Here is a 57,671-nt window from a genome sequence, read left to right as displayed (position 1 = left end):
TATGATATGTTTAGTATATCTACTGGAAACCGCGTCGTAATCACCTCCCGACTCATCTCCTAATCTCACACGAAGGTATCTGATAATAACATGATCTGCTTCAATGATGATCGGATTTTTCCGAAGGCAAATTCCATCTCCAGGTGCAGTCTGACCTGCAATGGTAAGAAATGGATGCTTGATTCTCAGCGGACTTTCTAGAATAATGGTGCCCGAAATTCTAAACACAACTGTTCTTGGTTCCGAAGCTTCCACTGCCGCTCTTAGGCTACCCTCACCACTATCCTTAAGATTTGTTACTTCATAAACCGCTCCTCCTCGGCCACCTTTAGAATATTTACCATATCCTTCTGCGGTGGGGAATGCAAGCTGCTGAGTCCAAGAAATAGAGATAAATAATAATGTAATTAGACTCGTTAGGGTAATTGTTTTCATTTTCTTGATTTGATGTTTTCTCGCTTTTCCCTTTATTCCCGTTTCCCTTGATATTTTTTGCGATTAGAAATATAACATTTTAATGGTCAATTTTAAAGGCTTGGTGACAATGAATTTGGAATCTTTATAACTTGGAGGTCTCATAAAACCTGTAGCATTATTGGAAGCTCCTGCACCCTCCTTAGGTATTCCGATAAAATTCTGATCCAGTTTGTCATTCTCATTTTCATCATGAATCAATGCAAATGCATATTCACCATCCTTTAATCCATGGATATAAAAAACTAGTTTCCCATCCTGAGGAATACTCATTTTTCTTCTAAAAATTGCATTTTCTGTTTTCATTGGAAATCCAAGTTCCGAATCAAAAACATCCAGAATTACTTGCCCTGTTCTGTTTTTCAAATCTATCACATGAATTTCCAAGCTATTATCCTGATCACTAAGTTGATTAGAAAACAGGAACACTAGGAGTATTAATATCATTTTCATAATTGTTATTTTAGGAATGAAAAAATTGTTTCTATTTCTGGGTGATCACCAAAGTGTTTCCCATAATAAGCCATCTTAATCCTGCCCTCCTGATCTATTAAGAAACTTGCAGGCATAAGATTGGGATCAGCATCTACTGTAATTTTTTCAACCTTGTTTTTTATGGCTTTAAGAATTAGAAAAGGGTGAAGAAAAAGTCTTGCTGCTCCCATCAGAGAAGATTCTGTAACGCCATAATCCTTGTAGATTTGTTTGTTAGCATTTGACAACATAGGAAAAGGCATTTTTGCGCCATCAGCATTATGGAGCAGGAGATCTTTATCAGAAGGCCATACTGCAATAATTCGAATATTTCTTTTTTTAAATTCTTCGTATTGATGCCTTAATTGATTTATTCTCAGGTTACAAAATGGGCAAGCCGCGAAACGATGAAATGATAGATAAGTCCACTTATCACTTGCAGGGACCTTGACTTCCTCATCCCATATATCTATGTTCTGTATTGGCGGAGCTGAATCTCCTACTGTCAAATTTCTTTTCATTGGAATGATTTAACAGTAAGGATTCGCAATATCACGATTTGTATTACTATTAACATTGGCACATAAACCGAAACCGTAAAGTAGTTTGCACCAAGAGGTAATAGATATACCTTTTCAATCATTGCTAAAGTCATCACAATACAAATATCAAGGATACTCACTATAGAAAAAAGCCATGTGAATTTAACTGCAGATTTCTTTTTTGATTTCAGTAAAAGCAGTGCAATCAAGGCTAGAAAACCAGAAAGGAAATCACCGTAAGCAATGCTCTCCTTTAAGTAAAAAGGGAAATCCTCCGCAACCTGTCCCGGCATAAATAGTGAAAGAGGCAAATACCGAAAAACATTGATAAGAAGTAAGAAAGCTAAAATTTCAAACTTGGTTTCTTTATTAATTTCTGGAATAACATACCACTTAACAATTAGGTAAAAAATGAGCATGCTGAACATGCATTGCATGCTTAAGATGATTAGGGAATTCATATTTATTTTGTTTTGATTATTTCTAAAACAAAGATATTGTCCCTGATTATCTGGGGGCTAAGGCAAATCGTCCAGAATACAGGACTTTCAGTTCAGACAAGATCTGACCGCTACCTTTGATGTGTTTTTCTATAATCTGAAGGCAACATGTTATACTTCTTATTGAAAAGTCTGGAAAAATATGAAGTGTCTTCATAACCAATTTTAAAACAGATTTCTCTTATCGTTAATGAAGAATACACCAAAAGGTCAGTTGCTTTATTCATCCTTTTATTACGGATATAGTTGGCTGGGGTATTATTAAAATGTTTCTTAAATTTTCTTTTGAAGGTGGAGAGACTCTGCCCAGCCAGAGAGGCTAATTGATCTAATGTCAGATTAGAATACAGATGTGCTTCTATAACTTCTAGAATATTTGCTTTCTGAGGAGTAAAAAAATGACTGTATAATTCTATAATAGTACTTGCTGCATCTGTATGGAGTAATAATAGAATCAGTTCTTTTATTTTCAAATAAAGAATCTCTTCCTGTGCCATCTGGGGATTTTCAAAATAAAATTGCAGACTTTTCATAAAAGGGTCTATGACATTTGTCTTAGAAACACCATGCATATACTTTGCATTTGGCTTGTCTTTAACAAAAAAAGGGACCTCTTCTTTAAATATTTCCTGCAACAGATCGGGATAGAAATGGATTACACAAACTTCACATGCTCCTGAACTTTGATCCTGAAAAAGATCGGCAAAATAGGTACCACATTTTAATAGAACACCTTGGTTTTCTTTAATGGTCAATTTTTGAGTCGGTGCTGAAATATTAGCTCCACCTTCGGAGAAGTATAAGAAACAAGCTTCGTCTTGAAAAACAGGATTTTGACTCAAAGGCATAAGAACATGTAGCTTCTCAATCACTGTCCTACCTTTTATATCAATATTTTTTCTGTTTATCATCTTTAGAAATCTACAATTACAAACTAGATATCTAATTTAACGGTTATCTTAAATTAATATGGATAAATCAGTTAAGTATCTCGACCTGACAATCAAGCTCTGTGTTTGAAAAATATTCTCCACTGTGAGGAGGCAAAAATATTTTCACAGAGGAATTTGATCTAATAAACAAAAAAGCGGCTTGGGATTACTCCCAAACCGCCTTTATTTATTGTTTTTCTTAACAAGAATTATGCAACTACCGTCACTAAATCTTCTTTGCTTTTTCTAACTTTCTTAAGGTTCACTAACCAGTCATTATCTGTGTCTCTATAACCTATTGGTAACATCACACAACTTCTTAATCCCTTTTCTCTAAGACCTAATATCTCATCTAAAGCATCTGGATCGAATCCTTCTAATGGTGTAGCATCAACTCCTTCAAATGCTGCTGCAGCTATCGCTTGCGAAAATGCGATATATGCCTGTCTTGCTGCATGGTTAAAATTCACCTCTTCCTCTTTCTGTGGGTAACTTCCTAGCAACATCTGTCGGTAATTCTCCCACCCTTCGTTCTTAAAACCACGAACTTCATTCGTTAAGTCAAACATCTTGTTAATTCGATCTGCAGTATAAGTATCCCATGCCGCAAAAACGAAAAGATGTGAACAGTCTGTGATCACAGATTGATCCCATGCAATCGGTCTAATTTTTTCCTTTACCTCTTGATTCGTAACTACGATTACTTCGAAAGGTTGCAATCCGCTAGAGGTTGGAGCAAGAGAAATTGCTTCTATAATGTTGTCAATTTTTTCTTGAGGCACTTTCTTACCATTCATGGCTTTTGCCGCGTATCTCCAGTTTAATTTATCTATTAATTCCATTCTAATTTTATATTTATTTTATTTAATGATTATCGTTTTCTTTAAGAATTTCAATCCATTGATTCAGTAATCCTTTTAACTGTAATACTTCCTCTAAATTGATGTTTTCAGTAACCAGAATTTTGAGGAGATTTTCTGGTATACATTGCGCTTTATTTTTTAAGAGCGCTCCTTTTTCCGTTAATTGTACAATCACACTTCTTTCATCATTTGGACATCTCTGACGCTGAATGAGTGCTAACTTTTCCATTCTCTTCAATAATGGAGAGACGGTATTTGTATTTAATAACAACTTCTCAGTAATCTGCTTAACAGGTAGATTATTCTCTTCCCATAATACCATCAGCACTAAGTATTGTGGATAGGTTACTCCCATTGCGTCTAAGTAGGGCTTGTAAGCCTTAGTCAGAAGACGGGAAACCGAATATATCGGGAAGCAGATCTGATCGCTTAATTTCAATTTTGAGTCATCCATTAATAAAAAGTTTTCATGATTTTTAATAAGCCTATACACGCTACCCTGCACTTTTGCAAGGTTTAGTGTAATACTATAATTTTGCGAATTAATCTTACAATCTCCACTATTACAAGCCTCTTGTACACTAAAACTAGTTGATATCGATGATATTAAAATCCTCAGAAACAATTACATCGCACACGCTTATATCGTACACAACACAAATGTACATCATTTGGCCAATAATTAATGTCAGGAATAAAACATTTAAGAGATTATTAACAAGATTACCGATATGACTATTCGAATAGTAAACCTCTAACCTATATTTTGCTTAAGATTTTTTGGTCAATGTAAAATGTGCCGAAGGGAATATTTGGGCAATGTATGCATCGAACGCTCTTTCACCTCTTATCCAATATATTTCAAAGACATTTCCATTACAGCGTCGATATTAGATTTATCCATGCTATACGCAGATGATTTCACCATCTTATTTTTCTCATTGAAATACTTCCCTGATACTTTGTTCAATTCTGGTGAAGTTGCCAAATAGGTATAAGTCTTTGCCATCTCTTCTGCCGAAATAGAGAAGCGACTTTTTAGAGAATAAGCAAATTTCATGATCCGGGAAATATCTGGATACCTATTAATATCCACTTTTACATTCGTAACTCGAATACAATTTGCAGTGATCGCGGTATCCTTAAGAGATTCCGATAGCCAATAAGTGTACATAACTTGAGCGAGCTTCGACTGATAGTAAGCTTTCGGTACTGTAAATTTTCTATGTTTAAATTCTGGATCATCCAGATCAACTTCCATTTTCGGATGCATGACTAATCCTTGAGATGCGATAGTGATGATTCGCCCTTGGTCACTTTTCTTCAATAAATCTAAAACCGAATTGGTTAGCAGGATAGGACCAATATGATTGGTTGCCCAAATACTTTCCACTCCATCTATAGATTGCTCCGCTTGTTTTCTAGCGATATCAAAATCTGCAGCATTATGAATCAACACGTCTAGGCGATCTGCACGTAAATGAAGATCTTTTGCTGCTGATACAACAGATTGCTGAGATGACATATCAACATTCAGCAGTTCAACGGTGGAAGATTTGGAAATTTCTTTAATTTCTGACAGCGCCTTTTCTCCTCGGCTTAGATTTCGAACCCCAATAATAACTCGGAATCCGGCTTGAGCTAATTGAATTGCGGCTTGTTTTCCAATTCCAGAATTTCCACCAGTTATTAAACATATTTTATTTTTCATCTTTATTTTAAATGGTATTGCAAGCAGTACAGTTAGCTTCCCCACTCAATTTACCATTTTTATCAAATTCATACTTACAACATTGACTAAAATTTTGCTTTAGAAGGTCTTTTGCTCTGCTAATCCTCACTTTTACATTCTCCAGACTTATTCCTAAAGACGCCGCGGCTTCTTTTTGCTTTAATCCTTTAATGTAAACTAACTCGATTACCTCGTTATAGATTTCTGGCAAATTATTAATGAACTTATCGAAGCAGCAAATATTCTGATAATTTTCAATCGGAATTTCTGCATCCGACCTCTTAGCTTCTATTTGACTGGCTTCTTTATTAAAGTGATTCGCAATTTCATTTCTTGCAATCTGAAAGATCCAAGGCTTTACTTTCTTATCACTTCTAAGCTTGGACAAATTCTTATGAATTTTTAAAAAGGTGTTTTGAAAAACATCATTACTTGCACTTGCGTCTTTCACCCGCTTCAAAATGAAAAGGTAAAGCTCATCATTAAAATCGCTCCATATATCTTGAGTTTCCATAGTTAATTATAAGTAAAGGCTAGTTCGTAAAACTAGCCTTCATATGTTTTAACAACAAGTACATTTATCGCATTCACATTTCGTGCATGGACAGTTGCTCTCTAAGCAATTCTTGCAATTACACTTTGTGCAATCACAATTGGTACATTTACAATTATTCATCGTTCTTTATTTTTTATGTTCAATTAGGAGACCAGAAATCATTAAAAAGGATACAAGAAAATAACAATTCTTTATAAAAATTCCTTCACATCCACAATTAAAACATTGACAATCAAAGACATAGTCTCAACAAAAAATCAATCGTAGTAGTTCATCTGGAAGGTCTATAAACAATATCCAAACTACAAACCAACAAAGACTTTAGACTCTCGAAATCAGATTTTACTCATAATTCACCTTGTACTTCACTTGAATAAAGTCGTTCGGAAAAGCGATGGCTTCAGCTTGTTCCAGTTTTAGCGGCTTAGTTGTTTTTCCAAATAGTGGAATTCCTTCTCCTAGCAATATCGGCGCTCGAGTGATGGTTAGCTCATTGATTAATCCTAAGTTAATAAATGCTTGGATGGTCGTTCCACCATCTATATATGCATGCTTGTAACCTTGATTTTCTAATGTAGAAACGAGGTCATTCAAGTCCCCAGCGTACATTTCTATTTTATCTTTCAGATTATTAGGCGGAACGGTTACCGTATTGCTCAGCGCATATATTTTAATATCTCCATATGGCCATTGTTCTGGTGTCAAATTAAAACCAGCAATCGTTTCCATACACTTCCGTCCCATGATCATACAGTCTACCGATGACATGTATTTTTTCATTCCCATATCTGCGTTGTCACCTTCTATGACATGACCATTTCCCGCAGTATGCAGCCAATCGACACCACCTTCGCGATCCGCAATAAATCCATCTGCACTCGTTGCTATAAAAACTGAACATTTCATAATTACTATTATTTTACTGCTTCCAATACCTAGTCTTGCTCTAGATTAAATTCCAATGAAAACTTATTTCGTGGATCTTCTTTATACTCCTTTAAAACAGGTGAGTAAGTTGATACGTCAATTCTCTTTTCTTCTGGATAAAATTTCATGATTCTTAAGAAACCTTGTCCTCCTTTTTCAAATTGGAAATCAGATAAGAGCTGATAGACATTGTTCCCATGCACACCTTTACTGACTAACCTTGCATTCGGTTCCGTATGGCCGCACACCACCATAAATATATTCTTGTGAAGACTAACTAACTTCTCCCACATCTCTTCTCCTGCATTTCCTTCTATATCATAATTTAGCGAAGTAAATCTCTGACCATTTTTCATGAGATAGGCATGTGTTACAATGATGCATTGATGATTCGGGTGAGCGGCAACAACCTTGTTTGCCCACGCTAATGCCTCGTCTCTCGGTTTAAACTCTAGACTTAGCATCAAGAACTTCATTCCTGCCTCTTCGAAGGTTAAAAAGTAGTTGTCAGATCGATTATCTAGGTTGCCACCATACTGATATATAGGATTGTTTTCAAATCTAGAAGGCGGGAAATAGTTGTTGACTTTTGTTTCTCTTGAATGCGCGGTGCCTGGTTTAATTTCGCAACCCATATCATGATTTCCAAGACTTAGAATGTAAGGAACAGTGTTATCGATCGTCGTGAATGCGGTATCAGCAATCGCCCATTCATCTGGATAATCATACTGAACAATATCACCTACGTGGGCAACCATCTGAATGTTAAGCTTTTTCTTGTTATTCTTAATCCACTTCGTTTGCTCATAAAAACAAAATCGCTGATCTGGAATATTAAAATGGCTTTGAGCCCACTTCTCACGAACATCTGCGTAATTCTGGGTGTCAGGCAAAACAACAATAGTGAAAGGTTTTTTGGCTGGATCTGCGCCAATGTTAAGAGACGAGCATCCGCTGCACAGCATAATCATCGCCATTAACACCAACGCTAAATGCTTATCTAATCCGATTTTAAATAATTTGCTTTTCATCAATAGCATGGAGGTTAATTTTTATCAAGATATCACTTTATTTAAAATTGGCCTTCAGGCCTAGAAAGAAAACAATTAATCCAACTTATATTTGCATCCTTATGCAACATAAGCTTATTTCTTCTCCGCTTCAAGGATATACGGACTTCCACTTTCGGAATGCTTTCCAACAGTTCTTTAGTGGGATAGATTATTTTTATGCGCCCTACATTCGATTCAACGGGAAAATGGTCATCAAAACAGTATATGAGCGCGATCTCCAACCCAAGAACAACACAAGGCTAGAAGTTATTCCACAAGTAATGACTTGCAGTGCGGAAGAATTCATTTTTGCTGCGAAGTATGTTCGCTCGCTTGGTTATAAAGAGCTCAACTGGAATCTAGGTTGTCCCTATCCAATGGTCACCAATAAAGGTATGGGCTCTGGACTCATCAAAAATCCTGAGAAAATAGACCGCATCCTCAACAAAGTACACACCGAAACAGATATTATCGTCTCGATGAAAATGCGAATGGGTTATGAGCACAGTCGAGAAATTCTTGATGTCTTTCCTGTTTTAGAAAAGTATCCGATTAAAAACATAGGTATTCATGCAAGGATAGGTGCACAACTGTATAATGGCGGCGTAGATCTGGAAGGGTTTCAACGTTGTATAGATCATTGTGGACAAAAATTATACTATAATGGTGACATCACTTCCGTTGCCATCTTCGAAGATCTGAGCGAAAGATTTCCAAGTATAGACCACTGGATGCTGGGTCGAGGACTTATTGCGGATCCATTTTTACCTGAAATGATCAAAAACGAAACGCATTTGTATCCAGACGATAAAATGGAAGTGTTTAGTAAATATCTTGATACCTTATTTACTGCTGCAGAACAGAAATTGACCGGTGAAAAAGCCGTCATTAGAAAAATGCTGAGTTACTGGGAGTATTTTTCTACGATGTTTCCTAATCCAAGCAAAGTGGTTAAGAAAATTAAAAAAGCCAAAACATATGAAGTATATGACAACGCTGTAAGGTCAATATTAGAAAGCGAAAGAATCGCTGATTATTGATGGCATCTCTTAAATATTTACATTTCCTTTCCTTTACTTTTTGATGCATTCTTGCAGGGTTTAATCATTCTATCTTCAATAGATAAAAAGGATTATATCAAACTATGCTAAATTCAGTTAATCTATTATCTCTTAGAAGCTAAAGTCTTAAGCTTTCTTTTCTATCAATATAATATTGATTTTATCTGTTGATTATTTAGTTTTAGTTACTTCAAACTTAGCATCTGTATCTAATGAAAATTTCACTAGATCTTTATAGAGTTCTCCTACCTTATCTTGGTTTTCCGCTGCAACATCAAAATGCTCGCTTGGATCCAGATCTAAATCATACAACTCGCAATCACCCTCAGCGCACCTTAATTTCCAATTTGCTTTTCTGACTGCATGTAAATTTTCCCCCATACAATAAAAGAACAATTCTGAAGAAGTACTTTTTTCACCCTTTAGAATTGGGTAAATATTTTGCCCGTCTATTACTCTATCATCAGGTAATTCAGCACCTACAATCTGAACTAAAGTGGAAAACAAGTCCATGGTTGTTACCAAATCACGTGATACGATTCCCTCCGAAATTTCAGATGGCCATCGAATTATCGCTGGAACTCTAAATCCACCTTCATAAGTTGTTGCTTTTGCACCTCTAAGTAGACCAGCACTTCCTGAATGCGTTTCCTTCACACCTTTCTGTAGCATTCTCTCAGGTAAATTTTGCCACGGCCCATTATCACTTGTAAATATGACAATCGTATTATCTTCTATTCCTGCTTCTTTAATCGCGCCTAAAACTTGGCCCATACTCCAGTCAATGGTTTCGATAACATCTCCATACAAACCTGCCTTAGATGTTCCAATAAAATCTTTACTTGCACTAATAGGCAAGTGAGGCATACTGTGTGCCAGATACAGAAAAAATGGTTCGTCTTTATTATTCTGAATAAATTCAGTTGCCTTGTGCGTATAATCGATGGTCAATTCACCTTGATTAAATCCAATTTCTTTAACCGGTAAAGCATCTTCGTAGAGAAATAGTTTATCTTCTTCCGTTAACCATGGACACCAAGGAAGAATCATATCATTACTATAAGGCAATCCATAAAACGAATCAAATCCTCTCGAAGTTGGCAGATATTCAGGCTGATGTCCTAAATGCCATTTCCCGATTGCTTTAGTGGTATACCCAACCGTTTTTAGGAGGTCGGCAATAGTAATTTCAGTGGTTGGCAACCCAGTTTTTGATTCAGGACCAAAATTATTAGGTGCATTTCTAATCGGATATCGCCCAGTTAATAGAGCCGCTCTGGAAGGTGTACATACAGGTGCCGCTGCATAAAAAGAGGTGAATCGAATTCCTTCTCTTGCTAGTTGATCCAGATTTTCTGTTTTGATATTAGGATGACCATAGCAACTTAGATCGCCGTAACCCAAGTCATCAGCAAACACAAGTACAATATTAGTTGGTTTCTCAACCTGCTCAGTGGGTCTACATGAAAAAGCCAGCGCACTGAAAATTACAAGCAAACAACCAATTTTAATTCTATTCATTTCTTCCCTTTTTTTAATCCACCGTCCACTCATCCGTCTGCGACCTTCTTTCACTGACCTATATTCAAAATAATTTTCCCTTGAATTGATGCCGCTTCCACTAATTTATGTGCTTCTGCTGCCTCGCTCAATTTCATAACTTTTCCAATTACTGGTTTAATTTTCTTCTCAGACAGCAATTGAAATAAAACTCCTAAATCTTCCTTAAACCAGTCGTTATGCTCTTTATGCCATGAACTAATTATATAAAACTTTGCGGAAGGTTTATTAGGTAGTAGATTCCAGAATTTAACTTTAAAGAAATCCAAAATCACATTTCCACCATTTCCACTTGCCGAATTTTGATAACCAAATCCAACTAATGTTCCCTTTTTTTTGAGGACTTTTAGAGATCGAGGAAAGTAATCTCCACCTATGGGATCAAAGACTGCATCAACACCATTCGGTTCTGCCTTTTTTAAAACTTCGACAAAATCCTCGTTTTTATAATCAATCGGGATTGCTCCATAACTTCTAATGAAGTCGTGTTTTTCTGCAGAAGCGGTTCCGTAAATTTTCAGATTCAATAATTTCCCCAGTTGTAGCATCGCTATTCCGACTGCCCCAGAGCAAGCATGAACTAAAATGGTCTGGCCTGGCTTAATCTGAGCAGAGCGATGAAGCATCTGGTAGGCGGTAAGATAAGTCAAAATCAAACTTACACTTTCTCCATTATCTAATCCCTCAGGGACGGTAGCAATCGTCTTCGCATCCAAACAAATATATTCGGTATATGCTCCGGTTACCGTTAGTTCAGCAATCTTCTGACCTACTTTCAGGTGATCTCCTCCTTCACCCACTTTGTCTATTACACCTATCAAATCGTAACCTGGAGAAAAAGGCGGTTTCTGTTTTATGCCAAGATAAATCCCTCTCCGAATTAGAGTATCCGTAAATGCAGCACTTGTGCATAATACTTTAACTCGAACTTGCCCTGCACTTGGTTCTGGCAATTCAGGTTCAGTTATTAATTTTAAAACTTCGGGCCCTCCGAATTTTGAGATTACAATTCTTTTATATTCCATTTACTCTTTAAAAAATTATACTGCTGAAGATATTATCGATTCTAATTATCCCACCATATTACAAAAATGAATCGCTTGCACTGAAGAAATCCCTGCTGTTTCGGTACGTAACCTATAATCGCCTAGACTAACAGATTCAAAACCAGACTGTTTTGCCATTTCTATTTCTTCCAACATAAAATCTCCTTCAGGTCCTATTAAAATGAGAACATCACTACCTTGCTGATAGGATTTTACTAGCAATTCGGGCTCTTCTTCGAGATGAGCAATAAAACATTGACCTTCAAAATCTTTCTTAAGGAATGCAGATAATTTCGTTAGTTCATTCAGTTTCGGTAATTCACTTTTCAGAGATTGCTTCATTGCACTCAGTAAAATCTTGTTGAGCCGTTCTGACTTAATTACCTTTCGTTCACTTCTAGCACATAAAATTGGTGTGATCTCATCTATTCCTAGCTCCGTTGCTTTCTCTAAAAACCATTCAAAACGAGAAATATTTTTCGTAGGTGCGATTGCAATATGGATTCGAAAATCTCTCTTTGCAGAGAGTGGAACTTCTTTTAGAAGCTTTAATTCGACTTCTTTCTTTCCAATGGAGGTAATTTCCGCTTCATATGTTTTTCCTTTCCCGTCCGTTACAATAATAATTTCACCGACCTTCTTTCTTAATGCCTGCTTGCAATGAATGGCTTCACCATCTGTTAGAATGGCCGTTTCACCATCAATTTTTTCACTGTAAAATAGAATCATAACTTAAATATCTTTAAAAATGCGGACATTCTTCGATCACTTCACTACTTTTGGCGAAAATTAGAAACAAATTATTGTAATCATCCGTTACTAAGGTTGATTCAAATAGACAGCAATTAAATGGATATATTAATAAAAGCACTTCAACTCATTTTGAGCCTTTCAATATTAGTCGTTCTTCATGAGTTGGGACACTTTCTTCCTGCTAAATGGTTTAAAACCAAAGTAGAAAAATTTTATCTCTTCTTCAATCCTGGATTTTCACTTTTCAAGAAACAAATCGGTGAAACGGAATATGGAATCGGATGGCTACCTTTAGGTGGTTACGTGAAGATAGCAGGAATGATCGATGAAAGCATGGATAAGGAATTTCTGGATGCAGAACCTGAACCGTGGGAATTCAGATCTAAGCCAGCATGGCAACGATTAATAATTATGCTAGGTGGTGTGACAGTTAACATTATTCTGGGGTACTTTATATTCACTATGATTGCATGGACGTGGGGAAGTTCATATGTCCCTGCTAGTGAAATTAAAGATGGTATCTATGTAGACAGTCTCGGATATGAAATGGGACTTCGAACAGGTGATAAAATTCTACAAATCGGCGATGCAAAATTCGAGAAATTCAACCCAAGCTTATTAATTAGAGGAGTAATTATCGATGATGCGCGATCTATAGACGTGATCAGAGACGGAAGCGAGATTAATATTCCTATCGATGAGAAATATGTTCATATTTTAACTGGAGAAGGTAAAGATCAGTTTTTATTTGGAGCACGAACGCCTTTTGAAATAGGTCTAGTAGCACCAGAATCCGCAGCTGAAAAAGCAGGTCTTAAAGTTGATGACAAGATTATAGAATACAATGGCAACAAGGTAGACTTCTACGATCAGCTAGCTTTAAAAGCTAGGGAATTCAAAAACAAATCCATTGACATTAAGTATGAAAGAGATGGGCAAGTTAATTCAACCGTCCTTGAATTAGATGAGACCGGAAAGATGGGTCTTCTTCCACAATCTTTGAATCGCTACTTTAAAATTGAAAAAGAGACCTATGGGTTTGTAGAATCTATCAGCATCGGAGTAAAGAGAGCTAATGGGTTCGTAAAGGATCAGATCAATGCATTCGGAAAGATTTTCAGAGGAAAAATCAAAGCGAAAGATAGTTTAGGAAGTTTCTTATCCATCGGAAATATGTTCCCTTCAGCTTGGGACTGGCAAGTTTTCTGGAGTATGACTGCGATGTTAAGTATGATCTTAGGAATTCTAAATTTACTACCTATTCCGGGGCTAGATGGAGGACACGTTGTCTTCCTGATATGGGAAGTTGTCACAGGAAAGAAAGTCAGCGATAAAGTTGTAGAATACGCAACTATGGTTGGATTTGTTTTATTAATCATCCTCATGGTATTTGCATTAGGTAACGATATTAGAAGATTTTGGCCATTTTGAGTTATTTCGATTTTTTTGATTTGCCTTTAAGTCTTGATATAGACGAGGCTGAACTGAAGCAAAAGTTTTATGCGAACAGTAAGAAGTTCCATCCTGACTTTTTCACCTTAAATGATGTGGAGCAGCAGATGGAAGCTTTAGAACTTAGCACTAAAAACAATTCAGCTTATAAAACATTGATCAATTTTGATAAGCGGTTACATTATATCTTAACGATTAAGAACATTCTTGATGAAGAGGGAAAAAACCAGATACCACAAGATTTCTTAATGGAAATGATGGAGGTAAATGAAGCGGTAATGGAACTTCAATTTGATTTTGATCCAGAAGCTTATCAAAAGATTATTGCTGACATTGCAGACACAAAAGCTGAGTTAAAGAAAGAGATCGAGACCATCATTCCTAAGCAAGGAGATGAAATCACCGCATCTGACTTTGAGACGCTTAAATCCTACTATTTAAAAAGTAAATATTTGATTAGGCTAGAGGAGAATATTAAAAAATTGGAACCATAAGTATTGCTCTATTTTTACCAGACTATGCTTTAGTTCTTTCCGCTTGTTTCCTAGTCATTCTTCTCATTCTCTTAGGGCCGTACCACAACCAAAACCCAGTTACCGTAAACAGTAACAAAGCCAGACCTGTAATCGAAGAATAAATCACTTTCAGAATCCCACTACCGGTATTAAAAACAATATCCAAGATGGCTCCGTCATGAACATTCTCAATAAAATCAGCCCGTCTACGAGTTACCGCTAGCACATCCCCATTCGCTCCGTCCAATTGAACTCCCCAATAATGATTTTCAAAAACAAACTTCACCATTCCTTTATCTGGTCTGGCATCAACTCTTTCAATTTCCAAGTCAATTTCTTTATCAATAGAATCTTGTAAAGTCGCGAACGCAATATTCTGTAAGTCATCGAATGACATCCAAAATTTCAGGTCTGATGAAACACCAACTTCCGAGTTGGGATGTATAATCCCATAGCTGTTCTTCTTCCAACCTAGCAGTAATCCTGATATCGAAATCACGAAAAATAAGATGAATAATAATGCGCCAGTACTTCGATGCAAATCTCTAAAATTCCTTAAGACTTTGGCTTGTCTTTTTCTTCCGGTCATGCTGTGTTAAGTTTTTTATGGTCATTTAACCGCCTAAGCAATTTCTTGCAACGTTTTGGTTACTATTAAGCTCTTCTAATCATCTCAAATATTGAAACCCTCTTTAATTTCAATCTGCTATATTAATTCGATATTTTATACAAAAAAAATTACCCTTCATTTATTTAGGTGCCAATGTGAAAAGAAGTGACTAATCATGGGAGTTTCTAGAATCAAATTAGATCCGAGAATCAGTGCAAAGTCCATCATAAGACCCATCAAAAGATAGGTGAAAGATAAATATGATATCTAATGAATAATTTTCAATTTGTATATTTAAACATGTGTAAGTTTCTGAAATTAGCCATGTTCTTATTAATTGCTGTATGCGCCAAGCCTGCTTCAGCTCAATTTAATCAAGATATTTTCAGCAAAGTTTCTGAAGATCTAGGACTCAACAATTCCACGATCACCACCATCACTCAAGACCATCGTGGCTATCTATGGTTTGGATCTTGGCTAGGCTTATACCGATACGATGGGAATATATGCAAGGCCTATACTATCCGCTCTAATCAACAAGGTCACCTGGCAAGTAATAAGATAACCTGCTTATTGGTTTCTAAAAAAGGAGAACTATATATCGGAACGCAAAGAGGAGGAATCTTAAGATATCTTTATGAGACCGATGAGTTCGAAAAAATAGAAGAAGAAGGTCTTAACAACAATGTCTTCAGAACAAATATCTGGGCGCTTTATGAAGATCATTCCGGAAAAATATGGGCGGGGACAGAAAACGGAATAACTATCTATGATCCCGAGAAGGGAACTTCTTCTAATCATGATGTTTTCCTTAAGAGCGATATCAATTCTAGAAGAGTTCAATTCATAGGTAGCTGTGGAACGGACTATATATGGGCGGGGACAGATAATGGTGTCTTTACATTCCTTCTGGAAAAAAATCAAACCATTACAGAAATGGGCCATTATACTTTTGCCTTCCCAGAAAAAGGGTTACAAGAGTCTAATTTCATTAGTGCAATGATGGCGGATCATACGAACCCGAAAAACATCTTTTTACTAGAAAAAAACGGCGTAATCTCCTTAGATTTTTCTGATGGATTCGAAAATACGGTAAGTACTTTATCGCTACAAACAGATAAATCATTTCACTTCCCTAAAGTAGTGGGTACTTCTTCCTATTTTCAAGATGCCTACTTACTAGGGACAGATAATGGATTGCGAAGTTTCAGCTTTGACGGACATATTTCTGATGAATTATACATCGAGAACAAGATCATTAAAACCATCTACGAGGACTCTTTCGGTAGTTTATGGGTTGGCACAGAAGGTGGATTATATAAGTTTAATAACATTGAACTACTGTTCAGAAATGAAAAATTCAAGGATCAGAAAACCGATGACTTTGACCAAATCACCTACTTAACTAAAAGTCCACTAACTCAAGATATTTGGGTCGCTTGGCAGAGTGGTGCGATTTCTAGAATCGTAAATAGAAACGGCGATTATCACTTTAGCGAAGCTGAAAACTTTAGTATTCTTAATCGTAAAAACATTGTACTAAGAGAACGAATATCACAAATTGACATAGACTTAAATGGCGATGTATGGATCGCAACTCAGGGCGCAGGTCTTATCCAATTCAATGAAAAAAGTAAGTTTTTAACGCATCAGATTAAGCCACAAAGAATTCTGGATTATGACAATGAGATTCCAGATGGTTACCTCATGTCCCTGCTTACGGAAGAAGAGAAAATATGGGTGGGGACCTGGAATCATGGCTTATTCATTTATAATAAGAATACGAAGAAGGTAGAAGAGGTAGAAATCATTAAAAACCAATTCAACAATTTAACTGCTATTCCAATTATCAAAATTATTGATCTGAAAAATGGTAAGAATGAGTTTGTCCTTGGAACACGAGGAGCCGGATTATTCATCATTAAATATTCAGATGAAAGTTCAACCATTGAAATCCTCGAACATATTTCTACGACTCTATCTGCCGAAGAACTAACCAGTGATTTTATTACAGACCTTTACCTAAATGATAATAAATTATGGGTTGCAACGGAAGCTGGGCTTAATTTATATGATGTTATAAATAAATCCTTCATTACATTCAATTTAAAAGCAGAATTATCAGAAATGGTGATTCAATCTATTGCAGCTATTTCTGATTCGACACTTTGGATAAGTACCAATAAAAATGGCATCCTAGAAATCAATAAATCAAGTGATACTTATTCCCTGAAGCACTATACGAGAAATACATTAACCAATTATGCTAACTCTTCGATTCTTAAAGTCGATGACACTCATTTATTACTCGGAGGTTCAGATGGATTCACTGTCATCAATACACAAAACAAACTAGATCAACTCGTTGCTCCGATTCCAATGATAAAAGATATCAGAATCAACAATCATCCAATCACACTCAACGAAGAAATCAATGGTTCACAAAAGATAAACACAGTTATTTCAGAATGGCCTGACGTGAAACTGAATCATAAAGACAAGATGGTCTCATTCGAGATTAATGCTATGCAAACCGCTGAATTCAAAGGGATTACTTATGCCTACAAATTAGAGCCATTTCATCAAGATTGGATCTTTGCCAATGAAGATGAAAAGCTAGTACACCTGACCAACTTGCCTTATAAAAGTTTCCAATTCAGATTCAAAGCTGCAAATTCAGATGGGCTTTGGTCTGATGAGAAAATTCTGAAGATAAGCGTATCTCCACCGTGGTGGCGATCACCATTTGCATATGTACTTTACTTCCTCCTCTTCTGCACAGTGTTATACGGAATCATAAAAATCATTGCAATCAAGGCAAAGTACGATCATGACATCAAATTAGAACGATTAGAAAGAAGTCAAGTCGAAGAAATCAATCAATTAAAACTTAACTTCTACACTTCTATTTCTCATGAACTTAGAACACCATTAACGATGATTATCTCGCCTTTAGAGCAACTGATGAAGTCAGCTAATGACAACCAGAATAAGCAATCTTATGAATTCATCATGAGAAATGCTAAGAAATTATTGAGCTTAGTAAATCAGATTCTCGATTTCAGAAAACATGAAAGTCTTAACCTTGAACTCAAGCTTAAGACCATGGATTTTATTGATTTCACTAACGAAATCATTATAAATTTCACCTCACTTGCCAAGAGGAACGATGTAACCTTAACCTTCGATTCAGGAATAGAAAAGTTGTACATGGCTTTTGATGAAGAGGAAATGGAAAAACTGTACAACAATCTTATTTCGAATGCTCTCAAACATACACCCTCAGGAGGAACTATTCATGTAAGCGTAAAAAATAAACTAGTTGACAACAGAGTGCTGATTTCAATAAGTGACACAGGTAGAGGAATTAAAGAAAAGGATCTGAAACGTATTTTCGAACGCTTTTACCAAGGTGAGAATCATGCTGAGAGTGGATATGGTATTGGGCTTTCTATCGTAGATGCTATTGTGAAAATTCATGAAGGAGAAATTAGGATAACATCAGAATTTGAACAAGGCACGACAGTAGAAATTGAGATCCCGACAGATCTTCAAGTTGCTATTGAACATAAAACCTCAGAATTGCCAGAAGCAAATCCAGATGTACTTCCTGGGATCACACTTGATGAGACACTGAAAGCTGCTTTTGTTTCTGAAGAAATTAAAGAAGTCAGGAAGAAAATCCTGATTGTAGAGGATAACATTGACATAAAAGAATACCTGAAAATAAATCTCGAAACAGAATATGATGTTTCTGAGGCTTCGGATGGCATCGTAGGATTTAACATTGCAATGCATGAGGTTCCAGATTTGATTATTTCTGACATTGCGATGCCTCTAAAAGATGGCCTTGAATTATGCAAAGACCTGAAAGGGAATATGGTTACTTCACATATTCCGGTCATTTTATTAACGGCGAGGACTTCTTTAAATTATAAGTTAAATGGTTTCGACTATGGTGTGAACGCCTACGTTACCAAGCCATTTAACATGGAACTATTAAAGAAGAGAATCAAAAGCTTGATCGAATATGAGGAGATTCTCAAGCAGAAGTATAGCATAAAGAATAATAGTCTAGCATCGGAGATTAAAGTAGCGCAACCCGTCGAAGATACATTCGAAAATAAATTTATCAAACAGCTAGTGAACATCGTTAATGAGCATATTTCTGATTCGGATTTCAGCGTGGAAGATATTGCAAAAGCTATGAATATGAGCAAAATTCAGCTGTATCGAAAGATGAAAGCCACCTTAAACGAGACTCCTAACGCATTTATACGAATCATTAGGCTCAAAAAAGCTGCGCAATTGCTAGAAACATCCGACCTCAACATATCTGAAATCACTTACAACGTTGGCTTCAATGACTTGAAATACTTTAGAGAAAAATTCAAAGAGGAATTCAAAATGAACCCAAGTGCTTATCGAAAGCAATTAAAAACGATCACACAGACATCAAGATAATTCCCAGCTTAGTTATAAATCATTCTAAATTTGCTTGCCTTGGATTAGAATAGATGATCGAATAGATTTTTCCTTTAGATGTAAAATGCTCTTCCGTTCATCATCCTTTTTGAAGTTTTCAAAATCTTCTTCCGTATCGAACTCTACAAAATGAATTTCATAAGGTACTTCTATATGCTGTTCAATGACGGAAGTCTGGTCTGGGCGAATCCGTAACGTTAATCTTCCATTATATTTTAGAATTATAGGAATGGCCACGTTTTCAAATTCATGGAAAACGTCTTCTTGCCCTTCTTGAATATAAATAAGCTGAGTAATATGGACCATGATTATACCTATTAAAATTAAAACCCGTAATGCTATAAATTCAGAAAAGTAACTTCCTGAAAACTAAATTTAGCATAAAATTTCACAACCCCACCCAGATCATTAATTTATTCGGCGAAACAAATAATGCACTGAAAAATTGTATAGAAAAACTTCAAATTATCGCTAAACCCGCTAAATGCAAAAACCCATCATAATCAAATATTATATCGCAAGACAAACCATCCGCTTATTTATATTGGCATATGCTTATTCTATAAGAAATAATCAGAAAGATACTATATTAGGAGTACTATGAAATAAATGCCCCCCTTATTTGTATTAAACAGGGAAATATGAAAAATTCCCCCCTCTATAAAAAGTATTCAGGGCACTACTTTGTGGTAAGTAAATGTATAAGTAAAAATTAAAAACTTTATGGAAAAAATCTCACTCATCCTATTCTTCTTTTTAGGAATTATAGGAAGCTCAATTGGGCAAAAAAACATTACCGGCACCGTCGTCGACGATGGTAACACTCCACTTATCGGTGTGAATGTTGTCGTTATCGGACAAAATTTTGCTGGCACACTTACTGACGTATCTGGAGAATATAGTATCACTGCTATGGAAGGTGACACCTTAGTATTCTCTTACATTGGCTATGACACTAAAAAAGAAGTAGTTACTTCTGCTAATGTGGTCGATATCCAATTAGGTCTTTCATCAGAAATAATTGATGAAGTTGTTGTCATCGGTTATGGATCTTCTAGGAAATCGGACCTTACCGGTTCCGTTAGTTCTATTTCTGGTGAAGAATTAAAAAACTCGATGACCACTAATGTGGATCAAGCATTACAAGGTAGAATTCCGGGAGTTCAAGTAACTCAAAACTCTGGCCAACCTGGTGGAGCTGCTTCTATTAGGATTAGAGGTTCTAATTCTATCTCTTTATCTAATGAACCGTTATATGTTATCGATGGAATTCCTTTCCAAGGTGATGGATCTGCCACTGCTGGTTTCGACTGGGCAGGGGGGGCAAATGGACAGAATAGGGTTAACCCACTTTCTACTATTAATCCCGCAGATATCGTAAGCATAAACGTTCTGAAGGATGCATCTGCAACTGCCATCTACGGATCAAGGGGGGCAAATGGTGTCGTCATCATCACAACGAAAAGAGGTTCTGCAGGAGAATCTAAAATTTCTTACAATGCCTATTATGGCGTTCAGCAATTAGGTACATCTATAGAAATGATGGATTTGCAACAATTCGCAAATTATCAAGAGCAAATCACTACTGATCTAGGAAGACAACTTAATCAGCGATATATGGATCCTAGCATTTTAGGTGAAGGAACTGACTGGCAGGATGAAATTTTCAGAAGAGCTGGTTCTCAGTCTCACCAACTTTCGGTTACCGGTGGCAATGATAAAAGCAGCTACGCCATTTCTGGTGGATATTTCGGTCAAGATGGTATCATCATCGGATCCAACTTTAATAGATTTTCAACTAGAATCAACCTGGATAGTAAAGTTAAAGAATGGTTCAAAATCGGTGGATCACTAGCGTATGTGAAAACGGATGAGCGAATTACTTTAAATGATGGTGGAGATGGTGTTATCATCCAATCACTAATCATGCAACCTGACGTGGCGGTGCGAGATATTAATGGTGAATATGCAGGGCCTACCAGTAATGAAGTTAGTGCCAGCTATAACCCGGTTGCCGCAGCGCTTCAGAGAAACAATACACTGGATAGAAATAGACTGATGTCTAATTTTTACGGTGAATTAAGCCTGATGAAGACTTTAAAACTTAGATCAGAAATTGGCCTAGATAATAATGCAAGTCTTAACAATGCATTCCACCCTACCTATAAATGGGGATCAATCGAAAATAGAGAAAACAGGTTAAGACAAAGAGGCGACCGAAGCTTTTTCTGGGTAAATAAAAACTACCTAACTTATGATGCAAATATCACTAGCAACCAGAAACTGACCGTGCTGCTAGGACAAGAAGCACAAAAAAGCAGATATTCTGGTTCAGATATCACGGTTAGAAACCTACCTTCTAATGATATTCAATTATTAAGTCAAGGAGAATATGTAGGAACTCCAGGAGCTTGGCAAGGTGCTAGTACATTGCTTTCTTATTACACTCGTCTTAATTATAACTTAAGTGAAAAGTATCTCATGACTTTCACCTATCGTGCAGATGCATCTTCTAATTTCGGTCCTGGCAACAAATGGGGTTACTTCCCATCTGGTTCATTCGCCTGGAGAGTTAGTCAGGAAGACTTCCTTAAAGATTCTGACATCATAGATAACTTAAAACTAAGAGTTGGCTACGGGAATTCTGGGAACCAAAGTATTCAAGGTGGTTTGTTCAGCTCTTTAATGCAAAGTGTGCAAACTCCTTTCGGACTTGGTTTCAGACCTGCAAGAATTGCAAACCCAGAACTAGGATGGGAAACAACAACCCAATTAAATGTTGGAGTGGATCTGAGCATCATCAGAAACAGAATAGACTTAACATTTGATGTATATAATAAGCAAACAAAAGACATGCTTCTTCAGACTACTGTGCCACGGTATCTCGGAGGAACAGGATACAATGATATTGCTTCCCCTTTCATCAATGTCGGAAGAATGGAAAACAAAGGGTTTGATATTGGTTTAACAACTAGAAATGTTACCACTAAGAAATTTGGCTGGGATACCAATGTAACCTTCTCTTTGAACAGAAACTTAGTGCTAGAATTAGATGATCCAGATAAAATCTATTGGAGCAATTTATACTGGTATTCTGAATTCCAGACGGCAACAACGACGAGAGTTGGACAGCCAGTAGGACAATTCTGGGGCTACCAAACTGATGGATTATTCACGGACCAAGATGACATTCTTAACTCCCCTGTTCAAGTGAGTGATGGTAATGTTTCTGAATCAAATCCTTTCGGACAGAACCTTGTTGACAAAAGAGGTGGCGTATGGATCGGAGATGTTAAGTTTAAAGATCTCAATGGAGATGGACAGATAAATGTAGAAGATCAAACTTTCATCGGAGACCCAAATCCTAGTTTCACGTATGGTATCAATAACAATTTCAATTTTGGACCATTTGACGCAACAATCTATCTGCATGGATCTTACGGAGCTGACATCTTAAATTATTCAAGAGTAGTTATCGAAGGCATGACCAATGTCTTCAGCAACCAATCGGCAACAGTTTTCGATAGAGCACAGTACACGTTACTCGACCCAACTGGTAGCGACACTGATCCGAACAATGTCGTGTTAGCTAATCCAGGAACAGATATTCCTCGACCGACAACTACCGATGCAAACAGGAACAATAGAATGTCAGATCGATTCATCGAAAATGGTTCTTACCTAAGAATCCAAAATGTAAAGATCGGTTACACCATTCCACGAGCGATAACGCAAAGAGCTAAAATTTCAAGGCTAAAAGTTTATTTCAATGCGCAGAACATCTACACATTCACTAAATATTCTGGATATGATCCAGAGATCGGAGCTTTTAATCAGAGCCCTTTACTTCAGAATGTAGATATGGGTCGATACCCGACACCGAGGATGTTCACATTTGGATTAGATCTAGACTTTTTAAATTTAAATACTAAAAAAATGAAAAAATATATTAAATATATAACCATTCTAGCTTTTCTGATTCTGGCAAATTCATGTGGTAAAGATTTCGTTACTGTACCTATAGAAGATCGACCAGCATTAGATAACTATTACAAAAGTGAAACAGACGTAAAGGCTGCTACGGCTACCCTATATGGATTTCCTTGGTTCGACTTCAATGATAAATTTTTCTGGACAGCTGGAGAAGAGTTAGCCGGCAACTTATATCATACTTATGATCAGGAAGGTCAATTTTTCTATTTCAGTTACAATGAAGGAAACACTCACATTTCGAACGGATGGAATGGTCTATACAGAGTAATCTCCTATTCTAATGCCATCATAAATGATATGCCTGTTTTTGCTGAAGGTGTTATATCGCAAGATGTGATCAATGAAGCAATTGCAGAAGCAAGATTTATGAGAGGGACAGCATATTACTTATTGTCAGAATTCTGGGGTGAAGTTCCTATTGTAGAAAACTCTACAGAGTTAGTCGTTAGCAATAATATCTTTCTACCAAAAAACACGAGAGAAAGTATTTATGAATTTATTACGCGTGATTTAACTTATGCGATTGATTACTTACCGACTACGAATGATCCGGGAAGGGTAACCCAATGGTCAGCTAAAGGGATGCTGGCTAAAACCTACTTAACTATGGGGCAGTATTTTATAGCCTCGGATGCTGGAAAATCTGCTGCTAGCTTTACGGAAGCTAAGAACCTTGCACAAGATGTAATAGACAATAGTGGACTAGAATTAATGGATAATTATGCTGATTTATTTAAAATAGAACACAACAATAACCAAGAAAGTCTATTCGCTATGCAATGGATGGAAGGTGCTTATGCCATCGGAAATAGCCGTCAAGCTAACTGGGCAAGAAGTTCTATTATCACAGGAAATACGGAAGCTTGGGGAGGTTACAAATCTATGACCTTAGATTTCTTAGAAGCGGTTCAGCCAGGTGATAAGCGACTAAGAGAAATCTACATGTATAATGGCGAGCATTATCCTGAAATCAATAAGGCTGAAGGCGGATATACTTATCATCTTGTTAATCGCGATCCTAATGATGAAAATATCATCCTAGAAAATATTTCTGCCACATTAGTAAATCTTAAAAAATATGTAGTCGGAACATCAGAAGATAATGATGGGAAAGTAACAAATGGACAAGCAGCTGCAATCAATCAATATGTATTACGATTAGCTGATGTCTACTTGATTTATGTAGAGGCTGTAATGGGTGCTAACAACTCTACTGCAGATGGAAAGGCATTAGACTTATTAAATAAAGTACGAGAAAGAGCAGGATTAGACGCTAAAACGGAAGTCACTTACGATGAACTTTTATGGGAACGTAGAATGGAATTTGGCTTAGAATGTATGTACTGGTTCGATCTTAAGCGGTTTTACTATAGAAATCCAACGGACATGGTCGCCATGATGTCTGCACAAAAAAGAGATTTCACTTATTACAGAGATAATTCTCCAGAAGCAGCCGATGAAAACTCCATAGAAGGTTATATCCTGCAAGAAGCATCTGCTGGTGGCACAGTGACTTTCAGACCAGATAATATTAATCTTCCTATTCCATCTTCAGAGCAATTAGCTAACCCACTTCTTGTCCCTGGCGAACCAGCTGTGGAATATGATTTTAACTAATAAAAAGAATTAAAGAAATGAATTATAAAAATTTAAAATATATAGGCTACGCTTTATTTCTGTTTATAGTAGGCGTTTCCATTTATTCGTGTACGGAAGACTTAGTAGACATGGATATACTGTCGGAAAAAGATGGCCCAGCAAGAGTTGATTACATCAGAATAACAGATCCTAATGCAGCTGACTCTTTATTAACGGGTGCATTCCTTGGTAACTTGATCGCTATTATAGGAGACAATTTAGGAAATACAAAAGAGTTATGGTTTAATGACCAGAAGGCATTATTGAATCCAGCTTACGTAACAGACAAATCTGTGATTGTAAATGTTCCTACAGCTGTACCTACGATGATTACGAATGAAATCAAGTTTGTTTTTTCGGATGGTTCTGAACTTACTCACCCTTTTAGTATTAATGTTCCATCACCGAAGATAGATGGCATAAAGAGTGAATTTGTTCCTGATGGTGGAGTTGCTGAAATATACGGTGACTTCTTTTTCGAACCAATGACTGTAACTTTTCCAGGTGGTAAAGAAGGAGTTGTTACTAGCATAGAGAAAAACAAGATTCAAGTCATTGTGCCAGAAGGCTCTGAACCTGGCAACATTGAAATTAGCACTAATTTCGGAAAGGCTAAATCTGCTTTCTTGTTCAGAGATAATCGAAACATCATATTAGATTATGATACTAAAATTCATGAAACATGGACTGCTAAAATTGGATATGATGATGTGGCAGGTATCACACCAGTAGATGGCAATTTTGCCTACTTCCAAAGTGGTGATCATGGCGCGTGGGCATGGGTTAATGAAATGACGATGCAATATTGGGCTCCTAATGGCAGAGGAAATATTCCTTTAGCTAATGGACTTACAGATAACCTAGATTTCCGTTTCGAAGTTAATGTTCCGATTCCATGGCAAGATGTGAGAATGGAAATGTTTTTCGGACCTTACATTCCTAATCACGGTAGAGATGAAGGTGATGTCGCTATTTATAGATGGGCACCTTTCGAGAATGGACCATACACAACAGACGGCTGGCAAACGATTTCTATTCCACTTTCTGCATTTAATCACAATACAGGAAATGATGATGAAGATCGAAAGATTGCTGATATTTCAGCATTGACGAATATTACCATGATGGTCTTCGGTCCAGCAGAAAATAGTACGCCAATTTTGATAGCAATTGACAATCTGAGAATCGTCCCAAACAATTAAAAATCAATTAGATAAAAATAATATGATGAAAAGAATCAATATAAAGAAATACGCACTCTATTTCTTGCTTCTAAGTACTTTATCTCTGACTATATATTCTTGTCAGAAAGACGATCCAGAAGATGAAATAGATCCTAATAAAATAGAATTATCCAGTTTCGGTCCATCACCAGTTTTACGTGGTGGAGAACTCCAGTTCATTGGTCGAAATCTAGATAAGGTTACAGAAATAGTATTACCGGATAATGTATCGGTTACCAATTTTAATTCGAAAGCGGCAACTAAGATTACCTTAACGGTACCTGAAGCAACTGTGGATGGAAAGGTAACATTGAAAACACCTCAAGGCGATATAGTATCTAAGTCACTCCTTACGATTTCGGAGCCGATTGTGATCACTAGTATCACACCTGCAGAAGCTAGACCAGGAGAGAAAATCACCATTTCTGGGACTTACTTAAATCTGATAGGAGAAGTTATTTTCAAAGATGCAAAAGTCGTTTTAAAAGATGCATTTATCAGTCAAACTCAAACTGCCCTAGAAGTCTATGTACCACTTGACGCACAAACTGGATCGATCGTTATATCAAATGCTATGGAAGATCCGATTTTAGTTTCCTCTGAGACGGATTTCGTAGTTACTTTACCAGTACTTTCAGGATTAGCACCTCAGACAGTGAAAGCCGGAGCGGAATTAACAATAAGCGGTAGTGATCTTGATTTAGTAAAGGAACTCATCTTTCCAGGTAATCATAAAGTAAGTGAATTCACTGCTCAGTCTGCCACAGAAATCAAAGTGATCGTCCCCGAAGCTGCGGAAGATGGAGAAATAAAAGGTGTCGTTGCTTCAACTGTAGAAGTAGCCTCTACATCACCAGTCACCATGGTTGTCCCTGTCATTTCCACTATTGCACCAGATCCTGCTAAACCGGGAACTGATGTAACTATTACTGGAACAGACTTAGACCTTGTGACCAGCATTACATTCGGAGGAGACTTAGCAGGAACAATTGTAAGTAAGAAAATTGATGAATTAGTGGCAACCCTTCCTCTAGAAACAATAGAAGGTAATGTTACCCTAGGAACAGCGGCTGGAAAGTCCGTATCAAGTGCAGCACCATTAGCACTTATCGCACCTACGATCACTTCGATAAGTCCTGAAGCGATAAAAGCAAATGAGGACCTTACTATTCTAGGAACTGATCTAGATTTAGTATCGTCTGTGAGTTTTGAAGGTGGGAATGCCGCATCACCATCTTTAGTGAGTAATGAGGAAATCACGGTAACCGTTCCATCTGGAACGCTCACTGGAATAATTTCTCTCGCTACGATGAATGGCACTGTGATTAGTTCTGAAAACGAACTTGAAATAATTGCTTCGAATGTACCGACGATCACGGAGTATCCAGAAAATGCGAAACCCGGAACACTGATTACATTAATCGGAGAGAAATTAGACCTGGCGACAGATGTTATCTTCCCAGAAAACGTGTACGCAACTCAATTTGGAATTAAAACTGCAACGATGCTTCAGGTAGTTGTTCCTAATGATGTAAAAAAAGGTTTTGGGGTGATTACTTTTATCACTTTCGAAGGAGAATCAACAACTTCTCCGATCATCAATTTCCAAGGTGTAGATCCTGTTCAGGATGAAAGCTTAGTTTTCTTTGATTTTAACGGAACTGGAAAGGACAGTTGGTGGGGAGTTATCAATGATGGAAATGTAGGTGGAGTAGAAAATGATGAAGACTTAAGCATCGACGGAACTTCATATGCTAGGATAAATGGTGACTTAACCGACTGGAATGCATTTTTCTTTAGAAATGGGGCGAACAATTTCCCTGGAGCTACCGTCGGAAGCAATATCAATGACTACGTATTGAAATTTGACATTAATGTTTTAGAACCTATCACTGGAGGTGAATTCTTAATCAGATTCAGGGGCGATTCAGACAATGACTTTTTCTATTCATGGGCGCCATGGAATGATACTGGTGCATATATGACTGAGGGCTGGATTACTGTAACCATTCCACTAAGTGAGATGGGATGTCCAGATTACTCTATTATTGATGAAGACTTTGGAATAGCGTTCAATAGTGGAAGTTCGGTTGTAAACATATCTTTGGATAATATGAGGTTTGAACGACTTTAATTATAATATCTTTTAAGTGTGAGAAGGTCAGGATTGAAAAATCTTGACCTTTTCTTTTTGGCTTCTCAGGCAATTGTATTCAGAATTAATTTGCAGTTATACTCAATTGACATAAAAGAAAAGAGCATACCTTTTTAATTCGCCTTAGTCATTCGAAGGAAGACTTTGTAGTAGACTTGCGAGACAACATTGACCTAGAAACGCTAATAAAATAAAGCATTAATAACCAAGCATGTGGTCTATAATTACTTAGTCAATGATAACAAGTGGTTTAACAGATGCACTTTCACCATTCGATATTTTCAACCAATACATCCCTGGGCTTAACTGACGTGGGATCCTCATCCGCCCTTCCCTATAAGCTAATTTCAGATTTGTAATGGGCTTTCCCTCCGCATTAAATAAAGTCATATCGAATGGACCTGGAAGATGTGCTACTGCAATATTCACGTATTGACCAATTTGAGCGGGGTTTGGAAAAATATTCACCTGAGCAATTTCTACTTCATCCACTCCTACTTGTCCATCCGAAGAAAGCGTAAATGCCAAATCCCAATAAACAGTGGGCACCTCTAATATCAAGGAATGATCTACTGCAGCCACCAATTCAGAACCTATCAATTCTCCGCTCAAGGTTTCATACCAAGTCACCGTGTAAAATAGATTTTCTACATCTTGAATGAGTAAACTTGCACTTTCCACTGGATCCGGTAAGTCTCCTTCTCCGATCGTGTTATGATTATATCCTTTATTCAAAACCCAACCAGCACCACTCAACTTCTCTTTCCCCATCAATGCAACGGAATAACCTTGTGTTCCTTGACCTTCTATAAAATACTCCTTTATCGACACCCAATCCTTGCCTGTATTATCCACTTTAACTTTATGAAATCCCGCTGGAACAGTAATTTCATAGGTGCTATTAGGAATGGCCAAACTGTCAATCAAAACATCGTCATCTAGCGAAACCACTATCCTAGCCATCGAACTGGTATCGTTTCCCGTAGTTACTGAAAAAATTCCTGAATCAGTATTCGTGATTTCAAAAGTGGGTGGCGACCGGAATTGGGTATTATAAGACGATCCATACAGGAAAGAACTTAATGCTGGGCTTGCTGGAGTTATCAACCCATTATCTACCTTGATAATCGTATCTGCAAGTTGACCCCAGTTAATGGTTGGCTGAAAAACCAGATCAGTAGGTGCATTAATCACTTTCGATTCATGTGGCACCATCTCATCCTCACTAAATTTGATTTCGCCTTCCAAAATTGCAGGTCCATCAAAATGATAGTACAAGTCGCTCGGATGAATGTAACTTTCCCACCACCAAGACATTGCCGTTCCCATCGACCCACCTAAGAAGGTAGACCAAATGGCATTATGAATATGTACTCCATCTAAATCATCTTCCGCAATCGAGCTGCTACCACCTAATCCAAATTCTCCAACAAGAACTGGTTTTTCATATTTCAGCAATTGCTCTTTGCTTTCAGCAACCAATGCAGAATGGATGTCGCTGGAATTATTATAATAATGAATCTGCGTGAAATCCATGCTCGTATCTCCCCAAAGTCGATCTACATCGGATTCATGCGCGAAACTTGTCGTTATCAAGTGATTGTACACATCGATACCACGGATAAAATTGGCCATTTCTATGTGCCAATCGATAATTTCTTCCTTGTTTTGTGCAAAGTTGTCCGTCCATTCCACTTCATTGAATAATTCCCAGCTCATAATACTTCGAGCATATCCCCACCTTGCCACGATATATCTTAGTCTATTTTTGGTCAATGCTATCGCCTCTTCATTTGTAAAGAACTCCCACGTATTCGAAAGCGGACCGCCATTCTTTATGTTGTATGGATTATCATTCCAGTTCGGATTAACCAATGTGGACACTTGACCATGATGCTGAAGAGCGAGCATTACATACACACCTTTTTCTCCACAGTAGTCATATAGCCAATCTTGATAAGTACTTGCAACTTGATTATACCGCTTAAGTCCAAGGTGATTGTTCCATCCAGGAATCCACTCGATTCCAAGTCCCCAATGTGCATGCCATAATCTGAGAAAATTACCTCCATGATCACTAAGAGCTTCTACCCATTCATTATAATTGTGATAAGCGTTATTTTGCTGCCATGCAATATTTTCACCTATCGGAATGTATTGCTCCGCATTATCAAACTCCAGGTAATTCGATTCGCCCATTCTTACAAAACCTCTTTCCGGTTCCGCTGTATTCGATATACAATTAAAAGAATAGGTTTCGGAAATTACACTGCCGATGCTATCCTGAAGGGACATGGTAAAAGTGTGAGCACCTGCATAATAAGGTGCGTATCTCACTTTAAATACTCCAGGTCCGGTATTGAGTACATTTCCAGATGTCGTGTTAATCGATAACTGCTGAGTGTAGAAACCATCAATGCTATCAATCGTACCATCTGGTTTTTCGAAGAAAGCTTTTAGTGATACTTCCTCATAATCATAGGGATTGTCATAACTAGCATTAACCTCAACCAGCACTTCGAATTTCTCAAAGCGTTCCACATTTTCAATGACGATTTCCACCATCTTTATTTCAGGAGATTGGCCATACACTACACTGAAAAATCCAGATAGCATGAGTAGGTAGATAATTCGCAGTTTCTTCATATGGTTAATATATAGCTAAACGGTCAATTTTAGAGTAGTGTCCTTCTGAATAAGATCAATTTATAAATCTTCGAGTGTCAACATCAAAGGATTATCTACAAATTTTTGGAAATCGGACTGGGCCATGTGTCCAGGATATACCATGTAATGGTGCTTCGGATTATCATTTCTCCAGAAAACCATATAGGACAATCTACGCGACTTTTCCGAAGTGAGAATTGGATTTAATATTCTTTTAGTAAACCACTCCGCATCCTTCACACCTTCAAATCCCGTTTCCGTAAGTGCCGCTATTTTTCCTTTTTCTGCTGCTATTTCAGTAATCAACTCTAAGGTTGCGACGTAATTATTAATAGCTACTTCATTGATGGAATCACTTTCACTTACTGGCATATCCGCATAGTTATCAATGCCTAAAATATCTACATAATCATCCCCAGGATAACCATATAAATAATCGAGCGTATCTGTTTTATTATAAAATCTACTCTGATCTGGTGAAAATGCGTAGATCAAATGATGAATATCATGCGTGTTTTTGAAGTAATCCGCCATAAATCTGAACAAAGAAATATATTCTTCCTCTGAAACGATTCCCCTGCCCCACCAAAACCAATCGCCGTTGTGCTCATGAAATGGTCTGAAAATAATCGGAAAATGTTTACCATCAATTTTGCATTTGTTAAAAAACGTTGCTGCTTTTTCTAGCTTTTCTAGGAAGTCGTTATGCTTCTCTCCGCCTGGCAATATATCTGCTGCGACCATTGTTGTGTCCCAAGAGCTCCCTCCAGTATAAGGGTTCTTCATATGCCAACAAATGGTGTTAACTCCTCCCTTTTCATGAAATGCTGCCATCAAATTAATAATGGTATCAAACGGAATGCTATTAATATTTTTGGACTGAAAAATATGACCAATATCATAACCTACCACTCCAGGAAATTTGCCAGAAGCTTGATGCATATCACATCTATCCTGCTCACCTCGCCAACCTACTCCATAAGCAAGCGCATCTTGGTGCCCCACCATGATCCCTTTATCTGAAAGCGTATGCAATTTCGCATACAACTTTTTAGTTTCCTTTGTAGCTTTAGAATCTGACCCTATATCTGGATATCTCTCACATGAAATGATGGATAAAAAACCAATTACAACTATTATTACTCTATTCATATATTTCCCAAAAGTGATTACTACTAATGAAGTCAAATATGCCAAATAATAGACCAAAACAAGTGGGGTTTACATAACAATTAGAGGGGGGATTAGGTGAATCATGTCCCATTTCACTGCATCTTAAGGTTTAGGTCATCAATTCTAGCTTCATTACTGAATTTAGTATCTACTCATCTTTCTATTATTTAAAATATTATACATAATTTCAAGCCATGAAACTTTATCAAATGGAAAAGATCGTTGCTTTATTATTTACTTTATTAACGTTCTCTTCCGTTGCTCAATCGTCGTTCGGTGGGTACTCATCAAAAGTTAAATGGAAGCAAATAAATACAGAAAAAGTAAGGGTCATTTTTCCAGATTCATTAGAAGATAAGGCGCAAAGAGTAGTGAATATTATTCACTATATGAACAATAAAGATGTTGGCCTTCTAGGTAAAAAGAGAAAGAAAGTTGACATCATCCTAAGAAACAATGATGCAATTAGTAATGGATATGCACAAATTGCACCATACAAGTCTGAGTTCTTTATGCAAGCGCCACAGGACACGTGGGAAGAATCAAGCGTCGACTGGGTGGACCAGTTAGCTATTCATGAATACAGACATACGAACCAATTTGTAAATGCTAAAAGAGGAATCGGCCACTTAATTTACTGGTTATTTGGCGATTATGGATGGGGAGGCATAATTGGTGTCACCGCACCAGCTTGGTTCGTCGAAGGTGATGCAACCATTACAGAAACAGCATTAAGCAGTGGAGGGCGAGGTAGAGTTCCATCATTTACAGCTTTCCAGCGTGCCCAGCAGTTAGAAGGTGTGGAATATTCCTATATGAAGGCGATGAATGGTTCGTTTAAAGACTTTGTTCCGAATCATTACAATACTGGTTACTTAATCCTTTCAGAAATCCGAAGAGAGCACGACAACGTTCATTTTGACACAATAACCAGCCAGGCTGCCCGATTCAAAGGTATAATCTATCCTTTTCGCAAGGCTGTTAAGCGAGTTACAGGGACAAAAATAAAGGACCATTATTTCAATGCTAGTTCCAAGCTCAAAGCTTCTATTCCGAGCGAACCTGGAAATTCAATAGTAATCACTAGCGATAAAAAAGGGGATGTCGTGACTTACGACAACCCAATTATTGATAAAAACGGAGAGCTTTATTTCATCTATGGTGATCGACAAGATATCAATGGAATATACAAGTATGACAAAGATGGAAACCACAAACGAATAACGTATCAAGGTTTAATCCTAGATCGATATTTCAATAAGCATAAAAATCTATACGTATGGTCAGAATTACAAAGAGATATCAGAGCTGGCAATCAAAATTATTCGAATATTATTCTTTATGATGAAGCAAAAGATGAGAAGAGAATCATAGGACGTGGCAAGGCGTATTTTTCACCTTCTTTTAGTAATGATGGAAAAAATTTAATATTTGTCAATGCTTACTCTGGCATTGAATCAGGTATTTCTATGATGAACATGGAGAATAACGCCATGCTGTCCATTGTCAAAAGTAAAACAAAGCAATTCCTATATCCAATCCAAAGTGAAAATGGAAAGTCGATATACGCTATCATAAAGGAGAATCAAAACTATGCTCTTGGTGAAATAGGGATGGATGGCTCGATTACGATGCTTACACCATGGGATAAAGTAGTTTTCGGACGACTGAAAGTTAGTGACGGTCACCTGATATATCAAGCGAATTATGGGAGCACTGATCAAGTTTATGCCATGGATTTAAAAACTAAATCTATTAAAAAGATTAGTAATGATCCGATAGGGATGTATAATCCAAGTAATATTCATGATGGTAAATTAGTTGCAACTCGCCCGCACAGCAGAGGGTGGTTACTCCATGAGATAGCAGTCGATATGACTAATTTACAAACCATCAAAACGGATAGAAAAATTGACCTACCCTACTACCTTAAAACAGACCACTTAGAGCCAAATGACATTTTAGACGATGTTCCTAACGAGCAATTCGTAGTTTCTAAGTATCCGAGAACCGCAAAATTGTTTAATCCACATTCATGGTTACTCTACGATGGAGGTCCAGAGTTTTCTACTACTTTATTTTCGGATAATATAATTAACAATGTATCGATTCAACCTTCCTATCGTTATAATTTTAATACAGAAAGTTCATTTGTAGATCTTAGCGTTAATTACGGTCGGTGGTTCCCTATTTACCAATTGGCTTATTCGGGTGCACTTCCAAGGAGAGTCGTGTCTCAGGATGGCGACAGAACCTTCATTGTAAGTCAACATACCATCAGGCCTGGCTTCATCATTCCATTGAATCTTACAAAAGGGACTTACATCACTTCACTTAGATTCTCTAATTCCTTGTCACAAACCTTTACCCATCTAGAAGTAGACGGAACGGATGAGGAATTTAATCAACAAGAAACAACATTGAATAATTCTGTATCCTTTACTCACAGAAGGTTATTATCGACTCAGAATTATTATCCGCGCTGGGGGTATTCAGGAACAATTTTAAATAGGCAACGATTTAATGATTCGCATAATGCTTTTAATATGGTCAATGATTTTTACGTTCCTGGCTTTCATAGAAATCATGGATTCAAGTTTGAAATTGATTACGCATTAAAGAATGATTTTGCTGAAGACCGCACGGATTTAATAGACCAATTCAAATATGCGCCTGGCTTTGAATCAATTAAGTATGATAATATTTGGAGTGCGAATACTTACTATGGGATGCCGATTGCCTATCCGGATTGGGGATTTGCAGACTTCATGTACTTTAAGAGAGTTAATTCTGTATTGTTCCACAATTATAATAAGGCTACACTGGAAAATGAAACTACCGAATTCCAGTCTATGGGAGTGGATTTATTATTTGATGTGGTGTTCAATAATACGGTTTTCTCAGAGATCACAGTTGGATTTCGAAATGCGTATATGATCGGTCCACTACCAGAAGGAAAAAGTCGACCTTATCATTTTGAATTTTTAATTGATATTCCAGCGTTTTAGGGGAAAGCTCGCACTAAACTACGAGGTCCCATAAAAGTCAAAACTTCAATTAAAGCGAGTCATCGGAGCTTGGAGTAAAGCATAATGCGACAGATATTAAGGTACCAGCTGGTATATTAGAAAGACAAAAAATAAAAATATATACCCATTAGGTAAATATTAGATGAGAATTTCTATTTTTGCAGTCCAATTTTTTCACGCCCCTGTGGCGGAATTGGTAGACGCGCTGGATTCAAAATCCAGTTCCTTCGGGAGTGGGGGTTCGATTCCCCCCGGGGGTACACATAAGACCTTGTAGACTACATGTTTACAAGGTCTTTTTTATGTATATGGTTACTTCTTCTTTGGGGGGAATCGAAGGCCTTACCTTCCAGCGAGTCTGCCGCTGGTTATCAAGCTGTTACAACACTGTTGTAATCCTTACGGATCACGCTAATAAAATCCTATACTATCCGCCCTTCGGCGAGGTTTGCTCGCCGTTCACTACCTATTCTTCTTCCAGAAGAATTACTTCGTAACGCTAGCTCATCCCCGGGGGTACACATAAGACCTTGTAGACTACATGTTTACAAGGTCTTTTTTATGTATATGGTTATTTCTTCTTTGGGGGGAATCGAAGGCCTTACCTTTCAGCGGGTCTGCCGCTGGTTATCAAGCTGTTACAACACAGTTGTAATTCTTACGGATCACGCTAACAAAATCCTATACTATCCTCCCTTCGGCGAGGTTTGCTCACCGTTCACTACCTATTCTTCTTCCAGAAGAATTACTTCGTAACGCTAGCTCATCCCAGGGGGTACATATCAGACCTTGTAGACTACATGTTTACAAGGTCTTCTTTATTTATATGGTTACTTCTTCTTTGGGGGGGAATCGAAGGCCTTCCCATCCAGCGAGTCTGCCGCTGGTTATCAAGCTTTTACAACACTGTCGTAATTCTTACGGATCACGCTAATAAAATTCTAGACTATCCGCCCTTCGGCGAGGTTTGCTCGCCGTTCACTACCTATTCTTCTTCCAGAAGAATTACTTCGTAACGCTAGCTCATCCCCGGGGGTACACATAAGACCTTGTAGACTACATGTTTACAAGGTTTTTTTTATTTATATGGTTACTTCTTCCTTGGAGGAATCGAAGGCCTTCCCATCCAGCGAGTCTGCCGCTGGTTATCTCCCTATTTTGCCTACGCCTATATTGCTTAGCAGCGGTCGTTCAATTAAATCTAATGTTGATATAGGAGCTTGGACTTCAGTCCAAGAAAACAAAAGCACTTGCTTTCACATTGGATCTTTTCGTTACAAATAAAATCGGTATGATGTACCATTTATCAAAACTTAACTATTTCCATCAGCATAGGAAATTCAAATTTCCCACTCAGGTCCAGAGGACCGGAATTGTTTGTAACAGAAATCATCGCTTAGACTTAGAGGTGCAGCGCACCGGCTTTGTATATTTAGTGAGAAACTCATCTTTTTTTTCAGAAAAACCTATTTTATCTTCCTTATCATTAGAGAAGATGTACCGAATGACAATGTCAATTCAAGGTCTTTTTACCTAAGATTGATCAAGCAATCTAAATACCTCAAATCCATTGTAACCTCTGTTACACAAATTTGTTTCTGATCTTTTATTTTCGTTGCCAAATAAATATAACAGTGAACATAATTTCAAGTATCTGGAAATATAAATGTCCAAGGTGTAGAAAAGGAGATTTATTCGTCGAACCTTTTGATTTCAAGACACCTCTCAAAATGCATGAGAAGTGTTCTCATTGTGGTCAGAAATTTGAACCAGAACCAGGATATTACTTTGGCGCCATGTTCATTTCATATATTTGGACCGCTTGGCTAGCCCTAGCCATCATTGGTTTTTGTATGCTGATATTAGGCTGGAATCTAGAAGCATCCTTTGCTTTACTTATTGCAGCAATGGCGGTTTCCTACTTCTTTATTATGAGAATTTCCAGATCAATATATATCCACATCGCTGTTAAGTTCAACAAAAAATTGGCTGATACCGTTTAAATGTAATATCTTCATCTCAACAAACAAGTAAGATGAATTTTATTCCATTTGACATTAAATGCTACAATAAACTCTTTGAAAAATTTCAGTTTCTTTTCGAAGAGGAACTCATCAATGAAATATGCCAATATGGAGATGCTCGGAAATTCAAGGCAGAAGAAATGCTTATTGATATCGGTGATCAGATCACTCACATGCCACTGGTTATAGAAGGTTCCGTTAAAATCATGACCGAAGATGAAGATGAAAATGAGCTCCTTCTTTACTACTTAGAATTCAGCGATACTTGTGCGGTAACACTTAATTGTTGCACCAAAAATTCCACATCGACCATTCGGGCACTAACAGAAACCGATGCGGAAATTCTATTTATCCCAATGGAAAAGATGGATGAATGGATGGCAAAGTATAAATCTTGGAGAGTCTATGTATTAGACAGTTATAATTCTAGATTAAATGAAATGCTTCAATCTTTAGACAATCTTGTATTCAATTCGATGGAAGAAAGAATTAGCAAATACATTGTCAACAAAGCTTGGGTGAATAAAACTGAAAATTTGAAAATTTCACATGCCGAAATTGCTAATGACCTACACACTTCTCGTGTTGTTGTCTCTAGAATCATGAAGAAATTGGAAAAAAACAAGGTCATCGAGCAAAGTCGTGGCGCTATCAAAGTGCTCAAAATCTAGCGTGAAAAGGTAAATTTATTTTGTACGAAAAACATCATATTTAATTCAATGTAACCTAGGTCACCTAGAGCTTCTTTTAATTCCACATCTTTACATCATGAACCAGTGATATGCAACCCAGTTCTGCATAAGCATTGACATATAAAATGATATGATCTAAGATCAACAATCATAGAAAACACTTTTATTAAAATATAAATATTGCGTTTATACCCTAAACGTTAGAAGGCCAGTAAAATAATTATTGGCCTTCTCTTTTTTCTTGTAAATATTTATCCAACACAACCTCCTTAGTTTCTACTTTACTCCGCTACATTACCATAACCATACGAGGTAACCTTTTCCAATAAAGTGATATGTGATAGAAAAATAAACTAATGAAGACAAGTACATGGATTGCCTTAGTTTCGATTTCCTGTTTTCTGCTTAATCCCGATTTCAGCTATGCCCAAAAGTCGAATACTTCTATAAACATTGCCTACTTCGGAAATAATTTCTGGAATCCTGGAGCACAGTTTCAAGTAAATTCTACAATCAAAAATAATGTCCATCACTTGCAATTGTCCTTCTTTACAGATCCACAAAGTCACTCCGCACTTCTTATAAATTATGGAATAAGTATTTACAAAAAAACATTCTATTTCGAAGTGAGTCCATTGGGATTATTTCGGTCTATTTTAAGAAACACCTATAGTATTTCAGAAAATGGGTCCGTTTCAGAACCCAGCAATTTCAGCGGAAACTGGTATTATTCACCTGGATTATCTATCGGCATTCATAAGAGGAGAAGATTTCACACTAAGCTACAATTTCAAATATTGACCCCATACAACTCTACACTTATGCCTCTGGTCAATTGGTCTATCGGTTATCGCATATATCAACCTAAAATTTAGAAATGAAATATATTATCATACTCTTGCTACCCATTCTCTTCGTTTGCTGCACAAAAGAATCGAGCAATTTTATCGACGAGACGATCCACATTCGACATCAAGGCGCAACGATGCCCGCATATGTCCACGGTAATCATTCAGAAAAAATTTTTATTGTCGTATTGCACGGTGCTGGTAGTTATGGATTAGCATTTAGGGATGGTGTTTTTAGAAATCAATTAGAGCAGAAGTACGTTGTCGTTTATTTTGACCAAAGAGCTCAGTCTATGGCCGAAGGCAACTTCCACAGTAAAGAACAACTGATTTCAACGATGGCTAGTGATGTAGATGCGCTAACAAAAGTATTGAAGAAAAGATATGGTAGTGATCTCAAATTGTTTCTAATGGGACACAGCCTTGGAGGATTAATTAGTGCCGAATCTTTACTTTCTATGGATCTTCAAACCCAATATCTTGGTTGGATAAATGTCGACGGATTGCTAGATGTACCGAGCGTCAATAACGCCAGACAAAACCTCATCGCTGTTATCGGTGATGAACAACAAGCAAATAGTAGTATGGCAGATGAATGGGTTCAGTTGCGAAATGATGCACTATCGACCGAAGATTACGATGGCACACTGAAATTAGCATCGAAAACCATCGAACTTTTATATAAGGACGAAGTAATTCCAAAGCCAAAGAAAATTGACAAAATTCTACAAGCGACCTTTTCGAATAATCCTATTAACTGGTTCATCTCCAATTTTTTCAACCAACCTGCCAGTATTGCGATAAAGGAAAATTATAGCTTATTACCCCAACTCACAGCAATAGAAATACCTAGTTTATTTATTTATGGAAAGTATGACGTTAGTGTTCCACCAAACACTGGTAGGACGGCTTTCTTATTAATAAGCTCTCAGGAAAAAGACTTTGTGGTATTTGACCAATCGATACATCATCCACATGATACCGAACCAGATAAGTTCGGGTCCGTTGTATCGGAGTTCATCGAAAAACACAAATAATTTTCAGGTTACTTCCTACGTTTTAGAAATCATTATTTGAGCGATTTCCTTGAACCAAGCATCTAATTGTTCTGGCTCTGCAGGATAGTTGAATGCTACTGAACATAAAAAAGTGTTCTTAACGCCGAAGTAATACTTATAAGTTTCTCGATTATAGATGGCTTCATAAGGTAAGCCTTCCATATCTGAATATTTAAAAGTTACGTTAGGATCATCATAACTGTTTTCTCCTTCCCATCTTTTGTTATTCATGTATTTATTCACATAATCTGGAATCTCGTCTGGATATGGGTTGCGCGTGAACTGGATCATTACACCTGAAACATCATATCTATCGTCTTGCCATTTGTAGAAACATGAAGTTGAATTTCCACTAGGCTTATTTCTATTACCATCTAATACTTCCAATTTCACATCCATATCTAGTATATCCAGCATTTCTTTCTCAGAAACAATATCGCAAGCATACGGCACCACATCTGTCCTTTCAGGAGTTGATGGAGTTACTACACCTTCTGCAGGCATTACTTTTGGATCTGACTTGCAAGACATTAAAAAGCAAGAAATAAAAATGGTTAGGACTATACTTATTTTCATTGTCAATTTTTGAATAATATTAAATTTGAAACCGCAAATATAACTATGATAATGGTTCCAAGTCAATAAATATTGTAGATTTGGATATCAAATTAATCTTAGCATAATGAAAGGCGTTTTAATATTTACTCTAATTCTTTGTTCTACAATGATTCAAGCTCAATCTGATTATAAATCCAACTTTCTTAAGAAATGGGATAACGCAGCGGCCTACACGATCGAATGCGCGGAAGCAATGCCTGAAGACAAATACGATTACAAACCAACCCCAGAATCAAGAACATTTAAAGGGCAATTATTGCACATGGTCAGTAATATGATGTGGCTGAGCACTGAATACTTAGAAGGAGTTGCATATCACGAAAACTTGAAGGAAATTGACCCAAGTAAAGACCAGATGCTGACTATTCTCAGAGAAACTTTCAAATTAAGCCGACAAGCCGTCGAGGATCTACCAGATCACAAAATGAGAGATGTCGTAAATTTCTTCGCTGGACCTATGGAAATCCAACAAATCATGATGTTGATGACGGATCATATGACGCATCATAGAGGTCAGATATTGGTATATATGAGGATGAATGATGTAAAAGCACCGAAGTATAGAGGCTGGTAGATAAGGTGTTTTATTCCAGCTTTTATGCAGTAAAATCATCACACAACTAATTAACTTTTAGGCATATACTTAGATACATGAAGAATTCGTCATATCTTTGTAGTCTAAATTTTTACTATGTCATTAGAAGCTCACTTCAAGCCCTTTCGGAATAACATATGTGGAATCGATCAGAAAATCGTTACACCTCAAGGTGAAAAGCCATTGGTCTATGCAGATTGGATAGCGAGTGGCCGTTTCTATAATGAGATAGAAGAAAAGATTGCGAAGCTGATTACACCTATCGTTGCGAATACCCATACAGAGACCAGTTATACTGGAACAGTAATGACGAAAGCTTACAGTGAATCTAAAATCATCATTAAGAAACACGTGAATGCGAGTAGTAAGGATGTCCTACTTTTTGCTGGATCAGGAATGACTGGAGCTATTAATAAGTTGCAGCGTATCATGGGTTTCAAGGTGTATGAACGTACCAGCAATTACCTCAAAAGCAAGAAATTACAATATCACAATGACAGCAAGCCTGTGGTTTTCATTACCCATATGGAACACCATTCGAATCATACTTGTTGGCTTGAAACGATCGTGGATCTAGAAATCATAAAAGCAGATCCTACTGGGTTGGTTGATTTAGAACATTTTGCTCAACTCCTAGAAAAGCACAAAGATAGAAAATGGAAGATTGCATCAGTTACTGCGGGATCTAATGTCACTGGAATCGTACCTCCATTCCATAAGATTGCCGAAATGATTCATGATGTTAGAGGATATTGTTTTGTTGATTTTGCTTGTTCGGCACCTTACGTAAAAATTGACATGCATCCGGAAAATCCTAATCAACGATTAGATGCAGTTTTCTTTTCACCGCACAAATTCTTAGGAGGACCTGGAACACCTGGAATTGTGGTATTCAATTCTGCATTGTATACGAATAGAGTTCCTGATAATCCAGGTGGCGGCACGGTAGTATATACCAGTCCATGGACCAATCACGACTACATCGAAGATATCGAAACGAGAGAAGATGGCGGAACACCACCATTTATCCAAGGTATTCGAGCTGCGATGTGCATTCAACTTAAAGAAAGAATGGATCCAGAGAAAATTCAAGCTAGAGAGCATGAATTATTGGCCAAGGTGTACCAAACATTTGATGAAATAGAACAAATTTCCATCCTAGCAGATGCGCACAGAGAAAGATTGGGCGTGGTTTCTTTTCTGCACAAGGAAATTCACTACAATTTATTTGTCAAGCTACTTAATGACTACTTCGGTGTTCAAGTAAGAGGTGGATGTGCATGTGCTGGAACTTATGGACACTACTTATTAGAGATAGACCAAGAAATCTCGCTTTCCTTAAGAGATAAGATACTTCGCGGAGAAAACATAGACAAGCCAGGTTGGATACGGCTCTCTATTCACCCTACCCTTTCAGATGATGAAATAGACTACATACTCGAAGCGATAAAGGCAGTTTCTAAAAACGGGAAAAAGTGGGCTAAGGATTACACTTACCAGCCTGTTAAAAATGAGTTTCTATATATCGGAGATAACGAATGTGGCCATGAAGCAGAAGTGGTAAATGAGTTATTTTATGAGCATATAAGTATTCCTAAACAGCTATAATAGTTATAGCTTTATTTTAAAATTCTGCATATAACTTGAAAACCGAATAAATATTCATTTTAGCTTAAATTCAATCTGATTGTAGCTTATTAATATAAATCGACAGTGATTTCTAAATAATTCTAATAGATTTTAAGTTACTTACTCTTTTATGATATATAGTTGCCTTCTTTTTAGAATATTAATTCCAACTATAAATATTAAAAGAGAAAGAATCATCATGCCCCATTGGCCCATTGTTGGAACAACAGCAGTTGATTAACAACTGTTAACGTTCATATCGATATTCATTAATCGAAATCAAAGATCATGCACTGAAGTTATATCTGTAGTTTTGCATGACGGATTATAAATATATGATGTTGCGCTATCAGTGTTAGCATTAGACCCAATGGAAAAGGATGTTCCATTGGTAACATCTGCTGCAAAAACTTCAACAACTAAAACTGATCCTGCGGGTATAGTCACTAAGGATGATAATGGAATATTTATAACAGTATGTTACTGGTTAGAAATAGCTACAGTTTCATTATGGATAGGTGTAAGATTAGCAAGAGATAAATTTCCAGAAACAGTATATAGATTCAAATTAATATCTTGAGCCCCATTGATACCTGTACTTATTTCCAATCCTATATCAATAGAACTAATATCAAAGTCATTAACAATTCCAAAATTCACAAGATCAAAAACTCTGAAATAGGTATCACCTTCCAACGGACATGCATTTTTTTATTATATCTAGTTTTCTATCAATTAGTCTAAAACTAAAAAAACATTCTTTTGAGAATTCAGTAATAAATATTTATTAGAAATTAAAAAACATAATAATGGATAAGCTATATCCTATATAAGTATGGTTATTTTATCCTGACAATCATAATATTATTGAATATAGAGGCTTCTAAAACAAAAGATATTTTCCTATAAACCTTGCAAAATATATTAACCTAATCTTCCCTAATTATCCGCTCTAACCTTATAAACCAATTAACCCTTAGTCTCATTACGTTTCCCCTCTTATCCGTCATCTACCCATATATATCATCCGAGAATAAAAATGGCCAACATTTCTGCTGGCCACTTTTTATTCAACTAAATATATCTAATCAACGACAATCATCTTTTTCATCATATTATTTTCTCCTGACACCAGTCTGTAATACAAGACTCCCACTCCATTCAATTCTTTCCTATCAAGGATAATACTATGTTCACCAGCTAAAAGATCCTCATTATATTCATACAATAATTCACCTATCGCATTATAAATCGTAAGACTAGTGCGATTATTCTCAGGAATTGTAAATCCAATTTCAGTTTTCTTATTGAAAGGATTAGGCGAATTCTGGAAAAGATCAAAAACAAATTCTGCTTTCTCTGATCGATCGTTCAACGCAACTTGTCTAACTTGTTTTAAATTGCTAGTATAAGCCTCCGCTTTAGTGATATCTGAGGTAATCTTAATCATTTCAGCAGATTCTCCATCTACTTTGGATTTAAAGACTAATGTAAATAGTTGTGCTTTAGGATCCATTGATATCGGATGAGCAGAATGCCAACTTGTACTTATCAGACCTTTATCCACATTTCGCAGACCGAAATTCGATTCATTAAGATCTAGATCCTCCGATCTAATCTCCATAAATTGAAGCTGATGAGGTTCGAAAGCAAAAGTAAATTGGTATCCTTGAATATCAATAAAGTCATCTGCAAAAAATGTTATCTCAAATCTTTCACCTTTAGAAACTTTACTGTTCTCTATCGCAAAATTTAAAGCTTCATTCGTTCGAACTTCTGCTGAGTTTGAACCTGAACTTAATTGAGCTGAGCCATTTACATCTCCTATTTTAATCCCCATGAAATCATTATCCATTGCATCTTCCTGTAAGTTATTTATAGTAAGAACTTCAGTATAGTCACATGGTTTTTCTGGATCATTGAACTCAAAAAATTTGTCTACAAACCGCCACGACTCATTATTTGGCAAATCATCATCTACGTACAACCCTAATATTAATTTACGTAAATTAAGAAGGTCAATTGCCGAAACTTTACAATCACTGTTTACATCCGCAGCAATCATTTTATAAGGTCCTTCTAACGATTGCATACCTAGAATATGTCTCTGTATTAAAACTAAATCAATTGTACTCACCCCATTTCTGTAGTCGTAATCTTTACTTGGTTTAATTTCATAATCATAGTTATGAGGATTACTGTTGAAAGCATAATCTCCACTAGTAGTTGTAACAATACTATTAGGATACTCAGGAGAGAAAGTATTAATTTCCACCGTAACGCCAGTTATAGAATCTCCTGTTTCAGTGGTTATTGCACCCGATATGCTGGCTGCTCCACCTTTATCTTCACAGACATCAAAATTATCGTTGATTCTAAGAGTTGCGGTACAATAATCATAATTTCCTTCGTCATCTGTAACATACATTCTAACATCAATAACCGACTGAACTCCATTAGCAATATAATCGCAATCAAAAGTCCAATTTGGCTTCGCTGCTAAATATACAGCACTATCACCTCCATCTATTAACTCAACATCCTGAATAGGGATCATTGTTAGAGTAAGCATTGTATCACAATCATCAAAACTTCCAGCATCAAAATCACTTGCCCATATTTCAACTGTTCCGTTCTCAGCCATAATAGCTGTAGCTATTCCGTCGTAACAATATGGCGTGGGTGCTTTCATATCTTCTTGCCCAATACGTAGCGTACATCTTTCGGTAGCGATATTTCCACATCCATCACTCACTATCCATAAAATCTCGTGAACTCCTATAGGAAAATATCCAGCAGATATCCCCGCATTGGCTGCAGTAATATTTCTACCGACACCTTCTCCATCAAAAGTACCATCCGAATAAAGATCTAATCTCCATGTCCATCCTAAAAACTCTTCCTCTGTACAATTATCAACTGCTTGACCAGTGATAGGCCCCGCAAAGTATGCATCGCAAGCTAAGATTAGGTCATCGTTGCATATAATTGTTGGCTCTTCACTATCAAAAATATCATATTCTATGTATAATTCGAAGTAACCATTTTCTGAAACAAACGGATTAATTTCGTAAGTTTCACCGTTATGCCATAAGAAGTTTTCTTGGAATACGCACTGATCGATTACCTCCCAATGAGCAAGTATTTTCTTACAGCCTCCACCAGCAAAGTCGAAAGTATCTAATGTTAGATTAATTCCTGCTTCTGTACAAAGATTATCTATATCAATTATAGGTTCAGTAAAAGCACCACCCTCACAATTATTCACAGTTATAGTATTCACAAATGGTGCAAGATCATCCTGAGGATCACACCAGTTATAGTTTGCTATAGCTTCTCTCGATCCAGCAGGGAATGTAATTTTATTACATGTTAATGTATTCGCCTCTAGAAGTCTAACATCTATTTCTTGCGTACAAGAATTTGTTAGTCCATTAATCGTATTCGTAACAATGATATTTCTATTAATCATCCCGTCACCGCAAAATTCATTGCCCGATAATGTCTGCGTGATTTCATAGTTACACGTAGCACCTGCCTGAGGCTCCCCAAACAAAGCATTTACTCTGAGTACATCCTCTTCAGAAAGTGGTCCACTATTAACTAAATCTCCCAATGCATTAAAATCAATGCAATCTATTGTCAAATCATCAGGACAAATTACCAACGGTGGTAATTTATCTTGAACTTCTACCGTAACCATTGCAGTATTACAATAATCATCTGTACTTCCAAATTCGCCGTCCATATTTGCATCATCACACACTCTAAAGATTACTCTCAGAGAATCATTCCCGACATCATTACAACAGAAATGTACAAAATCATACCATTGGAACTCCCCATCAAATTGGGCTGTACCTGTTTCAGAGCCGGTACAGATAGTATCTATATCCATTCTTCTTACAGTGAATTCCACTGGACCACAACCATCGAACGATCCATCATCGAAAGTTTCTGCATAAATTTTAGCTCTTCCGTCTATTGCATCTTGACTTAGACTCACCACCGTATGCTCATCAGCAACGACAACTGGAGCTACCTGATCTAACACCGTAATAGTAAAGGATTCTATCCCAAAATTACCACAAGCATCTTTGATCTTAGCATTCACTAAAGTTGTACCTTTTGCTATATTTGTCAATGTATTACCTACTAAGAAACCATCAGAGTAAGTCCATTTTGTTTCAGTTTCACTGCAATTATCTCCATCTAATAAACTTGGAAGTTCGTATGATCCGCTACATCCCCACAGATCAGTCGAAATGGTAACATCTTGAGCGTCAAGTAATGTAGGTGCCGTGACATCCTCCACTTTTATAGATTGGATGTGTTCCACAGGATTTATTCCTGGGACTAATGGTTGACACTCATCTCTAACTACCCAGTGTCTTAATATTTCAAACGCTCCTGGACAATTCGCATCCAATAATCTCTCATCCCAATATCCGATATTCACATCACAGAAATGATTACCAAACAGTGACATCCCATCTATACTAGGTTCTCCAGTGTATAATGGATCTAAGGTATCAACATTCATTGCGTATGCATCACACGAAATTACATCCTCAAAATTCAAATCAGCAGGGAAATCTACTACATTGATATCAAACTGTAATACGGTAATGATCTGTACACATTCTGAAATCCTTCCTTGTCCATCTATCGCCTTCCATGTTCTTGTAATCTCCGCTCTAGGTGTACCACAAGTTCCATTATCAACTTGATCATCCTGATAAATGATGCTAATTTGATCTTCACAAGTTTCAAGAGTTGGCTCACCCAAAATGATTAGGTCATCTAAATCTTGGTTACATGCTACAGTTATGTCTGGAGGACAAGCTAAAGAAGGTCCTATTTTATCTTCGATCGTCACTAATCCCCAACAACTGTTTCCTCCCGATGGGTGTGAAATGGTAACATAATAAGTGTTGCCCACATCATCTAGTCCAACAAATGGACTTCCAGGAATAGGTGAGCCACCTGGTGAATTACTTACAATTACATCTAAAAACTCATAGCATTCGAATGGGTCTCCAGGTAGCATTATGTCAGCAGTTATTTCTGCTGTACAATCAACACCTAACGAAACATTTACTTGGTTGTTACAGATTAATTGACCTACATCTGGTAAAATACCATTTACTGTTACTGTAAACATTTCACATACTTGATTACCCGAGAAACTAGTCGCACAAACCTCAACATCATGGATGCCAGGAGGTAATCCAGCAATCGCATTAGGATCATATGTTATGGTAATATCACAAGCTCCTGAAGCAGTCGGAATAGAAGGCCAATCTGCTTGGGTTGCCTCACATTGTCCATCCGGCAAGTTGACCGTGAAATCCCCAGGAACATCCATTAATATAGGATCGTCTAAAGGAATAACCGTTACAGTTGTTTCACAGAAGGATTCATTTCCGCAAGGATCCATTGCAACTATTGTTACATCTAGTAATCCAGCGTCATCACAGCTAATGGTTAAACCATCTACTAGATTAACCGTCACATTACCAGGAGCTGCACAGTTATCAGTAATCTCTGGTAAGAAATCATCACCACTTAAAGTAATCGCATCACCATCTTGCACATTGACAGTTAAATCCATACAAACGATTACAGGAGAATTATTATCCTGAACGATAATGGTCTGAACCATCGTGGTTGTATTTCCGCATGGATCTGAAGCCATCACTGTTCTAGTTATGGAATAGTCATAAAATCCACAAACACTTGGATCCATTATTTGCGTTGAAACGTCAGTCATCGTTATGGTGATATTCGCTTCTTCTGCACAATTATCAGAAAGATCTGTTAACGTTGGTATCATATCCACTTCATCACAAGAAATTGTAATTGAAGCAGGAAGTGTAAAAGTAGGTGCTACGGTATCTTGCACATATAATGTATTCGTAAAATCAGCAGCATTTCCTGCACCGTCTGTAACTGTCCATGTTCTAATAATTTCATAGTCATAAAAGTCACAAGCAGCTGGATCCCCACCCTGTGTTGTTGTTTCTGCAAAATCCACTGTTAAAGGATCAGGACAGTTGTCTGAGAAATTAGCTGCTGTCAACGGTGTTGCCGGCATAATCTCATCACAATTCACTTCATCATCTGCTGGGAAACCACCAGCAATATCTGGTAATTGCATATCCATCACCTCTAAAGTAAAGTTACATATGGCAGTATTTCCATCTGCATCCAAAGCTGTATATTCTATATTGTACATACCCACATCTAGGAATGAACCTGATATCGGTCCAGCTGTCTGTGTAACTGTTACATTACAGTTATCTACTGCAACTGGAGCAGAGAATATAACATTTGCCCCACATTTATCCACATCATTCGCAACCGTAATATTGACTGGACAATTTTGGAAAACTGGAGGTTGTATATCGTCTAATTCAGCAATCCTCATACATGTTATCTCATTTCCTTGACCATCCGCAATAGTAATTACAACATTCACAAAGTCTCCCGACTGAGATCCGAAAACAGTTCCAGGTAATGGAGATTGTGTAATTGTAAAATCTGCTAATGCATCCGAGCAATTGTCATCTGGTAAGGTTACCGATGATGTGAAATCAGGGACTAAACCATAACAAGCACCTGGTTCCGTGTTAACCGTAAGGTCTACGAGCATAGTACAGTCAAAAGTCGGTGGTGTATCATCCTCCACTTCAATTTCAGCACTACAAATCGCCATATTTCCTGCTTCATCCGTAACGCGTAAAAATATTGTGATCGGAGAATTTTCTAAATCAGCCATGGTCACTGTAAGCGTTGCACCCATACTCATCGTGTCTCTACCAATCTCATAGATTAAATCACCACCCAGAGTACAGTTGTCATAAGAAACACCATTAACAGAGGCCGCATCTACAATCGCATCACAATCAGCACCAACTATAGCAGTCACATTTCTACAAACAGCAATTGGTGCTTCTTTATCTAAAACTGTAATATCAAAAGAACAAGTACTAACTGAAGGAGTCATTGCCCCAAATTCAGTCCCCATAATAGTATAGGTCAATGTCGTTGTACCTACTGTAAATATTGTATCTGTCAAGATTCCTGTTCCTGTAGCATTCAATTCACCTGAAAGCTCCCAGGTTATTGTTATCGTGGATGGATCAATACTTGTACATATTATAGTTGTAGGCTCTGGTAAATTAATACTAGCCTGGCACCATCCTAAGTCATTTTGAACTTCTATATCTGCAGGACATACAATACTTAGCGGACAATCTAACTCAATCATTGTTGGATCATCTCCACCATCTACATCTGTTCCGTCATTTGACAAATCATCTACAGTATTTCCTTCAGGATCATCTCCTTCTGCTGTCGCTTGATTCACTAATGGGTTAGGTCCTGTAGTTACATCTGCAACTATAGATACTGTAACTGTAATATTATCACCTGGTGCAAGAATTGCTGTTCTATCTAACATGTTATTGTTAGGATCTCCGATACCCGTATATCCCAAGTTTACTCCACCTGGTGCTGCTCCAGTATTTCCTGTAATCATAAGACTTCCAGGAATCACATTGACGAACGAACCACCTAATTGCGTTGCAAAATCATCTTTCAACGCAACATTCGTAAGAACTGTGTTCCCAGTGTTCTCTACTATGAAGGTATAAGGTATCGTATATCTACCAGGTTGATCAGCAATAGCTACTGGCATTCCAGCTGCTTTTGCTATACCAATTGCAGGCAGATTAACTGGTGTTGGATCATTATTATCACCTGGACCGTCTCCTTCTGGATCATTAGATGGTCCATCTTGAGAATCATCACTTACTGGTATACCTGTTGGATCATCTGCACTAGCAACTGCTGTATTCAATAAGGGTTGATTAGCTTCACTTGCATCAATTTCAACTGTGAACTGAATGGTCACAAATTGTCCTGCATCAAGTCTTCCATCTGTTCCTATGAAAAGATTCGTCATGTCATCACCGTTGAATCCAGCATTTAAGCTTGGCGTTTGATCAGCGTCTGTATCTATCAATGATGGTGGCAATACAATACTATAAACAGTACCCAATGCTCCCCATTGTGTTGCAAGATCATCTTCTAACATAAGGGTATCCAACATTACAAAATCTGTATTTTCTACGGTAATTTCAAAAACTACGTCAAAGTTTCCTTCCACACCGCTAGCAGCTTCTGCTATCGAAATTACTTGTTTATTTACTCCTATTTCAGCATCTGAAGGTGTTAAAGTTACTGGTGTAGGATCACTATTATCCCCAGGTCCATCATTTTCAGGATCTGGATCACGTCCGTCCTGAGAATCATCCGATACAGGGTTTCCGAATGGATCTACAGCTGTACCTACTGCTGTGTTCAAGAATGGTCCCACTTCATTAGTTGGCCCTAAATTTAGAATAATTTCGAATGTTGCCATTTCACCTACAAGTAATCCAAGATCACCAGTAAATGCTAGACTATCTGTCACACCGTTATAGTTAGGATTCGGCGATAACGGTCCATTTATATTCTGAACGGAGGCGTTATTAATCGTAATGCCTGGGAAAGTTAATTCCAAATCATCTACCACATTCACACTATCCAGATTAAATAATCCAGTATTCTCTACTTTTAATAGGTAGGTCAATGTATATGTTCCATCCACTTGCAATTCAGGATCTATAAGTACATCTTTAGCAACACCAATCTCACCCATACCTATTGGTACTTCCACATCTTCAGAATCTTCATCAATTACTGGGTTTCCTTGAGGATCATCTCCACTTGCTTGCGCCAAGTTGGTGACCATCGTCTCTGCAGCTGCAGGTCCAACATTGATTACTATTTCAAAACTTTCTGTCTGTCCAGGATTCATCGAATCATCCCCTGTCAATGTGTTCACATCTGTATCTCCATCGAACGCTGAATTTTCACTAATTCCAGCCGTAAAATTCTCAAGTTCTACCGAATTAATATCAATCACTCCAAAGTAAATAGAAAGACTGTCCTGAACCTGAATACTATCTAAAATCGTATTTCCAATATTTTCAATTTCTATTGCATATCTGATATCCACAGTTCCATCCGCATTGATTGATGGAGCACCTACCAATGTTTTCGTCACCATAATTTCTGGTGCTACCATAATAGTGGTAGTTGCAGTATCCGGTGCAGAAGTAACCGTAGGCCCTGTCGGCGGCAAACCTGTACTTGTGGCAATATTCTCCACTCCATCGATTATTCCTGCTGCATTATTAATATCCGTAGCACTTAAAATATAGTATGCTGTACACGTAGCAAACTCTGTAGGTGCTAGAGTTGCTAAATCACAAACCAGATCTTGAAGTGCATTGGTACCAAGAGCTCCGTCGAAAGTAGGTCCTACGTCCTGAACACTGATGTTATCCAAAGTAACAGAACCTGTATTGGTCACTACATATGAATAGAAAATAGTGTCACCTGCATCTACTTCACCAGGTAATACACCTGCTAAAATAGAAGGTATGCTTGCTGTTTTCTCAAGATCAAGAGCTGGATTACTCGAAAATTGAGTGATACCATCATCTGGAGGTGACATGACAGTCATTCCCATTGGATCCATACCTGTAGCAATTGCGGTATTCACAACTCCTCCTGGTATATTAGCTGCATTGTCTATATCTACTTGTGTCAATGTATAAGTTGCAGTAAATGTTGTAAAAGCTCCTGGAGATAAGATAGCTCCTATTGCAGGTGAATATGGACTTAATGAACCTCCAGCTGGCTGACCATTAAAAGTTGGTCCGACGTCTACAGGTGTCACTGCTATTAATTCAACGTTTCCTGTATTTGTAATGACGTATGTATAAGTTATTACATCACCTACATCGACTGCTAATGGATCTGTACCATTCGCTACTGTTGGACTACTTGCAGATTTAACTATGTTCAGCATCGGACCGTTAGGTACAGAAGTGAACGCTGAATCCGGTGGCGTGGTGATCAAGGTATCTATTGGTGTAGTTCCTGTTGCTGTCGCTCCGTTCCTAATTCCATCCGCTACTCCTGCTGCATTGTTCACATCAGTTTGTGTCATGATGTACCTTGATGTACACGTCACACTTTCTCCTGGGGCTAGATCTATTGTCCCTCCACAATCTACCACTAATGGTGAATTGTCTCCTAGTGTCCCATTAAATAATGGGCCTAAATCTGTCACAATTACATCCGTCAATGTTACATTTCCTTCATTCGTTACTTCGAAGGTATAGTCTACATAGTCTCCACCATCTGATAATAGTGGGTTAACTCCTTCAGTTATTGAAGCAGCACTCGCTGTTTTATTAATTGTTAATATAGGCATATTAGGTACCGTCGTCATCGCTGTATCCGGTTCTGACGTTATCGGCGGACCTGCCGGTGGTGTTCCATTCGCTACTGCGATGTTCACCACACTATCCATCATTCCTTGTGAATTGTCTATATCTAATTGACTTAGTGTATAGGTTGCTGTACAACTCGTACTTTCTCCTGGTGCTAATTCATCTGTATTACATATTATTGCACTTAAGACATTCGTTCCTGGAACACTCATAAATGATGGACCTGCATCACTTACATTCACGGATGTTAAGTTAGTCGAACCAACATTCGTAATTAAGTAGGTATAGGTTATGATATCTCCTGCATCTACCACTGTTGCGTTTGCCCCCGAACTGGTTGTCGGCAATCCCGCTGTTTTCACAATCGATATACTATCGAATGGAACCACTGAGATATCTAATGTATCTGGTGGTGATACTACTGGAGGACCTACTGGTGGTTCGCCTGAGGCTGTAGCTATATTCGTCGCTGATGAATCTCCTGATATCGCATTATCAAAATCCAACTGACTTACGCTATAAGTCGCTGTACAGATCACCATTTCTGTCGGTGCCAATGTGGTCAGTGGGCAGCTTAAGCCTTGTAAACTATTAGTACCCGCAGCACCACCAAAGCTTGGACCTGCATCTGTGATCGATACATTGTCCACCGTCACATTTCCTGTGTTCGTCACCTCGAAGCTGTAAGTAATTACATCACCAGCCATTGTTATCTCTGCTAAATCAGCACTCTTCACTACAGTTAATGCTGGTGTTCCACTGAATTGGGTCACTCCATCATCTGGTGGTGAAGTTACTGTCATTCCCATCGGATCCATACCTTGGGCTACTGCGGTATTCACAACTCCTCCAGGTATATCTGCTGCATTATCTATATCTGACTGCGTCAATACATATCCTGCCGTAAAGGTTGCACTTGCTCCTGGAGCTAGTAATGCTACACTCGCTGGAACAAATGGATTCAAGGTTCCACCTGCTGGTTGAGTATTAAATGTAGGACCAGCATCTACTGGTACTACATTTGTTAAATCTACATTTCCTGTATTCGTCACCACATAGGTGTATAGGATTGTATCTCCTACATCTACTAGTGTTGGATCTGCTCCCTCTGTGATTGATACTGGTGAGGCTGTCTTAACTAAGCTCAACATAGGACCACTTGGTACTGAAGTAAACGCTGAATCCGGAGGTGTAGTGATCAAGGTATCTATTGGTGTAGTTCCTGTTGCTGTCGCTCCGTTCCTAATTCCATCCGCTACTCCTGCTGCATTATTCACATCAGTTTGTGTCATGATGTACCTTGATGTACACGTCACACTTTCTCCTGGGGCTAGATCTATTGTTCCTCCACAATCTACCACTAGTGGTGAATTATCTCCTAGTGTCCCATTAAATAATGGTCCTAAATCTGTTACAATTACATCCGTCAATGTTACATTTCCTTCATTCGTTACTTCGAAGGTATAGTCTACATAGTCTCCGCCATCTGATAACAATGGATCTACTCCTTCTGTCACTGAGGCAGCACTCGCTGTTTTATTAATAGTTAATAATGGCATATTCGGTACCGTTGTCATGGCCGTATCTGGTTCTGACATTATCGGCGGACCTGCCGGTGGTGTGCCATTCGCTACTGCGATGTTCACCACACTATCCATCATTCCTTGTGAATTATCTATATCTAATTGACTTAGTGTATAGGTTGCTGTACAACTCGTACTTTCTCCTGGTGCTAATTCATCTGTATTACATGTTATTGCACTTAAGACATTCGTTCCTGGAACACTCATAAATGTCGGTCCAGCATCGCTTACTGAAACATTTGTCAAGTTCGTTGTTCCTTCGTTTGTTATAGAATAGGTGTAGGTAATCATGTCTCCTGCATCCACTACTGTTGAGTTAGCTCCTGAGCTAATCGTCGGCAATCCCGCTGTTTTCACAATCGATATACTATCGAACGGCGTCACTGGAATATCCAATGTATCAGGTATCGACATCACTGGAGGTCCTACTGGTGGCGTGCCATTCGCTATCGCTATGTTCATCGCTGATGAATCACCCACGATCGCATTATCAAAGTCTGCTTGACTAACGGTATAAGTTGCCGTACAAGTCGTGCTTTCTGTTGGTGCCAATGTGGTCAATGGACAGCTTAAGCCTATTAATGCATTGGTTCCTAGGACTCCGCCGAAACTTGGACCTGCATCTGTAATCGATACATTATCTAAAGTCGTCGCACCTAAATTGGTAACCAAGAAGCTATATGTAATCACATCTCCAGCCATCGTGATCTCTGTAAGATCTGCTGACTTAACAATGCTTAAACTATCCGTTGTAGTAAACTGAGTTACCGCATCATCCGGTGGCGACACTACTGTCATTCCCATTGGATCCATACCTTCTGCTGTTGCCATATTTACAACACCATTTGGAATATTTGCTCCATTATCTATATCTGACTGCGTTAATACATATCCTGCTGTAAATGTTGAACTCCCTCCCGGAGCAATTAAAGCTACATTTGTTGGTACAAAGGCATTCAAACTTCCGCCTGCTAATTCTCCTCCAAATGTTGGGCCTGCATCTACTGGTACTACATTTGTCAAATCTACATTTCCTGTATTCGTCACCACATAGGTGTATAAGATCGTGTCTCCTACATCTACTAATGTCGGATCTGGTCCCTCTGTAACGGTAGGTGAAACCACACTCTTCTCTATCGTCAACATCGGTCCGCTTGGTATGCTTGTAAAAGCCGAGTCCAAATCTGTTACAGTATCACCATCTGGCTTTTCAGCAATTACTGTCGCATCGTTTCTTACTGCATTTAAAATACCTGCTGCATTATTCACATCTGTTTGCGACATTACATATGTGGCAGTACATGTAGTACTCTCTCCCGGTGCAAGACTGTCGATTGCACATGTGATTATCAATGGTATATTATCCCCTGCCACTCCATTAAAGGTTGGTCCCAGATCAGATAAAACAATGTTTGTCAAGGTTACCACTCCATCGTTTGTGACTTCAAAAGAGTACTCAATGAGATCTCCGCCGTCGGATAACAATGGATCTGCTCCTTCTGTTACGGTAGGTATTTCTACTGATTTGATCAATGTAATTAAAGCACTATCTATAACCGTAGTCATTGCCGTATCTGGTTCCGATATAGTCGGAGGACCTGCTGGTGGTGTTCCTGTAACAAAGGCAATATTTACTACGCTATCCGTTTCTCCTTGAGCATTGTCTATATCTTCTTGACTTAGTGTATAGGTTGCTATACATGTTGTACTTTCTCCTGGTGCTAATTCACTTGCATTACAAAGTATATTACTTAGGCTATTAGTTCCAGGCACACTCATAAAGCTTGGACCAGCATCTGTAATAGTTATATTCGTCAAGTTCACTGTTCCCTCATTCGTTACTACGTAAGTATATTCAATTTCGTCTCCTGCATCCGTAAGCGTTGCATTGTTACCAGCGCTAACACTTGGCATTCCTGCTGTCTTTACAATCGATATGCTATCGAACGGTGTCACTGGGATATCCAATGTATCAGGGATCGAAATCACTGGAGGTCCTACTGGTGGCGTGCCATTCGCTATTGCTATGTTCATCGCTGATGAATCTCCTGATATCGCATTATCAAAATCCAACTGACTTACGCTATAAGTCGCTGTACAGATCACCATTTCTGTCGGTGCCAATGTGGTCAATGGGCAGCTTAAGCCTTGTAAACTATTAGTACCCGCAGCACCACCAAAGCTTGGACCTGCATCTGTGATCGATACATTGTCCACCGTCACATTTCCTGTGTTCGTCACCTCGAAGCTGTAAGTAATTACATCACCAGCCATTGTTATCTCTGCTAAATCAGCACTCTTCACTACAGTTAATGCTGGTGTTCCACTGAATTGGGTAACTCCATCATCTGGTGGTGAAGTTACTGTCATTCCCATCGGATCCATACCTTGGGCTACTGCGGTATTCACAACTCCACCAGGTATATCTGCTGCATTATCTATATCTGACTGCGTCAATACATATCCTGCCGTAAAGGTTGCACTTGCTCCTGGAGCTAGTAATGCTACACTCGCTGGTACAAATGGATTCAAGGTTCCACCTGCTGGTTGAGTATTAAATGTAGGACCAGCATCTACTGGTACTACATTTGTTAAATCTACATTTCCTGTATTCGTCACCACATAGGTGTATAGGATTGTATCTCCTACATCTACTAGTGTTGGATCTGCTCCCTCTGTGATTGATACTGGTGAGGCTGTCTTAACTAAGCTCAACATAGGACCACTTGGTAATGAAGTAAACGCTGAATCCGGAGGTGTAGTGATCAAGGTATCTATTGGTGTAGTTCCTGTTGCTGTCGCTCCGTTCCTAATTCCATCCGCTACTCCTGCTGCATTATTCACATCAGTTTGTGTCATG

General features: G+C 37.7%; 35 protein-coding genes, 1 tRNA gene and 1 pseudogene (1 of these 37 running past the window's edge). 15 read left to right on the top strand and 22 right to left on the bottom strand.

The features are described from left to right. From L2586_RS15635 to L2586_RS15585, 11 genes are all read right to left on the bottom strand, one after another. Window positions 1–435, bottom strand: the 5' portion of a protein-coding gene (locus L2586_RS15635) for a pectate lyase family protein (protein ID WP_235293864.1). 945 nt of this gene lie to the left of the window's left edge; the window shows 435 of its 1,380 coding nt (coding positions 1–435); the start codon lies at window positions 433–435; its stop codon lies off the left edge, out of view. Between the two features lie 63 nt (window positions 436–498). Continuing rightward, on the bottom strand, window positions 499–927 hold the full coding sequence (locus L2586_RS15630; RefSeq protein WP_235293863.1) for a DUF2141 domain-containing protein: 429 nt from the start codon (window positions 925–927) through the stop codon (window positions 499–501). A 5-nt stretch (window positions 928–932) separates the two neighbouring features. Continuing rightward, window positions 933–1,469, bottom strand: coding sequence for a redoxin domain-containing protein (locus L2586_RS15625; protein WP_235293862.1), 537 nt, complete (start codon window positions 1,467–1,469; stop codon window positions 933–935). Continuing rightward, window positions 1,466–1,951: a hypothetical protein gene (locus tag L2586_RS15620; RefSeq protein ID WP_235293861.1), complete on the bottom strand. Its 486-nt coding sequence runs from the start codon at window positions 1,949–1,951 to the stop codon at window positions 1,466–1,468. Before L2586_RS15620 ends, L2586_RS15625 begins: the two co-directional genes overlap by 4 nt. Before the next feature lie 110 nt (window positions 1,952–2,061). After that, the gene (locus L2586_RS15615) at window positions 2,062–2,901 is read right to left on the bottom strand and encodes a helix-turn-helix domain-containing protein (RefSeq protein WP_235293860.1); all 840 of its coding nucleotides are present in this window, start codon (window positions 2,899–2,901) and stop codon (window positions 2,062–2,064) included. 230 nt (window positions 2,902–3,131) lie between these two features. Then, window positions 3,132–3,764: a nitroreductase family protein gene (locus L2586_RS15610; protein WP_235293859.1), complete on the bottom strand. Its 633-nt coding sequence runs from the start codon at window positions 3,762–3,764 to the stop codon at window positions 3,132–3,134. A gap of 22 nt (window positions 3,765–3,786) precedes the next feature. Continuing rightward, window positions 3,787–4,239 carry a MarR family winged helix-turn-helix transcriptional regulator gene (locus L2586_RS15605; RefSeq protein ID WP_235293858.1) on the bottom strand — a complete coding sequence of 151 codons (453 nt, stop codon included), beginning with the start codon at window positions 4,237–4,239 and terminating at the stop codon, window positions 3,787–3,789. Between the two features lie 393 nt (window positions 4,240–4,632). Beyond that, window positions 4,633–5,496, bottom strand: a complete 864-nt coding sequence (locus tag L2586_RS15600; protein ID WP_235293857.1) for an SDR family NAD(P)-dependent oxidoreductase — start codon at window positions 5,494–5,496, stop codon at window positions 4,633–4,635. Window positions 5,497–5,503: 7 nt separating this feature from the next. After that, a complete protein-coding gene (locus tag L2586_RS15595) occupies window positions 5,504–6,031 on the bottom strand; it encodes a sigma-70 family RNA polymerase sigma factor (RefSeq protein WP_235293856.1) in 528 nt (175 codons plus the stop codon). 384 nt (window positions 6,032–6,415) lie between these two features. Further along, window positions 6,416–6,979: a dihydrofolate reductase family protein gene (locus L2586_RS15590; protein ID WP_235293855.1), complete on the bottom strand. Its 564-nt coding sequence runs from the start codon at window positions 6,977–6,979 to the stop codon at window positions 6,416–6,418. Window positions 6,980–7,008: 29 nt separating this feature from the next. Further along, a complete protein-coding gene (locus L2586_RS15585; RefSeq protein WP_235293854.1) occupies window positions 7,009–8,031 on the bottom strand; it encodes a metallophosphoesterase in 1,023 nt (340 codons plus the stop codon). Between the two features lie 101 nt (window positions 8,032–8,132). Between L2586_RS15585 and L2586_RS15580 the strand changes: the two genes are divergently transcribed. Further along, window positions 8,133–9,092, top strand: a complete 960-nt coding sequence (locus L2586_RS15580) for a tRNA dihydrouridine synthase (RefSeq protein ID WP_235293853.1) — start codon at window positions 8,133–8,135, stop codon at window positions 9,090–9,092. Window positions 9,093–9,284: 192 nt separating this feature from the next. Here the strand turns inward: L2586_RS15580 and L2586_RS15575 are convergent, their stop codons facing one another. The 3 genes from L2586_RS15575 to L2586_RS15565 are packed head-to-tail and all read right to left on the bottom strand — an operon-like array spanning window position 9,285 to window position 12,448. After that, entirely contained in the window at window positions 9,285–10,634 is a 1,350-nt protein-coding gene (locus L2586_RS15575; RefSeq protein ID WP_235293852.1) for a sulfatase family protein, read from the bottom strand. A gap of 50 nt (window positions 10,635–10,684) precedes the next feature. Further along, on the bottom strand, window positions 10,685–11,698 hold the full coding sequence (locus L2586_RS15570; protein ID WP_235293851.1) for a medium chain dehydrogenase/reductase family protein: 1,014 nt from the start codon (window positions 11,696–11,698) through the stop codon (window positions 10,685–10,687). A 45-nt stretch (window positions 11,699–11,743) separates the two neighbouring features. Next, complete coding sequence (locus L2586_RS15565; protein ID WP_235293850.1) at window positions 11,744–12,448, bottom strand: 16S rRNA (uracil(1498)-N(3))-methyltransferase; 705 nt, start codon at window positions 12,446–12,448, stop codon at window positions 11,744–11,746. A 120-nt stretch (window positions 12,449–12,568) separates the two neighbouring features. On the opposite strand from L2586_RS15565, the gene rseP reads away from it, so the two are divergent. Together rseP and hscB are read left to right on the top strand one after the other, a co-directional pair. Further along, window positions 12,569–13,903: an RIP metalloprotease RseP gene (gene rseP, locus L2586_RS15560; RefSeq protein WP_235293849.1), complete on the top strand. Its 1,335-nt coding sequence runs from the start codon at window positions 12,569–12,571 to the stop codon at window positions 13,901–13,903. Further along, on the top strand, window positions 13,900–14,418 hold the full coding sequence (gene hscB / locus L2586_RS15555) for a Fe-S protein assembly co-chaperone HscB (protein ID WP_235293848.1): 519 nt from the start codon (window positions 13,900–13,902) through the stop codon (window positions 14,416–14,418). Before rseP ends, hscB begins: the two co-directional genes overlap by 4 nt. Before the next feature lie 22 nt (window positions 14,419–14,440). Here hscB and L2586_RS15550 read toward each other — a convergent pair whose 3' ends face one another. Continuing rightward, window positions 14,441–15,028 (bottom strand): PepSY-associated TM helix domain-containing protein, encoded by a 588-nt coding sequence (locus L2586_RS15550; protein ID WP_235293847.1) that lies wholly within the window; start codon window positions 15,026–15,028, stop codon window positions 14,441–14,443. Between the two features lie 291 nt (window positions 15,029–15,319). On the opposite strand from L2586_RS15550, the gene L2586_RS15545 reads away from it, so the two are divergent. Beyond that, window positions 15,320–19,513, top strand: a complete 4,194-nt coding sequence (locus L2586_RS15545) for a hybrid sensor histidine kinase/response regulator transcription factor (protein ID WP_235293846.1) — start codon at window positions 15,320–15,322, stop codon at window positions 19,511–19,513. 24 nt (window positions 19,514–19,537) lie between these two features. Here L2586_RS15545 and L2586_RS15540 read toward each other — a convergent pair whose 3' ends face one another. Further along, window positions 19,538–19,840, bottom strand: coding sequence for a DUF1330 domain-containing protein (locus L2586_RS15540; RefSeq protein WP_235293845.1), 303 nt, complete (start codon window positions 19,838–19,840; stop codon window positions 19,538–19,540). 417 nt (window positions 19,841–20,257) lie between these two features. Here L2586_RS15540 and L2586_RS15535 point away from each other — a divergent pair, with 417 nt between their 5' ends. From L2586_RS15535 to L2586_RS15525, 3 genes are read left to right on the top strand one after another with little or no spacing between them, the layout of a single operon-like run. After that, on the top strand, window positions 20,258–25,144 hold the full coding sequence (locus L2586_RS15535) for a SusC/RagA family TonB-linked outer membrane protein (RefSeq protein ID WP_235293844.1): 4,887 nt from the start codon (window positions 20,258–20,260) through the stop codon (window positions 25,142–25,144). Between the two features lie 17 nt (window positions 25,145–25,161). Then, window positions 25,162–26,367: a glycan-binding surface protein gene (locus L2586_RS15530; protein ID WP_235293843.1), complete on the top strand. Its 1,206-nt coding sequence runs from the start codon at window positions 25,162–25,164 to the stop codon at window positions 26,365–26,367. Between the two features lie 25 nt (window positions 26,368–26,392). After that, window positions 26,393–28,522 carry a glycan-binding surface protein gene (locus L2586_RS15525; protein WP_235293842.1) on the top strand — a complete coding sequence of 710 codons (2,130 nt, stop codon included), beginning with the start codon at window positions 26,393–26,395 and terminating at the stop codon, window positions 28,520–28,522. 249 nt (window positions 28,523–28,771) lie between these two features. On the opposite strand, the gene L2586_RS15520 is transcribed toward L2586_RS15525, so the two are convergent. Continuing rightward, window positions 28,772–31,189, bottom strand: a complete 2,418-nt coding sequence (locus tag L2586_RS15520) for a DUF5060 domain-containing protein (RefSeq protein WP_235293841.1) — start codon at window positions 31,187–31,189, stop codon at window positions 28,772–28,774. Window positions 31,190–31,249: 60 nt separating this feature from the next. Then, on the bottom strand, window positions 31,250–32,362 hold the full coding sequence (locus L2586_RS15515) for a glycoside hydrolase family 26 protein (protein WP_235293840.1): 1,113 nt from the start codon (window positions 32,360–32,362) through the stop codon (window positions 31,250–31,252). Between the two features lie 215 nt (window positions 32,363–32,577). On the opposite strand from L2586_RS15515, the gene L2586_RS15510 reads away from it, so the two are divergent. The 6 genes from L2586_RS15510 (at window position 32,578) to L2586_RS15485 (ending at window position 40,013) form a co-directional block, all read left to right on the top strand. Further along, complete coding sequence (locus L2586_RS15510) at window positions 32,578–35,391, top strand: TolB-like translocation protein (RefSeq protein WP_235293839.1); 2,814 nt, start codon at window positions 32,578–32,580, stop codon at window positions 35,389–35,391. A gap of 199 nt (window positions 35,392–35,590) precedes the next feature. Further along, window positions 35,591–35,672: transfer RNA gene (locus tag L2586_RS15505), tRNA-Leu, on the top strand. Window positions 35,673–37,046: 1,374 nt separating this feature from the next. Beyond that, a complete protein-coding gene (locus tag L2586_RS15500; protein ID WP_235293838.1) occupies window positions 37,047–37,415 on the top strand; it encodes a DUF983 domain-containing protein in 369 nt (122 codons plus the stop codon). 32 nt (window positions 37,416–37,447) lie between these two features. Next, on the top strand, window positions 37,448–38,107 hold the full coding sequence (locus L2586_RS15495; protein ID WP_235293837.1) for a Crp/Fnr family transcriptional regulator: 660 nt from the start codon (window positions 37,448–37,450) through the stop codon (window positions 38,105–38,107). Between the two features lie 377 nt (window positions 38,108–38,484). After that, the gene (locus tag L2586_RS15490; protein WP_235293836.1) at window positions 38,485–39,003 is read left to right on the top strand and encodes a hypothetical protein; all 519 of its coding nucleotides are present in this window, start codon (window positions 38,485–38,487) and stop codon (window positions 39,001–39,003) included. Between the two features lie 2 nt (window positions 39,004–39,005). Continuing rightward, window positions 39,006–40,013, top strand: coding sequence for an alpha/beta fold hydrolase (locus L2586_RS15485; protein ID WP_235293835.1), 1,008 nt, complete (start codon window positions 39,006–39,008; stop codon window positions 40,011–40,013). A 15-nt stretch (window positions 40,014–40,028) separates the two neighbouring features. Here L2586_RS15485 and L2586_RS15480 read toward each other — a convergent pair whose 3' ends face one another. Beyond that, window positions 40,029–40,610, bottom strand: a complete 582-nt coding sequence (locus L2586_RS15480) for a hypothetical protein (protein ID WP_235293834.1) — start codon at window positions 40,608–40,610, stop codon at window positions 40,029–40,031. 106 nt (window positions 40,611–40,716) lie between these two features. Between L2586_RS15480 and L2586_RS15475 the strand changes: the two genes are divergently transcribed. Both L2586_RS15475 and L2586_RS15470 read left to right on the top strand, forming a co-directional pair. Continuing rightward, window positions 40,717–41,226 carry a DinB family protein gene (locus L2586_RS15475; RefSeq protein WP_235293833.1) on the top strand — a complete coding sequence of 170 codons (510 nt, stop codon included), beginning with the start codon at window positions 40,717–40,719 and terminating at the stop codon, window positions 41,224–41,226. A gap of 117 nt (window positions 41,227–41,343) precedes the next feature. Then, entirely contained in the window at window positions 41,344–42,855 is a 1,512-nt protein-coding gene (locus L2586_RS15470) for an aminotransferase class V-fold PLP-dependent enzyme (RefSeq protein WP_235293832.1), read from the top strand. A 141-nt stretch (window positions 42,856–42,996) separates the two neighbouring features. On the opposite strand, the pseudogene L2586_RS24850 reads toward L2586_RS15470, so the two are convergent. The 3 genes and pseudogenes from L2586_RS24850 to L2586_RS15460 form a co-directional block, all read right to left on the bottom strand. Then, window positions 42,997–43,101: pseudogene (locus tag L2586_RS24850) on the bottom strand (IPTL-CTERM sorting domain-containing protein); the annotation flags it as partial. A 255-nt stretch (window positions 43,102–43,356) separates the two neighbouring features. Beyond that, entirely contained in the window at window positions 43,357–43,572 is a 216-nt protein-coding gene (locus L2586_RS15465; RefSeq protein ID WP_235293831.1) for a hypothetical protein, read from the bottom strand. Between the two features lie 388 nt (window positions 43,573–43,960). After that, a complete protein-coding gene (locus L2586_RS15460) occupies window positions 43,961–57,655 on the bottom strand; it encodes a DUF7507 domain-containing protein (protein WP_235293830.1) in 13,695 nt (4,564 codons plus the stop codon). Window positions 57,656–57,671: the final 16 nt, after the last annotated feature.

The organism is Portibacter lacus, assembly GCF_021533215.1.
In the GTDB taxonomy this organism is placed as follows: domain Bacteria; phylum Bacteroidota; class Bacteroidia; order Chitinophagales; family Saprospiraceae; genus Portibacter; species Portibacter lacus.
This window is presented reverse-complemented; position numbering and strand designations above follow the sequence as displayed.

Bases quoted from the DNA above. Each gene is read 5' to 3' on its own strand.
- L2586_RS15630 (WP_235293863.1), bottom strand. From the start codon at position 927: ATGAAAATGATATTAATACTCCTAGTGTTCCTGTTTTCTAATCAACTT.
- L2586_RS15625 (WP_235293862.1), bottom strand. From the start codon at position 1,469: ATGAAAAGAAATTTGACAGTAGGAGATTCAGCTCCGCCAATACAGAAC.
- L2586_RS15620 (WP_235293861.1), bottom strand. From the start codon at position 1,951: ATGAATTCCCTAATCATCTTAAGCATGCAATGCATGTTCAGCATGCTC.
- L2586_RS15615 (WP_235293860.1), bottom strand. From the start codon at position 2,901: ATGATAAACAGAAAAAATATTGATATAAAAGGTAGGACAGTGATTGAG.
- L2586_RS15610 (WP_235293859.1), bottom strand. From the start codon at position 3,764: ATGGAATTAATAGATAAATTAAACTGGAGATACGCGGCAAAAGCCATG.
- L2586_RS15605 (WP_235293858.1), bottom strand. From the start codon at position 4,239: ATGGATGACTCAAAATTGAAATTAAGCGATCAGATCTGCTTCCCGATA.
- L2586_RS15600 (WP_235293857.1), bottom strand. From the start codon at position 5,496: ATGAAAAATAAAATATGTTTAATAACTGGTGGAAATTCTGGAATTGGA.
- L2586_RS15595 (WP_235293856.1), bottom strand. From the start codon at position 6,031: ATGGAAACTCAAGATATATGGAGCGATTTTAATGATGAGCTTTACCTT.
- L2586_RS15590 (WP_235293855.1), bottom strand. From the start codon at position 6,979: ATGAAATGTTCAGTTTTTATAGCAACGAGTGCAGATGGATTTATTGCG.
- L2586_RS15585 (WP_235293854.1), bottom strand. From the start codon at position 8,031: ATGAAAAGCAAATTATTTAAAATCGGATTAGATAAGCATTTAGCGTTG.
- L2586_RS15580 (WP_235293853.1), top strand. From the start codon at position 8,133: ATGCAACATAAGCTTATTTCTTCTCCGCTTCAAGGATATACGGACTTC.
- L2586_RS15575 (WP_235293852.1), bottom strand. From the start codon at position 10,634: ATGAATAGAATTAAAATTGGTTGTTTGCTTGTAATTTTCAGTGCGCTG.
- L2586_RS15570 (WP_235293851.1), bottom strand. From the start codon at position 11,698: ATGGAATATAAAAGAATTGTAATCTCAAAATTCGGAGGGCCCGAAGTT.
- L2586_RS15565 (WP_235293850.1), bottom strand. From the start codon at position 12,448: ATGATTCTATTTTACAGTGAAAAAATTGATGGTGAAACGGCCATTCTA.
- rseP (WP_235293849.1), top strand. From the start codon at position 12,569: ATGGATATATTAATAAAAGCACTTCAACTCATTTTGAGCCTTTCAATA.
- L2586_RS15550 (WP_235293847.1), bottom strand. From the start codon at position 15,028: ATGACCGGAAGAAAAAGACAAGCCAAAGTCTTAAGGAATTTTAGAGAT.
- L2586_RS15545 (WP_235293846.1), top strand. From the start codon at position 15,320: ATGAATAATTTTCAATTTGTATATTTAAACATGTGTAAGTTTCTGAAA.
- L2586_RS15540 (WP_235293845.1), bottom strand. From the start codon at position 19,840: ATGGTCCATATTACTCAGCTTATTTATATTCAAGAAGGGCAAGAAGAC.
- L2586_RS15535 (WP_235293844.1), top strand. From the start codon at position 20,258: ATGGAAAAAATCTCACTCATCCTATTCTTCTTTTTAGGAATTATAGGA.
- L2586_RS15530 (WP_235293843.1), top strand. From the start codon at position 25,162: ATGAATTATAAAAATTTAAAATATATAGGCTACGCTTTATTTCTGTTT.
- L2586_RS15525 (WP_235293842.1), top strand. From the start codon at position 26,393: ATGAAAAGAATCAATATAAAGAAATACGCACTCTATTTCTTGCTTCTA.
- L2586_RS15520 (WP_235293841.1), bottom strand. From the start codon at position 31,189: ATGAAGAAACTGCGAATTATCTACCTACTCATGCTATCTGGATTTTTC.
- L2586_RS15515 (WP_235293840.1), bottom strand. From the start codon at position 32,362: ATGAATAGAGTAATAATAGTTGTAATTGGTTTTTTATCCATCATTTCA.
- L2586_RS15510 (WP_235293839.1), top strand. From the start codon at position 32,578: ATGAAACTTTATCAAATGGAAAAGATCGTTGCTTTATTATTTACTTTA.
- L2586_RS15495 (WP_235293837.1), top strand. From the start codon at position 37,448: ATGAATTTTATTCCATTTGACATTAAATGCTACAATAAACTCTTTGAA.
- L2586_RS15490 (WP_235293836.1), top strand. From the start codon at position 38,485: ATGAAGACAAGTACATGGATTGCCTTAGTTTCGATTTCCTGTTTTCTG.
- L2586_RS15485 (WP_235293835.1), top strand. From the start codon at position 39,006: ATGAAATATATTATCATACTCTTGCTACCCATTCTCTTCGTTTGCTGC.
- L2586_RS15480 (WP_235293834.1), bottom strand. From the start codon at position 40,610: ATGAAAATAAGTATAGTCCTAACCATTTTTATTTCTTGCTTTTTAATG.
- L2586_RS15475 (WP_235293833.1), top strand. From the start codon at position 40,717: ATGAAAGGCGTTTTAATATTTACTCTAATTCTTTGTTCTACAATGATT.
- L2586_RS15470 (WP_235293832.1), top strand. From the start codon at position 41,344: ATGTCATTAGAAGCTCACTTCAAGCCCTTTCGGAATAACATATGTGGA.